The 57,671-nt window shown below is 29.9% G+C and carries 51 protein-coding genes (2 of these 51 running past the window's edge); 31 read left to right on the plus strand and 20 right to left on the minus strand.

What is annotated here, in order from left to right; translation table 11 throughout:
• The 3 genes in view from rsmD to CHB63_RS02095 are tightly spaced (each overlapping or abutting the next) and all read right to left on the minus strand, a layout consistent with a single transcriptional unit that may run on beyond the window.
• A protein-coding gene (gene rsmD, locus CHB63_RS02085) for a 16S rRNA (guanine(966)-N(2))-methyltransferase RsmD (protein WP_089376766.1) crosses the window boundary here: on the minus strand, window positions 1-211 show its start. The gene continues 344 nt to the left of window position 1, outside the view; 211 of the gene's 555 nt are visible here — the first part of the coding sequence; the start codon lies at window positions 209-211; its stop codon lies off the left edge, out of view.
• Entirely contained in the window at window positions 211-1,053 is an 843-nt protein-coding gene (locus CHB63_RS02090; protein ID WP_089376767.1) for a DUF3822 family protein, read from the minus strand. The genes rsmD and CHB63_RS02090 overlap by 1 nt, the downstream gene beginning before the upstream one ends.
• Window positions 1,022-1,750 carry a hypothetical protein gene (locus CHB63_RS02095; RefSeq protein ID WP_089376768.1) on the minus strand — a complete coding sequence of 243 codons (729 nt, stop codon included), beginning with the start codon at window positions 1,748-1,750 and terminating at the stop codon, window positions 1,022-1,024. Before CHB63_RS02095 ends, CHB63_RS02090 begins: the two co-directional genes overlap by 32 nt.
• 104 nt (window positions 1,751-1,854) lie before the next feature.
• Here CHB63_RS02095 and CHB63_RS02100 point away from each other — a divergent pair, with 104 nt between their 5' ends.
• A complete protein-coding gene (locus tag CHB63_RS02100; RefSeq protein ID WP_089376769.1) occupies window positions 1,855-3,282 on the plus strand; it encodes an ATP-dependent DNA helicase in 1,428 nt (475 codons plus the stop codon).
• Between the two features lies 1 nt (window position 3,283).
• Here CHB63_RS02100 and CHB63_RS02105 read toward each other — a convergent pair whose 3' ends face one another.
• Window positions 3,284-3,604: a YbaB/EbfC family nucleoid-associated protein gene (locus CHB63_RS02105; protein WP_089376770.1), complete on the minus strand. Its 321-nt coding sequence runs from the start codon at window positions 3,602-3,604 to the stop codon at window positions 3,284-3,286.
• Between the two features lie 67 nt (window positions 3,605-3,671).
• On the opposite strand from CHB63_RS02105, the gene CHB63_RS02110 reads away from it, so the two are divergent.
• From CHB63_RS02110 to CHB63_RS02120, 3 genes are all read left to right on the plus strand, one after another.
• Window positions 3,672-5,732, plus strand: a complete 2,061-nt coding sequence (locus CHB63_RS02110; RefSeq protein WP_089376771.1) for a S9 family peptidase — start codon at window positions 3,672-3,674, stop codon at window positions 5,730-5,732.
• A gap of 85 nt (window positions 5,733-5,817) precedes the next feature.
• A complete protein-coding gene (locus tag CHB63_RS02115) occupies window positions 5,818-6,855 on the plus strand; it encodes a PLP-dependent cysteine synthase family protein (protein WP_089376772.1) in 1,038 nt (345 codons plus the stop codon).
• A 152-nt stretch (window positions 6,856-7,007) separates the two neighbouring features.
• Window positions 7,008-8,252, plus strand: a complete 1,245-nt coding sequence (locus CHB63_RS02120; protein WP_089376773.1) for an aminotransferase class I/II-fold pyridoxal phosphate-dependent enzyme — start codon at window positions 7,008-7,010, stop codon at window positions 8,250-8,252.
• Window positions 8,253-8,322: 70 nt separating this feature from the next.
• Here the strand turns inward: CHB63_RS02120 and CHB63_RS02125 are convergent, their stop codons facing one another.
• On the minus strand, window positions 8,323-9,009 hold the full coding sequence (locus CHB63_RS02125; protein ID WP_089377558.1) for a Crp/Fnr family transcriptional regulator: 687 nt from the start codon (window positions 9,007-9,009) through the stop codon (window positions 8,323-8,325).
• Between the two features lie 110 nt (window positions 9,010-9,119).
• On the opposite strand from CHB63_RS02125, the gene CHB63_RS02130 reads away from it, so the two are divergent.
• The 10 genes from CHB63_RS02130 (at window position 9,120) to ppk2 (CHB63_RS02175) (ending at window position 19,278) form a co-directional block, all read left to right on the plus strand.
• Entirely contained in the window at window positions 9,120-11,489 is a 2,370-nt protein-coding gene (locus CHB63_RS02130) for a heavy metal translocating P-type ATPase (protein ID WP_089376774.1), read from the plus strand.
• 114 nt (window positions 11,490-11,603) lie between these two features.
• A complete protein-coding gene (gene ccoS / locus CHB63_RS02135; protein ID WP_089376775.1) occupies window positions 11,604-11,789 on the plus strand; it encodes a cbb3-type cytochrome oxidase assembly protein CcoS in 186 nt (61 codons plus the stop codon).
• Between the two features lie 24 nt (window positions 11,790-11,813).
• Complete coding sequence (gene ccoN, locus CHB63_RS02140; protein ID WP_089376776.1) at window positions 11,814-13,982, plus strand: cytochrome-c oxidase, cbb3-type subunit I; 2,169 nt, start codon at window positions 11,814-11,816, stop codon at window positions 13,980-13,982.
• 6 nt (window positions 13,983-13,988) lie between these two features.
• Window positions 13,989-14,189: a CcoQ/FixQ family Cbb3-type cytochrome c oxidase assembly chaperone gene (locus CHB63_RS02145; RefSeq protein WP_089376777.1), complete on the plus strand. Its 201-nt coding sequence runs from the start codon at window positions 13,989-13,991 to the stop codon at window positions 14,187-14,189.
• Window positions 14,182-14,829 (plus strand): cbb3-type cytochrome c oxidase N-terminal domain-containing protein, encoded by a 648-nt coding sequence (locus CHB63_RS02150; protein ID WP_089376778.1) that lies wholly within the window; start codon window positions 14,182-14,184, stop codon window positions 14,827-14,829. The genes CHB63_RS02145 and CHB63_RS02150 overlap by 8 nt, the downstream gene beginning before the upstream one ends.
• 202 nt (window positions 14,830-15,031) lie before the next feature.
• The gene (gene ccoG, locus CHB63_RS02155) at window positions 15,032-16,447 is read left to right on the plus strand and encodes a cytochrome c oxidase accessory protein CcoG (protein WP_089376779.1); all 1,416 of its coding nucleotides are present in this window, start codon (window positions 15,032-15,034) and stop codon (window positions 16,445-16,447) included.
• Complete coding sequence (locus CHB63_RS02160) at window positions 16,448-16,900, plus strand: FixH family protein (protein ID WP_089376780.1); 453 nt, start codon at window positions 16,448-16,450, stop codon at window positions 16,898-16,900. It begins immediately after the preceding gene.
• 1 nt (window position 16,901) lies between these two features.
• On the plus strand, window positions 16,902-17,624 hold the full coding sequence (locus tag CHB63_RS02165) for a sulfite exporter TauE/SafE family protein (protein WP_089376781.1): 723 nt from the start codon (window positions 16,902-16,904) through the stop codon (window positions 17,622-17,624).
• Between the two features lie 2 nt (window positions 17,625-17,626).
• Window positions 17,627-18,484 carry a polyphosphate kinase 2 gene (gene ppk2 / locus CHB63_RS02170; RefSeq protein ID WP_089376782.1) on the plus strand — a complete coding sequence of 286 codons (858 nt, stop codon included), beginning with the start codon at window positions 17,627-17,629 and terminating at the stop codon, window positions 18,482-18,484.
• A gap of 2 nt (window positions 18,485-18,486) precedes the next feature.
• Window positions 18,487-19,278, plus strand: a complete 792-nt coding sequence (gene ppk2 / locus CHB63_RS02175) for a polyphosphate kinase 2 (protein WP_089376783.1) — start codon at window positions 18,487-18,489, stop codon at window positions 19,276-19,278.
• Window positions 19,279-19,337: 59 nt separating this feature from the next.
• Here ppk2 (CHB63_RS02175) and secA read toward each other — a convergent pair whose 3' ends face one another.
• The 4 genes from secA to CHB63_RS02195 all read right to left on the minus strand — a co-directional run bounded on the left by secA (window position 19,338) and on the right by CHB63_RS02195 (window position 24,541).
• Entirely contained in the window at window positions 19,338-22,676 is a 3,339-nt protein-coding gene (gene secA, locus CHB63_RS02180; RefSeq protein ID WP_089376784.1) for a preprotein translocase subunit SecA, read from the minus strand.
• A 178-nt stretch (window positions 22,677-22,854) separates the two neighbouring features.
• Window positions 22,855-23,076, minus strand: a complete 222-nt coding sequence (locus CHB63_RS02185) for a DUF2795 domain-containing protein (protein WP_089376785.1) — start codon at window positions 23,074-23,076, stop codon at window positions 22,855-22,857.
• Between the two features lie 90 nt (window positions 23,077-23,166).
• Window positions 23,167-23,742, minus strand: a complete 576-nt coding sequence (locus CHB63_RS02190) for a cob(I)yrinic acid a,c-diamide adenosyltransferase (protein ID WP_089376786.1) — start codon at window positions 23,740-23,742, stop codon at window positions 23,167-23,169.
• A gap of 22 nt (window positions 23,743-23,764) precedes the next feature.
• Window positions 23,765-24,541, minus strand: a complete 777-nt coding sequence (locus tag CHB63_RS02195) for an O-methyltransferase (protein ID WP_089376787.1) — start codon at window positions 24,539-24,541, stop codon at window positions 23,765-23,767.
• A 156-nt stretch (window positions 24,542-24,697) separates the two neighbouring features.
• Here CHB63_RS02195 and CHB63_RS02200 point away from each other — a divergent pair, with 156 nt between their 5' ends.
• Together CHB63_RS02200 and CHB63_RS02205 are read left to right on the plus strand one after the other, a co-directional pair.
• A complete protein-coding gene (locus CHB63_RS02200; protein WP_245856736.1) occupies window positions 24,698-25,411 on the plus strand; it encodes a polysaccharide biosynthesis/export family protein in 714 nt (237 codons plus the stop codon).
• Between the two features lie 8 nt (window positions 25,412-25,419).
• Window positions 25,420-27,870 (plus strand): exopolysaccharide transport family protein, encoded by a 2,451-nt coding sequence (locus tag CHB63_RS02205; RefSeq protein ID WP_089376789.1) that lies wholly within the window; start codon window positions 25,420-25,422, stop codon window positions 27,868-27,870.
• On the opposite strand, the gene hutI is transcribed toward CHB63_RS02205, so the two are convergent.
• Window positions 27,867-29,102 carry an imidazolonepropionase gene (hutI, locus tag CHB63_RS02210; RefSeq protein WP_089376790.1) on the minus strand — a complete coding sequence of 412 codons (1,236 nt, stop codon included), beginning with the start codon at window positions 29,100-29,102 and terminating at the stop codon, window positions 27,867-27,869. The two genes, CHB63_RS02205 and hutI, sit on opposite strands and share 4 nt — an antisense overlap.
• A gap of 155 nt (window positions 29,103-29,257) precedes the next feature.
• On the opposite strand from hutI, the gene pta reads away from it, so the two are divergent.
• Together pta and CHB63_RS02220 are read left to right on the plus strand one after the other, a co-directional pair.
• On the plus strand, window positions 29,258-31,351 hold the full coding sequence (pta, locus tag CHB63_RS02215; RefSeq protein WP_089376791.1) for a phosphate acetyltransferase: 2,094 nt from the start codon (window positions 29,258-29,260) through the stop codon (window positions 31,349-31,351).
• Between the two features lie 83 nt (window positions 31,352-31,434).
• Window positions 31,435-32,625, plus strand: coding sequence for an acetate/propionate family kinase (locus CHB63_RS02220; RefSeq protein ID WP_089376792.1), 1,191 nt, complete (start codon window positions 31,435-31,437; stop codon window positions 32,623-32,625).
• Between the two features lie 36 nt (window positions 32,626-32,661).
• Here the strand turns inward: CHB63_RS02220 and CHB63_RS02225 are convergent, their stop codons facing one another.
• Together CHB63_RS02225 and fumC are read right to left on the minus strand one after the other, a co-directional pair.
• Complete coding sequence (locus CHB63_RS02225; protein WP_089376793.1) at window positions 32,662-33,807, minus strand: T9SS type A sorting domain-containing protein; 1,146 nt, start codon at window positions 33,805-33,807, stop codon at window positions 32,662-32,664.
• A gap of 292 nt (window positions 33,808-34,099) precedes the next feature.
• Entirely contained in the window at window positions 34,100-35,497 is a 1,398-nt protein-coding gene (gene fumC, locus CHB63_RS02230; RefSeq protein WP_089376794.1) for a class II fumarate hydratase, read from the minus strand.
• A 315-nt stretch (window positions 35,498-35,812) separates the two neighbouring features.
• Here fumC and CHB63_RS02235 point away from each other — a divergent pair, with 315 nt between their 5' ends.
• Both CHB63_RS02235 and CHB63_RS17085 read left to right on the plus strand, forming a co-directional pair.
• Window positions 35,813-37,420 (plus strand): fumarate hydratase, encoded by a 1,608-nt coding sequence (locus tag CHB63_RS02235; RefSeq protein WP_089376795.1) that lies wholly within the window; start codon window positions 35,813-35,815, stop codon window positions 37,418-37,420.
• Window positions 37,421-37,587: 167 nt separating this feature from the next.
• Window positions 37,588-37,755, plus strand: coding sequence for a hypothetical protein (locus CHB63_RS17085; RefSeq protein ID WP_089376796.1), 168 nt, complete (start codon window positions 37,588-37,590; stop codon window positions 37,753-37,755).
• Window positions 37,756-37,809: 54 nt separating this feature from the next.
• Here CHB63_RS17085 and CHB63_RS02245 read toward each other — a convergent pair whose 3' ends face one another.
• The 5 genes from CHB63_RS02245 to prfB all read right to left on the minus strand — a co-directional run bounded on the left by CHB63_RS02245 (window position 37,810) and on the right by prfB (window position 45,155).
• Window positions 37,810-40,254: an outer membrane beta-barrel protein gene (locus CHB63_RS02245; protein ID WP_089376797.1), complete on the minus strand. Its 2,445-nt coding sequence runs from the start codon at window positions 40,252-40,254 to the stop codon at window positions 37,810-37,812.
• Window positions 40,255-40,484: 230 nt separating this feature from the next.
• Window positions 40,485-40,823, minus strand: a complete 339-nt coding sequence (arsC, locus tag CHB63_RS02250) for an arsenate reductase (glutaredoxin) (protein ID WP_089376798.1) — start codon at window positions 40,821-40,823, stop codon at window positions 40,485-40,487.
• A 49-nt stretch (window positions 40,824-40,872) separates the two neighbouring features.
• On the minus strand, window positions 40,873-43,263 hold the full coding sequence (locus CHB63_RS02255; protein ID WP_089376799.1) for an outer membrane beta-barrel family protein: 2,391 nt from the start codon (window positions 43,261-43,263) through the stop codon (window positions 40,873-40,875).
• 165 nt (window positions 43,264-43,428) lie between these two features.
• Complete coding sequence (locus CHB63_RS02260; RefSeq protein ID WP_089376800.1) at window positions 43,429-44,049, minus strand: HAD family hydrolase; 621 nt, start codon at window positions 44,047-44,049, stop codon at window positions 43,429-43,431.
• Window positions 44,049-45,155, minus strand: coding sequence for a peptide chain release factor 2 (gene prfB / locus CHB63_RS02265; RefSeq protein ID WP_089376801.1), 1,107 nt, complete (start codon window positions 45,153-45,155; stop codon window positions 44,049-44,051). Before prfB ends, CHB63_RS02260 begins: the two co-directional genes overlap by 1 nt.
• A 143-nt stretch (window positions 45,156-45,298) precedes the next feature.
• Here prfB and CHB63_RS02270 point away from each other — a divergent pair, with 143 nt between their 5' ends.
• The 4 genes from CHB63_RS02270 (at window position 45,299) to CHB63_RS02285 (ending at window position 49,069) form a co-directional block, all read left to right on the plus strand.
• A complete protein-coding gene (locus CHB63_RS02270; protein ID WP_089376802.1) occupies window positions 45,299-46,321 on the plus strand; it encodes a threonine aldolase family protein in 1,023 nt (340 codons plus the stop codon).
• A 12-nt stretch (window positions 46,322-46,333) separates the two neighbouring features.
• Window positions 46,334-47,692, plus strand: coding sequence for a M28 family metallopeptidase (locus tag CHB63_RS02275; protein ID WP_089376803.1), 1,359 nt, complete (start codon window positions 46,334-46,336; stop codon window positions 47,690-47,692).
• A 131-nt stretch (window positions 47,693-47,823) separates the two neighbouring features.
• Complete coding sequence (msrA, locus tag CHB63_RS02280; protein WP_089377559.1) at window positions 47,824-48,366, plus strand: peptide-methionine (S)-S-oxide reductase MsrA; 543 nt, start codon at window positions 47,824-47,826, stop codon at window positions 48,364-48,366.
• A gap of 424 nt (window positions 48,367-48,790) precedes the next feature.
• The gene (locus CHB63_RS02285) at window positions 48,791-49,069 is read left to right on the plus strand and encodes a hypothetical protein (RefSeq protein ID WP_089376804.1); all 279 of its coding nucleotides are present in this window, start codon (window positions 48,791-48,793) and stop codon (window positions 49,067-49,069) included.
• On the opposite strand, the gene CHB63_RS02290 is transcribed toward CHB63_RS02285, so the two are convergent.
• Both CHB63_RS02290 and CHB63_RS02295 read right to left on the minus strand, forming a co-directional pair.
• Window positions 49,066-49,377, minus strand: a complete 312-nt coding sequence (locus CHB63_RS02290) for a DUF6787 family protein (protein WP_089376805.1) — start codon at window positions 49,375-49,377, stop codon at window positions 49,066-49,068. The genes CHB63_RS02285 and CHB63_RS02290 overlap by 4 nt on opposite strands.
• A gap of 113 nt (window positions 49,378-49,490) precedes the next feature.
• A complete protein-coding gene (locus CHB63_RS02295) occupies window positions 49,491-50,129 on the minus strand; it encodes a DUF937 domain-containing protein (RefSeq protein ID WP_089376806.1) in 639 nt (212 codons plus the stop codon).
• Between the two features lie 179 nt (window positions 50,130-50,308).
• On the opposite strand from CHB63_RS02295, the gene CHB63_RS02300 reads away from it, so the two are divergent.
• Together CHB63_RS02300 and CHB63_RS02305 are read left to right on the plus strand one after the other, a co-directional pair.
• Entirely contained in the window at window positions 50,309-50,797 is a 489-nt protein-coding gene (locus CHB63_RS02300) for a hypothetical protein (RefSeq protein ID WP_089376807.1), read from the plus strand.
• Window positions 50,798-50,909: 112 nt separating this feature from the next.
• The gene (locus CHB63_RS02305; RefSeq protein ID WP_089376808.1) at window positions 50,910-52,214 is read left to right on the plus strand and encodes a dicarboxylate/amino acid:cation symporter; all 1,305 of its coding nucleotides are present in this window, start codon (window positions 50,910-50,912) and stop codon (window positions 52,212-52,214) included.
• On the opposite strand, the gene CHB63_RS02310 is transcribed toward CHB63_RS02305, so the two are convergent.
• Window positions 52,152-52,622 (minus strand): thiol-disulfide oxidoreductase DCC family protein, encoded by a 471-nt coding sequence (locus CHB63_RS02310; RefSeq protein ID WP_089376809.1) that lies wholly within the window; start codon window positions 52,620-52,622, stop codon window positions 52,152-52,154. The genes CHB63_RS02305 and CHB63_RS02310 overlap by 63 nt on opposite strands.
• Before the next feature lie 98 nt (window positions 52,623-52,720).
• Between CHB63_RS02310 and CHB63_RS02315 the strand changes: the two genes are divergently transcribed.
• The 5 genes in view from CHB63_RS02315 to CHB63_RS02335 are tightly spaced (at most 48 nt apart) and all read left to right on the plus strand, a layout consistent with a single transcriptional unit that may run on beyond the window.
• Window positions 52,721-53,413 (plus strand): ABC transporter ATP-binding protein, encoded by a 693-nt coding sequence (locus CHB63_RS02315; protein WP_089376810.1) that lies wholly within the window; start codon window positions 52,721-52,723, stop codon window positions 53,411-53,413.
• Between the two features lie 3 nt (window positions 53,414-53,416).
• Complete coding sequence (locus CHB63_RS02320; protein ID WP_089376811.1) at window positions 53,417-54,646, plus strand: ABC transporter permease; 1,230 nt, start codon at window positions 53,417-53,419, stop codon at window positions 54,644-54,646.
• Between the two features lie 19 nt (window positions 54,647-54,665).
• Window positions 54,666-55,904, plus strand: coding sequence for an ABC transporter permease (locus tag CHB63_RS02325; RefSeq protein ID WP_089376812.1), 1,239 nt, complete (start codon window positions 54,666-54,668; stop codon window positions 55,902-55,904).
• Window positions 55,905-55,937: 33 nt separating this feature from the next.
• Window positions 55,938-57,182, plus strand: coding sequence for an ABC transporter permease (locus CHB63_RS02330; protein ID WP_089376813.1), 1,245 nt, complete (start codon window positions 55,938-55,940; stop codon window positions 57,180-57,182).
• Between the two features lie 48 nt (window positions 57,183-57,230).
• Window positions 57,231-57,671, plus strand: partial view of an efflux RND transporter periplasmic adaptor subunit gene (locus tag CHB63_RS02335; RefSeq protein WP_089376814.1) — the start only. The gene runs 675 nt beyond the window's last position; 441 of the gene's 1,116 nt are visible here — the first part of the coding sequence; the start codon lies at window positions 57,231-57,233; its stop codon lies off the right edge, out of view.

Genomic DNA, 57,671 nt, shown 5'->3' on the forward strand with positions numbered 1-57,671 from the left:
CAGTAATATTTAAAGTACCTCTTGAGGCAAATTCGTAACTAATATTTCCCGTTCCAGAAAATAAATCTAAAATAGTTAAGTCAGTAAAATAATATAAATTATTAATGATATTGAATAAAGCTTCTTTTGCCATATCTGTAGTTGGCCGAACTGGTAAGCTTTTTGGAGCTTGTAATCGTCTACTTTTATATTTACCTGATATTATTCGCATTAAAATTGATTTAGAAGGGTGAAATTTGAATGAGGAGCTATTCCATTAATGGTTTTATTAGAACTCTCTAAAGTATAGAATTCAACATTTCTAACATACTGATATAGGGTATTGTATAGTTCGGATTCTTTCTCAATATCACCTAAAAGAATCAATTTAAATTCTTCAGGGTTTAAATTCAATTGCTCAGCAGTAAAAAGAATGTAATAAATAAAATCTTCCTTAGTTTTAAAAGAAAAACAATTAAATAATTCTAATTTTTTGTTCTTTATAACTACTATTTCAAAAGTAAAATTAGAAACATTAACAAAACAAAAATTTCCATCTAAATTTTTATATTTATTAAGAAGATTTTCAATTAAAACAGTTGAGGAATGTTTAAAAATAAATGCGCCAAAAGTTTCAATTAAAAAATTATTAATATTTACAAAAGGGATGTATACATTTACAATATCAGAATTATTAATTTTATCAAAGGTAATGTAGTCATTTTCTAATACTTTAACTGAGTATTGCAAATATTGAGCTAATTTGTTTTTATTAAAAAAAGGAGCAGGAACCTGAGCTACTAAATTGTTAAAATGGGTTACACTAACAGATTTATATTTTAATTGAAGTAATTCTTCTTGTGAAAAGATTTCTTGTACTAATTCTAAATGTTTAACTGGTGTTATAGTATTGTTAATAAACTCATAGCACGTAAAAGTACCAATAACATTTTTAATTTTGTTATAGGTACAAAAAGAAAATCCATCCAAACTGAGTTGGATGGATAAATGATTTTCTTCAAGATTTAAAAAATCTATATTTTTATTCGTTATCTTTTTTATCTCCTTTATCATAAGATGGTGGCCAGTTACCGTCTTCACTTACTTCACCTAAAGAACCAATTCTCACATATTCTCCTCTAATTTCTTCACCCCCAATTGCTTCTTTTTCTTGTTTAACTAAATTATGATCCATTCCTTTTAATATTAAAGCTTTATCAACTTTAACTTCAAAAACTGGAGCTTTTAAACCTGCAATTTTTTCAACAACTCCAACTTCAATTTTAAATTTTTGATCAGTTCCAGGAATTTGCATCATATTTTTGTAATCTCTTCCAACAAATTGAGCACGAACTTCTTCATATCCAATTGTATCTATTACTCTTTCTTCAATTTCTTTTGTAATTCCACCACCAACATCAATAGTTTTTGGAACGTTTCTAGTTTGAGTTAAGGCAAATTTAGCGGTATCAATAAATTTAATAAGATTATCCCCATTCGAAGTATAAGCACCGGTTACTTTTTTATGAGCAACTTCTGCATCGCGAATAATTTTTAAATTATTAATAACCTTCGCATATTTAACCTTCTTTTCTTTATTAAACTTAATTGGTTTCCTAATTTCAAAATTGATTTTGTAAACTAACAATGCTGCAAGTGCAATTAATACTAATGAAACTATCCAATGTAATTTTCTAGGGATATAATTTACAATTGCATAAGCTAAAAGAGCTGTAACTATAATGCCAGCTATTATAATCAAAAATGTCATAATTTTTATTTTTATTTTTCTATGTACGCAAATCTACAAATTTTTTTTAATGAGAAAAACTTTTCTGGCAAAATCAATTTGTATATTTGACATTTATTAGATGTATGACAAAAACTGCTCCCGAATTTTACAAAGAATTAATTAAAAAATTTCCATTTGAACCTACTAAATCACAAGATTTATTACTGGAGAATTTATCTGATTTCATTTTTGATAAAAATAAAGATTCTTTATTTTTAATAAAAGGATATGCTGGTACTGGAAAAACAACAACAATTAGTACCGTTGTAAATAATTTATGGCGTATTGGTAAAAAGTCAGTATTACTTGCTCCAACAGGAAGAGCTGCAAAAGTTATTTCAGGTTATTCAAATAAACAGGCATTTACAATTCATAAAAAAATATATTTTCCTAAAAAAAATAAAGCTGGTGGTGTTGATTTTACTTTACAGGTAAATAAACATAACAATACGTTGTTTATAATAGATGAAGCATCTATGATTCCAGATAGTCCAAGCAATGCAAAATTGTTTGAAAATGGATCTTTATTAGATGATTTAATATCGTATGTTTATTCTGGTGCGAACTGTAAAATTATTTTTATTGGCGATACAGCTCAATTGCCGCCTGTAAAATTAGATATAAGTCCCGCATTAGATGCTCAAAAACTGGAACTTAATTACAATAAAGAAGTAACAGAAATTGAGTTGAATGAGGTAATGCGTCAACATGCTAATTCTGGAATTTTAATTAATGCTACGGAACTTCGTTTAATATTGGCTAATAATGGATATGATACATTTCAGTTTAAACTTGGATTTCCTGATTTAATTAGACTAACCGATGGTTATGAAATTGAAGATGCAATAAATACAGCATATGATAATATTGGAGTAGAGGATACTGCATTTATAGTACGGTCAAATAAACGTGCAAATCAATACAATCAACAAATTAGAAGTAAAATTAGAGGACAGGAAAACGAGATTTCGACTGGAGATTTTGTGATGGTTGTTAAGAACAATTATTTTTGGTTGAAAGAATCTAGTGAAGCTGGATTTATTGCAAATGGAGATATTTGTGAAATTCTTCAAATATATAAGATAAAAGAATTGTATGGCTTTAGGTTTGCTGAAGTAAAAGTTAGAATGATTGATTATCCTAATGAAAAACCTTTTGAAACAGTTTTATTATTAGATACTTTAACTTCAGAATCTCCATCACTATCTTATGAAGAATCAAATAAATTGTATCACGAAGTTCGTAAAGATTTTGAACACGAAAGCTCAAAATATAAGCAATTATTGGGTGTTAAAAAGAGTAAATATTTTAATGCATTACAGGTTAAGTTCTCTTATGCAGTAACTTGTCATAAGTCACAAGGAGGACAATGGAAAACAGTTTTTATTGAGCAGCCTTACTTGCCTGATGGTCAGAGTGTTGAGTATTTGAGGTGGTTATATACAGCTGTAACCCGTGCACAGGAAAAAGTGTATTTAATAGGGTTTAAAGACGAATTTTTTATCGATTAAATTATTTAAATAAATCCATTCCGGGTATGTTTGGCATTCCATCTTTTGCGGCAGCCGCGAGTTCTGTTTCACTTATATTATTTGCTTTTTCCAAAGCATTGTTTAATGCAATTATTAAATAATCTTCTATTTCTTCGTGATCTGAAAGTTCTTTAGAAATTGAAATATTTTTAACAATTTTATTTGCCGTAACAGTAACTTTTACGGTTCCATTTCCAGCTTCACCATCAATTAAAATAGTATTAAGCCTTGCTTTAGTTTCTTCAATTTTTTGTTGAGCCTCTTTAAGCTTTCCCATCATTCCAGTTAAATCTCCAAACATTTTAGTGTATTTTTAACAAGTTAACGGGGCAAATATAGTATTTTTGCACCTTAGTAAAAAAATGTAAATGTCAGAAATAGAAATTAGAGTTCCTCTTGCTGAAAAAATTGAAAAGAAACTGGAAATTCATGGGGATGTAAGAATAGATAATTATTATTGGCTTAACGACAAGGAAAATCCAAAAGTAATTGATTATTTAAATGATGAAAATAGTTATTATGATGCTAAGACTAGTCATACTAAGCAATTTCAAGAAGAATTATTTGAAGAGATGAAATCTCGGATTAAGGAAGATGATGAATCTGTGCCTTATAAGAAGAACGGTTATTACTATATTACTCGTTTTGAAATAGGCAGTCAATACCCCATTTATACGCGTAAAAAAGAATCTTTAGATACCATTGAAGAAGTGCTGTTTGATGTAAATAAATTGGCCGAAGGATATAATTATTTCAAATTAGCAGGTTTGTCTGTAAGTCCAAATAATAAATTTGTAGCTTTTGGAATAGATACTGTTAGTCGAAGACAATATACTTTACAGTTTAAAAATTTAGAAACAGGAGAGGTTTTTCCTGAGAAGATTGAAAACACTACAGGAAGTGCATCTTGGTCAACAGATAATAAAACAGTTTTTTACGCACTAAAAAACCCGACTTCATTAAGAAGTGAAAAAATATTTCGTCACATTTTAGGAACCGATCCTTCATTGGATATTGAAGTGTATCACGAATCTGAAGAAGCTTTTAGCACGTATGTGTACAGAACAAAATCGGATCAATATTTAATAATTGGTTCACATAGTACGGTATCAACGGAATATAGGATTTTAGAGGCCGATAATCCTACCGGAGAATTCCGAATATTTCAACCTAGAGAACGTGATTTAGAGTATAATATAGCTCATTATAATGGCGATTTTTATGTACTTACAAATAAAGATGATGCTACTAATTTTAAATTAATGAAAACTTCAGAAAAGGAGACATTAAAAGAAAATTGGGTTGATGTGATTCCACATAGATCAGATGTTTTATTAGAAGATATTTCTATTTTTAAAGATTTTTTAGTTGTGGAAGAAAGAAGTGAAGGATTAAATAAAATTAGAATTATTCGCTGGGATAATTCAGAAGATTTTTACCTTCCTTTTGAAGAAGAAACCTATTCTGCAGGCGTTTATTACAATCCGGAATTTGATACAAATGTAATTCGATACGGATATAATTCTATGACAACTCCTAGTTCTGTGATAGATTTTAATGTAGATACAAAAACTAAGGAAATCAAAAAAGAACAAGAAGTTTTAGGAGGTAAATTTGACAAAAATAATTATATAAGCGAACGTTATTGGGCAACATCTAAAGATGGAACTAAAATAGCAATTTCTTTAGTTCATAAAAAAACTTCTAAATTATCAAAAAATACACCATTGCTTTTATATGGTTATGGTTCTTATGGTCATACCATTGATGCAGGGTTTAGTTCAACAAGATTAAGTTTATTAGATAGAGGTTGGGCATTTGCGATTGCACATGTTAGAGGAAGTGAGTACTTAGGGCGCAATTGGTATGAAGACGGAAAGTTGTTAAATAAATTAAACACATTTTATGATTTTATTGATTGTTCCAAATTTTTAATTGAACAAGGATTTACTTCAAAAGAACATTTATATGCAAGTGGTGGATCAGCTGGTGGTTTATTAATGGGGGCAATTATAAATATTCACCCAGAATTGTATAATGGGATTATTGCAAGTGTACCTTTTGTTGATGTTTTAACAACTATGTTAGATGATAGTATTCCATTAACAACTGGGGAATATGATGAATGGGGAAATCCAAATGAAATAGAATCGTATAATTATATGAAATTATATTCGCCATATGACAATGTGAAAAAGCAGAATTACCCTAATATGTTAGTTACAACAGGTCTTCATGATTCACAAGTACAGTATTTTGAACCTGCCAAATGGGTAGCAAAATTGAGAGAGTTGAAAACGGATAAAAATATTCTAATAATGCACACAGATATGGAAGCTGGACACGGTGGGGCATCTGGAAGATTTGATGCATTAAAAGAGATTGCAAGAGACTACAGTTTTATAATTGACTTAGAAGTTACACAATAATTAAAAAAAATTATTAAATTTGCATCTTAGATTAGTATTAATAATTCAATCATTGGATTTAAATTTTTGAATTAAACTCTAAAAAATGACACATAACACTGGAATAAGTAAAAATATTTTAGACCACATTGGTAATACTCCTTTAATTCAGTTAAACAAAATCACAAAAGATCTTCCTGGTAATTTTTATGCAAAATATGAAGGATTTAATCCGGGGCATTCTATGAAAGATAGAATTGCATTGCATATTATTGAAGAAGCAGAAAGACAAGGTTTACTTAAGGAGGGAAGTACAATAATTGAAACAACATCTGGAAATACTGGATTCAGTATGGCCTTGGTGAGTATCATTAAAGGTTATAAATGTATTTTAGCAGTTAGCTCTAAAGCTTCTGCAGGAAAAATCAATATGCTTAAAGCTATGGGAGCTAAAGTCTATGTTTGTCCTGCACACGTAAAAGCGGATGATCCTAGATCATATTATGAAGTTGCAAAAAGGTTACACTCTGAAACTGCAAACTCTTTTTATATCAATCAATATTTTAATAAATTAAATATTGATGCACATTACAATTCAACGGGTCCTGAAATTTGGGAGCAAACTAATGGTGAAATAACCCATTTAATTGCTGCAAGTGGTACGGGAGGAACTATTTCTGGAGTTTCTAAATATCTAAAAGAGCAAAATCCTGATATTAAAACATTAGGTGTAGATGCTTTTGGATCGATATTACAAAAGTTTCATGCAACGGGAGAATTTGATAAAAATGAAATATATCCATACAGAATTGAAGGATTAGGGAAAAACTTAATCCCTTCTGCTACAAATTTTAATGTTATAGATGTTTTTGAAAAAGTTACAGATGAAGCTGCAGCTCATAGAGCTAGAGAGTTAGCAATTTCAGAAGGTTTGTTTACGGGGTATACAAGTGGTGCAATTTTACAAGCTGCAATACAGTACGCAGAAAAAGGTTATTTTGACGAAAATTCAAAAGTTGTTTTAATTTTACCAGATCACGGTTCTCGTTATATGGAAAAAATTTATTGTGATGATTGGATGAAAGAACAGGGTTTTTTCGACTCACAAAAACAAGCACATCAAAAAGTAGAATTTATAAAGTAAAAGTTCTAATATAATAATTAAAAAGAGGCTAAATTTAAATTATTAGCCTCTTTTTTTGTATTAGTAAGATTTGATTAGAAACAAAAAAATACCGTACTTTGCACTCATGTAAAATATAATTGTGGTATTACAATTTTTACAAAATAACTTATATGAAAGATTTATTTGAAAGAATAGTTAAAGATAAAGGTCCATTAGGAAAATGGGCAAAACAAGCTGAAGGATATTATGTGTTTCCAAAATTGGAAGGTCATATTTCTAATAGAATGATATTTAATGGTAAAAATGTAGTTACCTGGAGTATTAACGATTATCTTGGATTGGCAAATCATCCTGAAGTTAGAAAAGCGGATGCAGAAGCTGCAGCTGAATATGGAATGGCATACCCAATGGGGGCAAGAATGATGTCTGGACATACAAAATATCATGAACAATTAGAGCAAGAATGTGCTGAGTTTGTTGATAAGGAAGCCGCTTATTTAGTAAATTTCGGTTATCAAGGAATGGTATCTGCAATTGACGCTCTTGTAACAAAACATGATGTTATTGTTTATGATATTGATTCACATGCTTGTATTATTGATGGTGTTAGATTGCATCATGGTAAAAGATATACATACCAACATAATGATATTGAAAGTTTAGAAAAAAACCTTCAAAGAGCTACCAAAATTGCGGAAGAAACTGGTGGAGGAATTTTGGTGATTTCAGAAGGAGTTTTTGGAATGCGTGGAGAGCAGGGTAAATTAAAAGAAATTGTAGCTTTAAAAGAAAAATATAATTTTAGATTTTTAGTAGACGATGCACATGGTTTTGGAACTTTAGGAGAAGGAGGACAAGGAGCTGGATTTGAACAAGGAGTTCAAGATGGCATTGATGTGTATTTTGCAACTTTTGCAAAATCTATGGCCGGTATCGGTGCATTTTTTGCTGCTGATAAAGATATTATTCAGTATTTACAATACAATATGCGTTCTCAGATGTTTGCAAAATCATTACCTATGGCAATGGTTAAAGGAGCATTAAAACGTTTAGATATGCTTAGAACGATGCCAGAACTTAAAGATAAGTTATGGGAAAACGTGAATGCACTTCAAAATGGATTAAAAGAGAATGGGTTTAATATTGGAAAAACAAATACATGTGTAACTCCTGTATTTTTAGAAGGAGATATACCAGAAGCAATGGCAATGGTTCACGATTTACGTGAGAATTACGGTATTTTCTGTTCGATTGTTGTTTATCCGGTAATACCAAAAGGGTTAATTATATTAAGGTTAATTCCTACAGCTGCACATACTTTAGAGGATGTAAAAGTTACGATTGAATCTTTTTCTGGAATTCGTGAAAAACTTGAAAAAGGAATTTATAAACGTATAGCTGCATCAATGTTATAAATTGAGAATGCAATGAAATAAAAAAGCCTTTTAGAAAAATCTAAAAGGCTTTTTTATAATATAATTAAAATTAATATCCTTCAGATATGTTTTTTAATGCAATTTTATTTATAATTTTTATTCTTTTACCCAATAAATCAATTACACCGTCTTTCTTTAAGTTGGATAATAATCTAATAGCAGATTCTGTTGCTGTACCAATGGTATTTGCAATTTCTTCTCTCGTTAAAACAACATCAATACATTTTTCATTGTCAACTCCAAAAATTTCTTCTAAATACAATAAAGTTTCAGCTAACCTATCTTTTACAGGTTTTTGAGCCATTTGAGATATTGAAGTATTAGCATCATTTAATTGCTGAGAAATATTTTTCATTAAATTTAAAGAAAACTGAGTATTCTCTTTTATGGTATCTAATATATCTCCTTTTGGGATAAAGCATACATGCATATCTTCTAGAGCGATTGCATTTAAACCGACTAAATCTTCACTTAAAATAGATCTGTGACCTAATATATCACCACCTTTTATAAATTTTATTATTTGCTCTTTACCGTTAGTGTTTAATTTTGTTAGCTTTCCTTTGCCATCTTTAATACAGTATAACCCATTTATTGCATTACCTTCAGTCATTAAATTTTCGCCCTTCTTAATTAAAAGTGAAGTTTTATGGTCAGATATTCTTTCTAACTCTTCATTAGTTAATGTTTTAAGGGCATTAAATCTTTTGATAATACATTGTCTGCAATTCGACATATTCATACAATTAGTTTAAGTGCTAAAAGTTGCAAATGTACAAAATAAAATGATTTTTATCATTTATTAAAAAGAATAAATGAATAGTTTTGTTGCGAAAATAAATCAAAATGACATTAAACAATTGTTATCATTGTGGAATAGACTGTGGAAGAACGCCTATTGAATTTAATGATAAATATTTTTGCTGTAACGGTTGTAAAACTGTTTACGAAATATTAAATGTAAATGAATTAACTTGTTATTATGATTTAGAAACCTCTCCTGGAACTATTCCAAAAGATATTAAAGGTAAATACAACTATTTAGATAATAAAGATATTATTGAAAAACTTTTGGAATTCAATGATACAGAAACTTCAGTAGTTGAATTTTATATTCCAAGTATACATTGTAGTTCATGTATTTGGGTGTTAGAAAATTTGAGTAAATTAAACGAAGGCGTAACAACTTCTATGGTAAATTTTCCAAAGAAATTATTACGTATTACATTTAAAAATAAAAGAACCAATTTAAAAGAATTGGTAGAGTTAATTACTTCAATTGGTTACGAACCTTATATTAGCTTAGAGGATGCAGATTCAAAAAATAAAAATGTTGATAAAACCTTAATTTATCAAGTTTCAATAGCAGCATTTGCTTTTGGAAACATAATGTTACTCTCTTTTCCAGAATATTTTGAAGTTGATGAGTTTTGGCTGGAAAAGTACAAACATTTATTTAGATTATTAATGTTTACAATGGCGATTCCTGTTGTATTTTATTCTGCAAAGGACTATTTTATTTCAGCTTATAAAGGGTTGCGTCATAAACTATTGAATATTGATGTGCCTATTGCTTTGGGAATTTCAGTTTTATTTATTAGAAGTACAATTGAAATACTTTTAGATATTGGATCTGGTTTTTTTGATAGTTTGGCAGGATTGATTTTCTTTTTGTTATTAGGTAAATTTTTTCAACAAAAAACATACAATTTTCTTTCATTTGAAAGAGATTATAAATCTTATTTTCCTATTGCAGTAACCTTAATTTTGAATAATAAAGAAACAAGTGTTCAAGTAAAAGATATTAAAAAAGGGGATCGACTTTTAATAAGAAATGAAGAATTGATTCCAGTTGATGGAATTTTAATTAATGGAAATGCAGCAATTGATTATAGCTTTGTAACTGGTGAATCTATTCCTGTAATGAAACAATCTGGTGATAAATTGTTTGCAGGTGGCAAACAAACTTCAGGAGCTATTGAAATGGAAGTAATTAGTTCAATTTCTCAAAGTTATTTAACTCAATTATGGAGTAATGATATTTTCAATAAAAGTGAAGACTTCACAATTAAAAATATTACAGATAGAATTAGTAAATATTTTACAGTTGCAATTTTATTAATTGCAATGTTTGCAGGTGTGTTTTGGTATTTTTATAATGCTTCTATGGCCTTTAATGTGGTTACAGCAGTATTGATTATTGCTTGTCCTTGCGCATTGGCTTTATCTGCTCCATTTGCTTTTGGTAATATTTTAAGAATTTTTGGATACAAAAAATTTTATTTAAAAAATGCAGAAACCATTGAGAATATATCGAAAGTTGATACAATTATTTTTGATAAAACGGGTACAATTACTTCTAACAATAAAACGAATATAGATTATAAGGGTACAGAATTAACTAATGAAGAAAAAACAGGGTTGAAAAGTGTTCTACGTGCATCAAATCATCCACTAAGTAGGTCTCTTTATGAGTTAATAAATGAAGATGCTATTGCTGAAAAACCTTCTGAATTTAAAGAGATTTTAGGAAAAGGAATTGTTGCAACTATAAATGATATGAATTTTAAGTTGGGTTCTTCAAGTTTTGTTGAAGCTAAAACAATAAATGCAAATGAAACATCAATATATATTAAAATAAATGATGAGTATAAGGGTTTTTATATATTTAAAAATAGTTATAGAGAAGGTTTAAAAGAAGTTTTTAATAAATTGTCAAAACATTATAAATTAATTATTCTTTCAGGAGACAATGAAGGAGAACAACCTTATTTAGAAAAATTATTACCAGCTAATATTCAATATCAATTTAATCAAAAACCAGAAAATAAATTGGAGTTTATAAAGAATCTTCAAGAAAAAGGAGAAAGGGTTATGATGATAGGGGATGGATTGAATGATGCTGGAGCATTAGCTCAAAGTAATGTTGGAATCTCCATTTCTGAAGATGTAAATGTTTTTTCGCCCGCTTGTGATGCAATTTTAGATGCAAAACTTTTTAACAAACTGCCAAAGTTCTTAACATTGTCTAATAAAACTATAAAAATTATTAAAGCGAGTTTTGTACTTTCTTTGTGTTATAATGTTATTGGGATGTATTTTGCATTAAACGGATTGCTAACACCCGTAGTTGCTGCCATATTAATGCCTTTAAGCTCAATTTCTATAGTAGTATTTGTAACAATTTTAACTAATTGGGTATCAAAAAAAATATAACTTTTATAAACTGATTTTTTTTGCTAAATTTATAATATGATAATTATCATATAATTTTTCCAATAAAAAATTATTTTTGTAGATAAAATCAAAAGAAAAACTAGTAGCTAAAAAATGGAAGTCGTATACATTACAATAGGCGTAAGTATAGTTGTTGCCGTATTTTTTTTCATAATATTTATTAAATCAGTTAAATCGGGGCAGTACGAGGACATGTACACGCCTTCAATTCGTATGTTGTTTGATGATGAACTAGTCACTACAAAAGAAAAAGATAAAAAAGAAAAGTCAACTAAATAATAATTAATAATTAATCAAACACGTATGGAAAAAGAACAGTTTTATTATGATAATAAAATCGTAAAAATGTTTCTTTGGGCTACAATTCTTTGGGGAGTTGTAGGAATGTTAGTAGGGCTATTAGTAGCGCTACTTTTTGTTTTCCCAGGATTATTGGAATTTGCAGGAGCAGACAATGCTATTTCTTGGTTAAGTTTTGGTCGTTTACGCCCATTACATACCAATGCTGTAATTTTTGCCTTTGTAGGTAATGGAATCTTTTTAGGGATTTATTATTCTACTCAAAGGTTGCTTAAAGCAAGAATGTTTAATGATGTTTTAAGTAGAGTACATTTTTGGGGATGGCAAGCAATTATTGTTGCTGCTGCTATTACATTACCATTAGGGTTAACTTCTTCAAAAGAATATGCAGAATTAGAATGGCCAATTGATATTGCTGTTGTTTTAATTTGGGTGATTTTTGGAATTAATTTAATTGGTACCATTTTAAAGCGAAGACAACGACATATTTATGTTGCAATCTGGTTTTATATAGCCACCTTTATTACAATTGCGGTTCTATACATATTTAATAATTTAGAAATGCCGGTAAGTGCTTTTAAAAGTTACTCGGTGTATTCTGGTGTTCAAGATGCTTTAGTGCAATGGTGGTATGGACATAATGCGGTGGCGTTTTTCTTAACAACTCCAGTATTAGGTTTAATGTATTATTTTGTTCCTAAAGTAGCAAATAGACCAGTTTATTCATATAGACTTTCTATCATCCACTTCTGGACCTTAATTTTCTTATACATTTGGGCTGGACCTCACCATTTATTATATACGGCATTGCCAGAATGGGCGCAAAACTTAGGTACTGTATTCTCTATAATGTTAATTTTCCCATCTTGGGGTGGTATGATCAACGGTTTGTTAACACTACGTGGTGCTTGGGATAAAGTTAGAGAAAACCCGGTTTTAAAATTCTTTGTTGTTGCAATTACAGGTTATGGAATGGCAACGTTTGAAGGTCCAATGTTATCATTTAAAAACTTAAATGCAATTGGTCATTATACCGACTGGATTGTTGGTCATGTTCATATTGGAGCTTTGGCTTGGAACGGATTTATGGTTGCAGGTATTGTTTATTGGTTAGCTGAAAAACTTTGGAAAACACCATTATATTCTAAAAAATTAGCTAACACTCATTTCTGGTTAGGTACTTTAGGTATTTTATTTTATGCAATTCCGTTATATGTTGCTGGCTTTACGCAAGCATTTATGTGGAAACAATTCAACCCAGATGGAACATTAGTTTATGGAAATTTCCTAGAAACTGTTACGCAGGTTATACCAATGTATGCAATGCGTGCAATAGGAGGAACTTTATATTTAACAGGTTTTATTTTATTAGCAATTAATGTAATTAAAACTGCAAAAGCAGGTTCAACTGTAGAAGACGAATTAGCAGAGGCTGCACCATTGAAGAAAATTAGTGGTAAAAGAGTTGCTGGTGAAGGATTCCATACTTGGTTAGAAAGAAGAGTAGTTTTATTTACAATATTAACAACTATTGCAATTTTAATTGGTGGTTTAGTGGAAATTGTTCCTTTGATATTAGTAAAATCAAATGTGCCAACAATTACAAGTGTTAAGCCTTATACACCTTTAGAATTAGAAGGTAGAGACATTTATATAAGAGAAGGTTGTAATAACTGTCACTCTCAAATGATTCGCCCTTTCCGATCGGAAGTTGAGCGATATGGAGAATATTCTAAAGCAGGTGAGTTTGTATATGATTTCCCATTCTTATGGGGTTCACGTAGAACTGGACCAGATGTTCATAGAATTGGAGGTAAATACAACGATAACTGGCACTTTAATCACATGATGGATCCTCGATCTACTTCACCTGGTTCGATTATGCCGCGTTACACTTGGTTAATTAAAAATGACATGAATGCTTCTAATTTAGAAAGTAAAATGACTGGTTTAGTTTCTTTAGGTGTACCATATACTCCAGAACGAATAAGTGGAGCTAAACAAGAATTGTTAGCACAAGCAAAAGAAGTTGAAAATAATTTAAGACAAGATCCAGAGTTTGTTAAAAATTATGGTTCTAGTAATATACAAAATAAAGAAATTGTTGCATTAATTGCTTACTTACAGCGCTTAGGTACTGACATAAAAGCAAATAAAACAGCATTAAAATAATTTTATATGTTAAAATTTATTAAACATAATTTAGAAGGTATAGATGGAGTTGAAATTTATCCTATAATTTCACTACTACTTTTTTTTACTGTATTTATTACAATGATTATTTTTGTATATAAACTACCAAAAAAAAGTATCGAAGAAGTAAGTCAGTTACCTTTAGATCAAGATACTAATATTAAAGAAAACAGTCATCATGAATAAGAATTCAGAGAACATATCGGGTTGGAAAAAATTTATGAAATCCATGACAAAAGCCCACGATTTAGGAACAGAGGAAGACATAATGTTGGATCATGATTATGATGGGATAAAAGAATTAGATAATGTACTACCGCCTTGGTGGTTATATGGTTTTTATATAACCATAGCAATTAGTGCATTTTATATCTTTCAAGTATTTTATAATTCTGAAAATTATAGCCAAACCAAGGAATATGAAACGGCAGTTGCAGAAGGGAAAGCAGAGGTCGAAGCCTATAAAGAAGCTAATCCACAATTATTTGACGATAGTAATATTGTAGCGTTAACAGATGCTGCTGATATTGCAAAAGGTAAAGAGTTATTTACTTCAAAAACTTGTACAGCTTGTCATTTAGCAGATTTAGGAGGAAGTATTGGCCCAAACTTAACTGATAATAAATGGATTTTAGGAGGAGATGTAAAAAGCCTTTTTAATACTATTTCTAAAGGCGGAAGACCAGGAAAAGGGATGATAGCTTGGGAAAGCACCATTAGTAGAGATGAAAGAATTCAATTGGCAAGTTATATTATCTCAATGCAAGGTACAGAGCCCGCAACTCCAAAACCTGCCGAGGGAGATATTATTTGGCCCGAAGAATAGTATATAAAAATATAACCCTCGAAAGAGGGTTATATTTTTGATTTTTTTAGTTAGTAGTAAATGCGAGGAGTAAGTAGTAGGTTTATAATTTATAAAATTAAATCAACTAATTAATCCTTTTTTTTTGCCACAATTGTTTCAGGTTTGTTATTTAATTAATAATAAATTTGAAATAAAAAATTCAAATCATATTTAAAAAAATATGGAAAAAGCACCCGAAGAAAAATTTAGAGATTCTATTGCGACAATTGATAAAAGTGGGAAGCGTAATTTTATTTTTCCTAAAAAGCCAAAAGGAAAGTTTTATAATTATAGAACTTTAGTGAGTTGGATTCTTTTAATAATTTTAATAGCAGCACCTTTTATTAAAATTAAAGGAAACCAATTTTTGCTATTTAATGTTATAGAAAGAAAATTTCATATTTTCGGATTTCCTTTTTGGCCACAAGATTTTCATTTATTAGTAATTTCAATGCTTGTAAGTGTCGTATTTGTTATATTATTTACAGTTGTTTTTGGGAGAATATTTTGTGGTTGGATGTGTCCTCAAACTATTTTTATGGAAATGGTTTTTAGAAAAATAGAGTATTTGATAGAAGGAGATAGATCAAAGCAAATTAAATTAGAAAAACAAAATTGGGATGCTGAAAAAATCAGAAAACGATTATTAAAGTGGTTTGTGTTTTTTATAATTTCTTTTATAATTTCAAACGTTTTTTTAGCTTATATAATTGGCTCAGATCAAGTTTTAGGGTATATAATTGATGGGCCATTAGAGCATATAAATATGCTTTTTTACCTTTTAATTTTTACTGGAGTTTTCTATTTTGTTTTTGCATGGTTTAGAGAGCAAGTTTGCATTATTGTTTGTCCTTATGGAAGATTACAAGGTGTTTTATTAGATAATAAATCTATAAATGTAGCTTATGATTTCGTAAGAGGTGAAGGTGATAATGGCAGAAAAAAGTTAAGAAAGGATGAAAATAGAGATGAATTAGGGAACGGAGACTGTATAGATTGTAAACAATGTGTTCATGTTTGCCCTACAGGAATTGATATAAGAAATGGAACACAATTAGAATGTATTAATTGTACCGCATGTATTGATGCCTGTGATGAAATAATGGATAAAACAGGATTTGATAGAGGTTTAATTAGATATGCTTCAGAAGATAATATTTTAAAAAAGGAAAAATTTAAGTTTAATGCAAGGCTAATTGCATATTCAATTATTTTAACCATTTTGGTTGGTGTTTTGGTAACAATGTTGTTTTTACGTAATGATCTTGAGGCAACTATTTTAAGGTTGCCTGGTCAAACATTTCAAAGTACTGAAACCACCATAAAAAATGTGTATACAGTTAAATTAATAAACAAAACTACCGAGGATATTGAAGATATTGATATTAAATTAATTTCCCCCGAAGGCTCTATTGATTTAGTAGGTGGTACTATTGATTTAGCAAAACAAGGTTTAAAAGAAGGAACTCTATTTATTGAAATTAATAAAAAAGACTTAAATTCGTCGAAAGTAAAATTAAAAATTGGAGTTTACTCAAAAGGAAAGCTAATTGAAACTACTTCAACCAATTTTACTGGACCATTAAAAATTAAGTAGATGAAATTAAAAATAAGTTGGCCAACAGCTATTATTGTATCCATTGTTGCGTTTATGATATTTATTTTATCATTTGTATATAAAGTAACTTTTTTACCAGAATACGATCATCATTTGGTATCTGAAGAATATTATAAAGATGAATTAAACTATCAAAAAGAAATTGATAAAGAAAATAAAGGTATTGCTTTAAAAGAGAACGTTATAGTCGCTAAAGTTAGTGAAGGTTTGTTAATTTCATTTCCAAAAGAATTTAATCCAAAAGAAATTTCTGGAAAAATATCCTTTAAAAGATTATCAAATAGTAAAATAGATTTTGAACATCCTATTAAGTTAGAAAGCAGTGATTTTTTAATTAAAAATGAGAACTTATTAAAAGGTAGGTGGGATTTACAAATTGAATGGGTTGTTAAGGAAAATGTTTACTTATTTAAAGAGAAATTAATGTATTAATATGCTTTGGACTGCGTTAGTTTTGGGATTAGCAGGAAGTTTTCACTGTATTGGTATGTGTGGACCAATTGCATTTGTACTGCCAGTTGATCGCTCTTCAAAATCCAAATTAATTTTTCAAACTTTTTTATATCATTTAGGAAGATTGATAAGTTATTCTTTAATAGGATTACTTTTCGGGTTTATAGGTAAGGGGCTCTATCTTGCTGGTTTTCAACAACGTTTGTCTGTTTTAATGGGTGTTATAATGATTGCTGCAGTTTTAATACCAATTTCTATTCTTAATAAATATAATTTTTCAAAACCTTTATATAAAATTATTGGGCGAGTAAAACAAAAGCTAGGTTCTTATTTAAGTAAAAAATCAAATAAAGCAATATTTTCTATTGGATTTTTTAATGGGTTTTTGCCTTGTGGTTTGGTTTATATGGCTCTAATTGGCTCAATTTCAACAGGAAGTATTTTAATGGGATCATTGTATATGATGTTATTTGGATTGGGAACAATTCCATTGATGACAGGTGCAATTTTGCTTGGAAATTTTGTAAATTTATCTTTAAGAACAAAAATTCAAAAAGTAATACCAGTTTTTGTTGTTATTATCGGATTATTATTTATTTTGCGAGGGCTTGGATTAGGAATTCCTTATGTTTCACCATCAGACGCGAAACTGCAAATTTCTAATAATCCTGCTGAATGTATAACTGTTGATAAGGCCGAATAACGATGGGAGAAAATCCAAAATTAACTATAGAAGATTTTGAGAAAGCGACTTCAAATAAGGAACTTTTAGAAATTATAAGAGAAAAAAATATTCCAATAGATAAACCTATGAATAAAATTTTTTATGAGAGCGAATTGAAGAAACTTCAAATTGAACTTGTAAAACTTCAAAAATGGGTTTCAAAAAATAACAAACGCGTTGCTATTATTTTTGAAGGAAGAGATGCTGCAGGAAAAGGCGGAAACATTAGAAGATTTACAGAACATTTAAATCCACGTTCAACACGTTTAGTTGCCCTTACAAAACCTACAGAAGTAGAAAGAGGTCAATGGTATTTTAGACGTTATATTAAAGAATTACCAAACCCTGGTGAAATTGTTTTTTTTGACCGAAGTTGGTATAATAGAGCAGTTGTTGAGCCTGTTATGGGTTTTTGTAATGAGGCTCAGTATGATAATTTTATGGTTCAAGTTCCAGAATTTGAGCATATGTTATATGAAGATAACATGGTATTAATAAAATTTTGGTTCTCAATATCTAAAAATGAGCAACTAGCTCGTTTTAATTCGCGTTTAGAAACACCGTTAAAACGATGGAAATTTAGCCCAGTGGATAGAATGGGACAGGAATTATGGGATAAATATTCACATTTCAAAGAACAAATGTTTAGCAAAACACATACTAGTTACAGTCCATGGATTACGGTAAAGGCAAATGATAAGAAAGTAGCTCGTTTAGAAAGTATACGATATGTATTATCTCAATTTGATTATGAAGGAAAAGATGAAGCATTAACAACTGTGCTACCAGATCCTAATATTATTATGAGATATTATAGATCTGCAAAACAATTGGATTAATTATGGAAGAGAAATTTAAGTTAAAGGAAGAAGATGTTGCTATTCTTAATTCTAATAAAGGGTTGACAGCATTATTATCTAAAGAACCGTATAATTTAGAAAAGGCTATTAGATATGTGAAATATGAGAAGAAAATTAAAAAACTTCAAGTTGAACTTATAAGGTTGCAGCATTGGGCTATAGATGAAAATGAGCGGATAATTATAATTTTTGAAGGTAGAGACGCAGCTGGAAAAGGTGGTGCAATTAGGCGAGCTACAGAAAGAATGAATCCTCGTCATTTAAGAATTGTGGCTTTACCAAAACCAACTATTGAAGAACGTACTCAATGGTATTTTCAGAGATATGTAAATCAATTTCCGAAAGCAGGTGAAATCATATTTTTTGATAGAAGTTGGTACAATAGAGCAGTGGTTGAGCCGGTAAATGGGTTTTGTTCAGAAGAAGAATACAAAATTTTTATGAGTCAGGTGAATGATTTTGAGCGGATGATTACAGAATCAGGTATTCGTTTGGTTAAAATATATATGTCAATTTCGAAAAAAGAACAAAAAAAACGATTTGATGATATAAAAAAGAATCCTTTAAAACAATGGAAAATGACTGAGGTTGATGAAAAAGCTCAGGAATTATGGGATGTATATACTGAATATAAAAGTAAGATGTTTGAAAAAGCAAAAGAAGGGAATTCTCCTTTTAATGTAATAAGAGCAAATAGAAAAACCTATGCTAGAGTAGATGCAATAAATCATATTCTAAAAAAAATACCTTACGATAAAAATAGAGAAGTTTAGATAAAAAAAGCCTCAAATAAATAATATTTGAGGCTTTTTTTTATAATTTAATTAGAATTTTATTCATCTACAATTACCCAATCTCCTTTTTGAATTAGTGGGATAGCTTGCTTATATTTAACACTTTTATTTTCACCACTCATTACATTTTTAATTGTAACATGTTCATTTCTACCTATTTTACGTTCAGTACGTACTATAGTTTCAATAACTTGTGGTTGTTGTGTTTGATTTGTTTGTGTTCCTTCAGAAGAATTTTTATAATCTTCTTTACTTAATTTAACTTTTTCTCGTTGTTGTTCTCTGGCCTGTGAAACCTGACTAGCATCTTGTGATGGTAATTCACCTTTAAATAAGAAAGACAAAACTTCTTTATTTACTTTATCCAACATACCATTAAACAATTCAAACGATTCAAATTTATAAATTAATAATGGATCTTTTTGCTCATAAGTAGCATTTTGAACCGATTGTTTTAATTCATCCATTTGACGTAAATGATCTTTCCACGTATCATCTATTATTGCCAATGTAATATTTTTTTCAAAATCTGTAACTAAACCTCTACCTTCAGTTTCATAGGCTTCTTTTAAATTAGTAACAACTTTTAATTCTTTTGTTCCGTCGGTAAATGGAACCACAATTCTCTCGTATTTATCACCTTGATTTTCATAAACATCTTTAATAACTGGAAAAGCTGCTTTTGCACTTCTTTCAAGTTTTGCTTTATAGTGTTTATAAACAACATCAAAAAGTTGATCAGTTAATTCCTGTTCAGTAAGTGTTTTAAATTGTTCTTCATCAAAAGGTGAACTTGTTGATGAAAAACGAATTAATTCAAATTCAAAACTGCTGTAATCGTTTGAAAGTTTGCTTTCTCTAACTAAAGAACTACAGGTGTCATAAACCATATTTACAATATCAACTTGCAAGCGTTCGCCATATAAGGCGTGTCTACGACGTTTGTAAACAACTTCACGTTGAGAATTCATAACATCATCATATTCAAGTAATCGTTTACGAACACCAAAGTTATTTTCTTCAACTTTACGTTGTGCTCTTTCAATAGATTTTGTAATCATAGAATGCTGAATAACTTCACCTTCTTGAAGCCCCATTCTATCCATCATTTTAGCAATACGTTCCGATCCAAATAAACGCATTAGGTTATCTTCTAAAGAAACATAGAATTGAGAAGATCCTGGATCTCCCTGACGACCAGCACGACCACGTAACTGACGGTCAACACGACGAGAATCATGACGTTCTGTACCAATAATTGCTAAACCTCCGGCAGCTTTTACTTCGTCAGATAATTTAATATCGGTACCACGACCAGCCATATTAGTTGCAATTGTTACAATACCAGGCTGACCAGCTTGTGCAACAATATCAGCTTCTTTTTTATGAAGTTTTGCATTTAATACATTGTGGTTTATTTTTCTAATTGATAGCATTCTACCCAACAATTCTGAAATTTCTACAGATGTTGTACCAACTAAGACAGGACGGCCTTGATTTACTAAATTTTCAATTTCATTAATAACCGCATTGTATTTTTCTCTTTTAGTTTTAAAAACTAAATCTTCTTTATCTTTACGAACTAAAGGAACATTTGTTGGTATTTCAATAACATCTAACTTGTAGATATCCCAAAATTCTCCAGCTTCCGTAATTGCTGTACCCGTCATACCAGAAAGTTTACGGTACATTCTAAAGTAATTTTGAAGTGTTACAGTTGCATACGTTTGAGTTGCAGCTTCAATTTTTACATTCTCTTTAGCTTCAATCGCTTGGTGCAGCCCGTCTGAATAACGACGACCATCCATAATACGACCAGTTTGCTCATCAACAATTTTAATTTTATCTTCCATTATCACATATTCAACATCTTTTTCAAATAATGTATATGCTTTTAAAAGTTGATTCATTGTATGAATACGCTCACTTTTAATACTGAATTCTCTAAATAATTCTTCTTTTTTTGAAGTGTTTTCTTCGGGATTTAAGTTACTACTGTCAATTAGACCAATTTCAGTACTTAAATCTGGTAAAATAAAGAAACTCTCATCACCGTCATCACCAGATAAAAAAGAAATTCCTTTATCAGTTAACTCAATTGAGTTATTTTTTTCATCAATCACAAAATACAATTCCTCGTCAATTTTTGGCATTTCACGATTGTTGTCTTGCATATAAGTATTTTCGGTTTTCTGCAAAAGTTGCTTAATACCTTCCTGACTTAAAAATTTAATTAAAGCTTTACTTTTTGGAAGACCACGATACACACGGAGTAATAAAAAACCACCTTCTTTAGTATCACCTTCTTTTATTAATTTTTTTACTTCAGCTAAAACACCAGTCAGGTAATTACGTTGAATAGAAACAATTTTATCTACACTTGGTTTTAACTCGTTAAATTCATGGCGATCGGCATTTGCGGTTGCACCAGAAATAATTAATGGAGTTCTGGCATCATCAACTAATACAGAATCCACCTCATCTACAATTGCGTAATTATGAGGGCGCTGTACTAAATCATTTGGAGAGTGTGCCATATTATCACGTAAATAATCGAAACCAAATTCGTTATTTGTACCGTAAGTAATATCTGAGTTATAAGCTTTTCTTCTGGCATCAGAATTTGGTTGGTGATGATCTACACAATCAACACTTAAACCGTGAAACTCAAAAATAGGAGCCATCCAAGCAGCATCACGTTTTGCTAAGTAATCATTTACAGTAACAACATGAACACCTTTTCCTGATAATGCATTTAAGTAAACAGGCAAGGTAGAAACCAATGTTTTCCCTTCTCCAGTCATCATTTCAGCAATTTTACCTTGGTGCAAAACAGAACCACCAATTAACTGAACGTCATAGTGAATCATATCCCAAGTCACTTCTTTACCTTGAGCATCCCAGGTATTTGACCAAAAAGCTTTATCATCTTCAAGTGTAATATTATTTTTTGTTGCAGAAAGTTCTCTATCAAAAGGAGTTGCAGTTACAATAATTGCTTCATTTTCTGTAAAACGTTTTGCAGTCTCTTTAATAACTGCAAATGCTTCAGGCATAATATCGTTTAAAACTTTTTCTGAAGTCTCATAAGAATCATCTTCCAATTGATCTATCTCTGTATAGATTTCTTCTTTTCTATCAACATTTGCTTCGTGTGCTTCTTCTTGAAGTTGGTTAATTTTTGAGGTGAATTCTTTTGTAGCCTCCGAAATTTTTTCTTTAAAATACGTTGTTTTAGCTCTTAACTGGTCATTTGATAAATTTGAAATTTCACTCTCAAAGGCAGCAACCTTTTTTACAACAGGTTGAAGCAGTTTTAAATCGCTTTTCTTCTTATCACCAACAAATACCTTTAAAACGGAATTTAATATACTCATAATTTATTGTGTCAAATTATATAATTTGCCTAAAAAACAGGCGTGTTTTTTTCTAATGTTAAATTGTATGCGAATTTAAAATATTTATATTTTAAAAACCTTAAAATTAAACTTAATTTATTCTTAAAATAAAAGCAAAAAAAAAGCCTCGTTAGAGACTTTTTTGAATTTTGATTTTTTAGTATTCATCTTCATTCCAAAGATAATCATCTTCGGATGGATAGTCTGGCCAAATTTCAAGAATTGACTCAAAATTTTCATCTGCATCTTCAATTTCTTGAAGATTTTCTACAACTTCTAAAGGAGCTCCTGTTCTAATTGCATAATCGATCAACTCGTCTTTTGTTGCTGGCCAAGGTGCATCTGATAAATATGATGCTAATTCTAGTGTCCAATACATAACTTTTTTTGTATTATATTTTTTGCAAAAATAATTTTTTTACTCAAAAATCCAAGTTATTTCTTGCTTTTTTTCAATAATAAAATGAACTTATTTAATTTTCTCAGGAATCCAAGGGATTTCTTGAGCTTGATTATCAATAGTCAATTTTCGTGCCAGTACAAAAAGATAGTCAGAAAGTCTATTTAAATACATTATTATTTGTGGGTCTATAGGGCTCTCATCGTTTAACTGTGTGCATATTCTTTCAGCTCTTCTACAAATACATCTTGCAATATGACAAAATGACACCGTTGTATGTCCTCCAGGTAAAACAAAGTTAGTCATAGGAGGTAAAGTTTCATTCATTTGATCCATCTCACTTTCTAAAATTGCAATTGAATCCTTATTTATTTTATTGATGTTTAATCTTTCACTCCCATTTTTCAGAATTTCTTTTTCTGGGGGAGTAGCTAACATTGCACCTAGCGTAAATAATTCATTTTGAATTTTAAGAATGGTTTTAATTGAATGCTTATCAATTTTTTGATCTCTTATTAAACCCAAGTAAGAATTTAATTCATCTACGGTACCGTAAGCTTCAATTCTTATGTGGTGTTTTGGAACTCTTGTACCTCCAAAAAGAGATGTTTTTCCCTTATCGCCAGTTTTTGTATAAATTTTCATTGTATAAAAGTAATTAATAATGTTAAACTCTAATTGTAAAATGTTGCTTTACTTGTTCTGTTCTAAAAAAAACAAATCCCCAAAAATAGGTATCGATTGTAACAGTAACTCTTCGATGATTTTTAATTTCTATCCAAGCCTCTTGCATTTCTTTAGACCAATTTATATCATCAAAAATAAATACAGAATTATTATGAGCTGAATTTAAGCAAACATTAAAATATTGCAGCGTTGCTTCCTTTTGATGATTTCCATCAAAATAAATTAAATCAAATTTATTTTCTAATAAAACTTGTGGCAACGTATTATTAAACTCACCAATAATTAATTGAATATTTAATAGATTAAAAAAGTTGAAGGTTTCTTGAGCTATTTTGGCTGTGTTTTTACATCCCTCAAGGCTAATTATTTTAGCATTCCGATTTCCAATACTTAGTGAAGAGGTTCCTAATCCTAAAGAACAACCCAATTCTAAAATAGTAGTTGGGTTAAAATATTCGACCACTCTAATTAATAACGAGGCTCTTTTTTTTGAAATACCTGCAATTTTGGCAATTTTAGAGATCTTTCTTATATTGCTTTTAAATACTTTTGATCCGTTGCCAAAATCATTTACCTCTATAGTATAATTATTTTTATACAAAATATTTCTAATACTATTAAGTAATTGAAGTTTATGAACAGCCGTTTTTTTATTAAAACATTTAGTAACTAAATTGTAAACAAAAGGTGAATGAATACCATGTTTATTGGTTGACTTAATTAAAAAAATAAAGTATGATTTAATTTTAAAAAACATGCATTAAGTAGTTTCATGCGAAATTAACAGAAAAATTATTTTAAACCGCTATTAAAAATTATATTTGTGTCACCTGCAATCCTATTTTATATGAAGAATATTTTTTTGTGCTTAATTATTTTACTTTTTTTTTCGTCCTGCATTTCAACTAAACAAATGACTTATTTTCAAGGAGAACCAATTAGTGAAACTGAAATTCAAAAATTAAATAACGAGCCTTACAGATTACAAATTAATGATATTTTATATATAGATATTAAAGCTAACAATCCTGAAATTGTTTCAATGTTTAAAACCAGTGGAGGAAATGAAAGCTCTTCGAATAAAGGAGAAGGTTTGTATTTTTCTGGTTATAGTATTGATAGACATGGAAATATTAGAATGCCTTATTTAGGCGATGTAAATGTTTTGGGATATTCAGAAAAAGAAGTTAGAGAGAAAATAGAAGTTGAATTAGGGAAGTTTTTTAAAAATCCTGAATTGATTTTTGTTACAGTAAAATTAGCAGGAATTAAACTTATTGTTACAGGAGAAGTTGGTTCTCCAGGAACAATTAATTTAGCTCAAAATCAAGTAAGTATTATAGATGCAATTTCAAATGCTGGAGAAATAACACCTTTTGGAAATAGGGAAGAGGTAACAGTAATTAGAAAATCTATTGATGGAGTAAAAAAATATAATTTAGATTATACAAAAATTAGCATTTTCACATCAGAAAACTTTTATTTGCAACCAAATGATATTGTTTATGTTTCGCCATTAAAACAGAAATCTTGGGGTACTGGCGCAACAGGTTTTCAGTCATTTACAACAGTTGTAACAATTTTATCATTTTTAGTTAGTTCAGTTTTACTAGTTAAAAATTTATAATATTTAATATGGATAATAGATTTAATTTTATTGAAAATTCAAGTGAGCATATTTCTGATATTAAAGATTATTTATTAAGAATAGTATCCAATTGGAAATGGTTTGTTTTAGCAATATTAATAGCATTGTCAATTGCATATTATTTTAATATTTCAGCTGAAAAAATATATGGTTTATCTACTACAATTGAAGTTAAAGAAAAACAAAATCCATTATTTTCAACAGGAACCAATATTGCATTTAATTGGGGAGGTGTAAGTGATAAAGTTGAATCTATACGAAAAGCATTAACATCCAGATCACATAATGAAAATGTTGTTAAAGAATTAGATTTTTATGTGGATTACCTAAAAGATGGAAGATTTAGACAGGAAGATGTATATGGGTATACTCCATTTGAAATTATTTTACAACCTAATCAACATCAATTACTAAATTGCTTAATTAAAATTGAATTTATTAACGATGACAGTTTTAATTTGTCGGTTGAATTTGATCCTGAGCTCAATTATAATTTAATAAATTATAAAGATGAAAGTGTATATAAATTTCACCCAGAATCTTTAAGTTTTACCAAAAAATTCTCGTTTGATGAGTATATAAATCTACCATTTTTAAAGGCGCAATTAATTAGAGTTAACGGGAAAAAAATTATTGAAAACGAAACATTCTATTTAAAGTTAAATTCAATTAATGATGTTACTGGCAGATATAAAAATGTTAGAGCCAAAGGACTTTCAGGAACTTCGTTAATAGAGCTTTCTCAAACAGGTTCTAATAAAAATAGAATTGTTGATTATTTAAATAAAACTGTAAAGGTTTTGGCTGAAGTTGAATTGGAACAAAAAACCAATTATGCCAGAAGCACAAAAGAATTTATTGATGCCCAGTTTAAAAGCACATCGGATAGTTTAAAAATTATTGAAAAAAACATAGAAAATTTTAAGCAACAAAATTCTATTTATAATTTATCAGCTCAGGGAGGCGAGATATTTTCTCAAACAACAGGTTTAGATAAATTACAAATTCAATTTAAGGATAGAATTCAATATTTTGAAAATTTAGAAACATATATTAAAACGAATGATAATTATTCAAAAATTCCAGCACCAGCAATTATAAATATAGAAGATGCTTCAATTTCTGGAATGGTTGGAGAATTAACAAAACTCTCTATTGAAAATGAAAGACTTTCAAATGAGGTGACTCCAAATCATCCATCATTAAAATTAAATAATGAAAAAATAATTACCACAAGAAATGTTTTACTTGAAAATTTATCATCTCTAAAAAAAGCTACATTAATAAGTTTAGACAATAGTAAACAACGATTAAATTCTTATAATTACAAGTTAAATAAACTTCCAAATAAAGAGCAGAAGTTATTAAATTTTCAACGTAAATATAGTCTTACAGAGTCTAATTATGTGTTTTTAATGCAAAAGAGATACGAAGCCGATATAGCTATTGCAGCAAGTGTTTCAGATATTACAGTGTTGGATTCGGCTAAAGATACAGGACAAGGGACCATTTTACCACGAAAGCCTTTTAATTATATGATAGCCTTATTATTAGGAGCTATTTTACCATTGTTTGTAATTATTGCAATGGAAATATTTGATAATAAAATTCATACTGCTGAAGAAATTGAGCGATTAACACCAATTCCAGTTTTGGGAGTTGTAGGTAAAAATTCAGCCATAAATAATTTGGCAGTATTTTTAAAACCAAAATCGACTGTTGCAGAATCCTTTAGGGCATTGCGGTCAAATATTCAATTTTTGTTTGATAGAAGCATAAAAGATAAATCTAAAACAATTGTAGTAACTTCTTCTGTTAGTGGAGAAGGGAAAACCTTTATTTCAATAAATATGGCAACTGTTTTTGCTTTAGGAGGCAAAAAAACAATTCTGGTTGGGTTAGATTTAAGAAAACCAAAAATATTTGGGGATTTTGAATTAACAAACGAAAAGGGTGTGGTTAATTATTTAATTGCTGAAGAAAACCTTCCTAATATTATTCAGAAATCTAAAATCCCGAACTTAGATGTTATTACTGCCGGTCCTGTTCCACCAAATCCTTCAGAATTATTAATAAGTTCAGCGACAGAAGAATTAATTAATACATTAAAAAAGGATTATGACTATATAATATTAGATACACCTCCTATAGGACTTGTAAGTGATGCACTTGAATTATTAAAATATGCCGATTCAACCATTTATGTTTTAAGACAAGGATATACTCAAAAAGGGATGCTTAGAATGATAAATGAGAAGTACAAAAAGGAAGAAGTATCAAAAATTAGTATTGTTTTAAATGACTTTAAAATAAAAACTAAATATGGATATGGTTACGGCTATGGATATGGCTACGGCTATGGAAAATATTCAAATGGTTATACAGAGGTTGAAAACCAATCTTTTTTTAAAAAACTATTTAATAAGAAAAAATCTTAAATTTCTTTACCTTCAATAAAAACCTTGTCAATTTGATGATTGCCAAATGAGTAAGGGATAAAGTTGTAACTAGGTATTTCTTTTGTAATTATAAAATTAGCTTTTTTTCCAATACAAATAGTTCCATGTGTTTTGTGTAAATTCATTGCGTAAGCACCATTAATTGTTGCAGCATTTATAGCTTCTTCTGGTGTCATTTTCATTTTAATACAAGCAGTTGATACCACAAAATTCATATTTCCAGATGGTGTTGAGCCAGGATTGTAATCTGTTGCTAAAGCTAAAGGTAATCCTGCATCAATCATTTTTCTTGCAGGAGTATAAGGAATACTTAAAAAGTAGGAACAAGATGGAAGTGCTACAGGCATTGTTTTAGTTCCTTTTAAACATTCTATATCTATTGCTCTCATTTCTTCTAAATGATCTACAGAAAGGGCGTTATATTTAATTACTGCTTGTATGCCACCAATTGCTGTAAACTGATTTACATGAATTTTAGGAATTAAGCCAAATTTATTCCCTGCTTTAAGTATTCGCTCGGTATCTTCAACAGAAAAATAACCTGTTTCACAGAAAATATCTATAAACTCAGCTAATTTTTCTTTTGCAACTATTGGTAAAATTTCATTGATAACTAAGTCCAAATATGCTTTTTTATTATTTTTAAACTCGGTTGGTAAGGCATGTGCTCCTAAAAACGTGGATTTAATTGTAATTGGATAGTTTTTATCTAACCTTTTAATAACGCGCAACATTTTTAATTCAGCTTTTTTTGTTAAACCATATCCAGATTTAATTTCAACAGCTCCGGTGCCAAGCTTCATAACTTCTTCAATACGCTTAGAAGACTGATTATATAATTCATCTTCTGAGGTGTTTTGTAGTTCTTTGGCTGAATTTAAAATTCCTCCACCTTTATTAGCTATTTCTTCATAAGTAAGCCCATTTATTTTATCAATAAATTCTTGTTCACGATGCCCAGCATAAACTATATGCGTGTGACTATCGCACCAAGTAGGAAGTATTATTTTTCTTTTTGCATCAATTCTTTTATCAACTTTAAGGTCCTCTAAAAAAATCATTTCACCAAAATCTATAATAATTGAATCTTCAATTAATAAAAAAGCATTTTTTATTGTTGGTAAAATTTTCATTTGTTTTCCTGAAACAAATAGTTTTGGGGTTTTTTCAACTTGAAGTAATTCTTGTATATTGGTGATTAAAATTTTCATTTTTTAATTAAATTATCTTCAAATATACAGATATTTTTATGAGGTTTATAAATGAATAATTTTTTAAATAAAGGTGACAAAAGTCACTAAATTTTAAGGTGTTTTCCAAGGCAGAACAAGTTGTTTAGGTTATATTTGCAAAAAAAATATAAAAAATGAAAAAAGCCATTTATATAGCAACAAGTGAAGCCAATAGCGGTAAGTCCATTGTTGCATTAGGGTTAATGAGAATGTTATTAGGACAAACAGCTAAAGTTGGATATTTTAGACCAATTATTGATGGAAACAAGAAAGGTAAAAAAGACAATCATATAAATACTGTAATATCTCATTTTAAATTAGATATAGACCCAAAAGAAGCCTTTGCTTTTACTCGAAAAGAATTTATTAATAAAAGGAATGAAGGAAAAGAGGGTGAAATATTTGACACTATTATTGAAAAATACAAGGCTTTAGAAGAAAAAAATGACTTTATGTTGGTAGAGGGTACTGATTTTTCTGGAGAAGGTACTGCAATTGAGTTGGATGCAAATATTTTAATTGCCAAAAACTTAGGGATTCCTGCAATTATTGTTTCTTCTGGAGTTGGTAAAACGTTAGATGAGTTTGTAAATGGAGTTCATATAGCTTATGATTCTTTTAAAGAAAAAGAAGTTGAAGTATTAGCTGTAATTGCTAACAAAGTTCAAGAAGAAAATATTGAAATTGCTAAAAAAGGTATTGAGAAAAATTTACCTAAAGATATTTTTGTAAGTGTTATACCTTTAATAACTTCATTAAGCAATCCTACAATAAAGGAAGTTGCTAAAGCAATTGATGCTAAAGTTTTATTTGGAAAAGAACATCTAAATAATCAATCTTCAAAATTTATAGTAGGTGCCATGCAATTAAGAAATTATTTGGGGCATTTATGTGAAAATTGTTTAATTATCACACCTGGTGATAGAGCAGATATTATTTTAGGGGCATTGCAAGCAAATATTTCAACTAATTATCCAAAAATTTCTGGAATAGTGCTTACAGGTGGAATAAAACCAGAAAAGCCTATTATTAAGTTAATAGATGGATTATCTCAAATTGTACCAATATTATCAGTTAAAGAAGGAACGTTTGCAGTTGCAAATAAAATTGGAGCAATTCGTTCTCATATGTATGCAGAAAATAAAGAAAAAATTATTACATCATTAAATACATTTGATAAATATGTTGCAGTTGATAAATTAAATGAGAAGCTAGTTACATTTAAAAATGAGAGTATAACTCCTAGAATGTTTCAGTATAATTTATTAAAACGTGCAAAACAACATCGCAAACATATTGTTTTACCAGAGGGTAATGATGATAGAATTATTAGTGCTGCTGTTAAATTAATTGAAACGGATATTGTTGATTTAACAATTTTAGGTCAAAGAGATGAAATTGAAAATAAAATTGGGCGACTAGGATTGAAAGTTGATTTAAATAAAATAAATATTATAAACCCAATCGAATCTGAAAATTTTAAGGATTTTGCAAATACATTGTTTGAATTAAGAAAGGCCAAAGGTATGACAATAGATATGGCCGAAGATTTAATGGGTGATGTTTCTTATTTTGGAACTATGATGGTGCATAAAGGGTTAGCAGATGGAATGGTTTCAGGTGCTGCTCATACTACCCAACATACTATATTACCAGCGTTACAATTTATAAAAACCAAGCCGGGAGTATCTGTAGTTTCTTCCATATTTTTTATGTGTTTAGAAGATAGAGTGTCCGTTTTTGGAGATTGTGCAATTAATCCAAATCCAAATTCTGAGCAATTAGCAGAAATTGCTATTTCTTCAGCAGATTCTAGTATTAATTTTGGAATGGATCCAAAAATTGCAATGCTTTCATACTCTTCAGGAGCTTCTGGAAAAGGAGCTGATGTTGATATTGTGAGAAAAGCAACAGAAATTATTAAAGAAAAAAGACCAGATTTAAAAGTAGAAGGCCCTATTCAATATGATGCTGCTGTTGATATTACAATTGGTAGAAGTAAATTGCCAGAATCTGAAGTAGCCGGCCAAGCAAATGTTTTAATTTTCCCTGATTTAAATACAGGAAACAATACTTATAAAGCAGTACAACGTGAAACGGGAGCATTGGCTATTGGACCAATGTTACAAGGTTTAAATAAGCCAGTAAACGATTTAAGTAGAGGTTGTACAATAGATGATATATTTAATACAGTAATATTAACTGCCATACAAGCACAAGGAATATAGATGTAAAAAGCATTCAAATTTTATTTTAAAAGATAATAATAAAATCGAACTGCAGATATTCCACTAAAAATTAAAGTTTAAAAATGAAAATATTAGTTATAAATTCAGGAAGTTCTTCAATTAAATATCAGTTATTTAATATGCCTTCCGAAGAGGTAATTTGTTCAGGAATAGTTGAACGAATTGGATTAAAAAATCCAAAAGTTAAATACGAGTCGAAAGATGATAAAATTGAAAGGGTTTGTAGAATTAGCGATCATAAGACTGGTTTAGAAAAAGTGGTTAAGTTCTTATTAGATGATAAATTAGGGGTAATTAAATCTACTTCTGAAATTGGAGCTGTAGGGCATAGAGTGGTACACGGAGGGAGTGATTTTTCAAAAACAGTTATAATAAATGAAGAGGTAAAAGAAAAAATTAAAGATTTATTTTCCTTAGCTCCATTACATAATCCAGCTAATTATGAGGGAATTATAGTAGCTGAAGAAATTTTTCCTAATGCAAAACAAATAGCAGTTTTTGATACAGCTTTCCATCAAACTATGCCTATTGAAGCTTATAAATATGCAATTCCAAATAAGTTTTTAGAAGAGCATAATATTCGTAGATATGGATTTCATGGTACAAGCCATAAGTATGTTGCAGAACAAGCTATTGAGTATGTAGGAAAAGAAAAAAGCAAGAAAATTATTACAATACATTTAGGTGGTGGTTGCAGTATAACAGCTATTAAGGATGGTAAAAGTGTTGATACTTCATTAGGATTTGGGCCTGTTGCAGGTTTAATAATGGGTGGTAGAAGTGGAGATATAGATCAATCTATCATATTTCATTTAGTTAATAATTTAGGGTATAAATTAGAAGAGGTTAACAATATGCTTCAAAAAGAAAGTGGTATGGTTGGTTTAACCGATGGCTTATCCGATTATAGAGATATTGAGGCTGAAGCAGAAAATGGGGATGAGAAATGCCAGTTAGCATTAGATATGGCTGCTTATAGAATTAAAAAATATTTAGGTAGTTATATGGCTATTTTAAATGGAGTTGATGTGATAGTATTTACGGCTGGTGTTGGAGAAAACTCTATTCCAATGCGTAGGATGGTTTGTGAAAATATGGAATTCTTTGGAATTGATATTGACGTTGAAAAAAATAAAATGAAAGCCAGAAAAATAGAAGAAATTCATAGCGATACTTCAAAAGTAAAAATATTAGTTATTCCTACAAATGAAGAAGTAGAAATAGCCAAACAATCTTATCAATTAATAAATTAAAAATTGTAAAGAATAATAGTATTATAGTTTTTGAAACTATAATACTATTATTCTTTTAAAGGTCATTTTAGAATCATTAATAACTCTAATAATATATAAGCCTTGTTGTAAAGTAGGGAAAATTATTTCGTTTTTTGAATTAGATACTTCCTTAGAGAAAATTAAACTCCCTTTTGTATCATAACAAATTATTTTTGAAGTACCGTTTAATTTTGTAAAATCGTAATATAATTTATAATTATTATAATATAATAGAATATTGGCTTTTAAAGCTTCATCATCATTACTTAAAGTTCTACCAGTAGCGGTAGGATCGATACATTCTCCTTGATAAACCCATTTAGCATCTGTTCCAGGTAACTGGCCTGCTCCAATGTAAGAACTATTTTGATATAATTTATTATTATAATATACAAGAGTATCATAAATTGAATAAATATTATATTCATTATACATTTGAGCTCCACAATATCCGTAATCTGGTTCGGTACATTCAGTACTTTCGTTACAGTCAGATTCATATTGCCACGAAGAAGTTGTACCTGGTACTATTGGAGTTTCTACTGTTTGATCCATATAACCAGCTGAGTACCAAATTTTACAATCATAATAAACTCTAGTTCCATCAATATGATAAAGTAAATATTTGTTGTATGGTTCAATTCCACAAACGGGTTTAGGTTCTGTACATCCGCTTAATGAATCATAGCAATTATCAATAAAAATCCAGGTATTATCAATTCCTGGGTCAATACCACTTGATGCTTTTCCTGGTCCGCGATTCCATATGATGCAGTTAAAAAAAACAGTGTCATCCTTTGAATAATTAATTGAGTTATCATATTCTTCTGCCCCACAATAAACAGCTTGAGTTTTATTGTGGCTATTTATAAAGGTTGATGGATTTAGTTTCTTGTTACTAAGACCAGATGTAATAGTTGTATCAACTGCTTTAAAATCACTATTTAAAGCAGTCTTAAGTAGGGAATTGAAATTTGTATTGACTACTGCTTTAAAATCATTATTTAAAGCAGTCTCTAGTAGGGAATTGAAATTTGAATTGTTAACTGTAATTTTATCAAAATTACTATCAATTTCTAAAATAGTATTTGCATTTATTTTTATAAGTGAAAATATTACAATAAAAATTATAATTATATTTTGGGGTTTTCGATTAAACATTATTTATCCTCGGGGTAGGAACAGGATAAATTTAAGTCAAATACCGAATCAATATTTTTCTTTTTAACAAATGGGTGGTTAAAATTAGTAAAATACACGATTTTAAGTATAAATGGAAAAAATAATAAAAGACTAATTAGTTCCTTATAAAAAGCTGATTAATAGTAATGTAGTAGGTTGATTGAAAATAAAAACAGGATAATAATTTAAATTTATAATACAATCTATCGTTTATATTTATAGGTTTAAAATTTCTTTTAGACTCCTCTAATAAATTTATTAAAATGATAGCTTATTTTAATGAACCAATCATGTTTTCTGGTTTTACCCAAGCATCATATTCTTCAGGTGTAACATAACCTAATCTAACAGCTTCTTCTTTTAAAGTAGTACCATTTGTATGAGCAGTATTTGCAATTTCAGCAGCTTTATAATATCCGATTTTTGTATTTAAAGCTGTTACTAACATTAACGAATTATTTACTAATTCTGTAATTCTAGAATAATTTGGTTCAATTCCAACAGCACAATTTTCATTAAAACTTGCGCAAGCGTCACCAATTAAACGGGCAGATTGTAAAAAGTTAGCTGCCATTACTGGTTTAAACACATTTAGTTCATAGTGGCCTTGGGTTCCTCCAACTGTAATAGTAACATCATTACCCATTACTTGAGCACAAACCATAGTTAATGCTTCAGACTGAGTAGGGTTCACTTTACCTGGCATAATTGAACTTCCTGGCTCGTTAGCCGGGATAATTAATTCACCAATTCCTGAGCGAGGTCCTGAAGCCATCATTCGAATATCATTTCCTATTTTGTTTAATGAAACGGCTAATTGTTTTAAAGCTCCGTGACTTTCAACAATTGCATCGTGAGAAGCCAAAGCTTCAAATTTATTTTCGGCAGTGATAAAAGGTAATCCAGTAAATTCAGCAATTTTTTCAGCAACTAAAACATCATATCCAGCTGGTGTATTTAATCCAGTTCCAACTGCGGTTCCTCCTAATGCTATTTCTGCTAAATGAGGTAAAGTATTTCTTAATGCTTTTAAACCGTGGTTTAACTGAGAAACATATCCAGAAAATTCCTGACCAATTGTTAAAGGAGTAGCATCCATTAAGTGAGTTCTACCAATTTTAACCACATCTTTAAATTCTTCAGATTTTGTTTTAAGTGTGTCTCTAAGTTGCTCAACTCCAGGAATTGTTGTGTCAATAATCATTTTATAACATGCAATATGCATCCCTGTAGGGAAGGTGTCGTTACTTGATTGGGATTTATTAACATCATCATTTGGTTGAATCGTTTTTTCTCCTTCGCCAATAACATTTCCAGCAATTTCATGTGCTCTGTTTGCAATAACTTCATTACAGTTCATATTGCTTTGAGTTCCTGAACCTGTTTGCCAAATTACTAACGGAAATTGATCGTCATGTTTTCCTTCTAATATCTCCTCACAAACAGCAGAAATTAAATCTCTTTTTCCCTCAGATAAAACTCCTAAGTTGCAATTTGCATGTGCAGCAGCTTTTTTAAGATAAGCAAATCCATAAACAATTTCTAATGGCATTGATCCGGATGGACCAATTTTGAAATTATTTCTTGAACGTTCAGTTTGAGCTCCCCAATAGTTGGCTGCAGGAACTTCAACTTTTCCCATGGTGTCTTTTTCTATTCTATATTTCATAAAAGCTGTGTTTGTTAATTTTAAATATATGCATTAATTTTTGAGGATGATTTTTCGTCAGTTCGAGTGATTTTCAATAGAAAATCTTATCGAGAATAGAAAAATTATCATTAAAAATGATTCTCGATACTTTTTTTGTTCCGTTTCACTACACAAAAAAACTCGAACTGACGTTTTTAATAATTAAACCCAACGAGTAATTATATAATTTTCTTGTAAATTAAAAAGGATAAAATACCTTTATTTTACCTACTATTTTCTTATTCCATTGTATATTTGTGTGAATAAAAATAAAGTTACAAAAAATTATATAAGATGTCTGAATTTATATACCAAAAGCCGTTTCCTATTACAAAGGACACTACAAAGTATCGTTTGTTAACTAAAGACCACGTTTCTGTCGTGGATTTTGATGGACGAAAAATTTTAAAAGTTGCACCTGAAGGTCTTGAGTTGCTTTCACAAGCAGCATATCATGATGTGTCTTTTTATCTACGTGCTTCTCATTTAAAAAAATTAGAGACAATTCTTAAAGATCCAGAAGCTACAGATAATGACCGTTTTGTTGCTTATACAATGTTGTTAAATCAAATGGTAGCAGCAGCTGGTGAATTACCAACTTGCCAAGATACCGGAACCGCAATTTGTGTTGGAAAAAAAGGAGAAGATGTATACACTGGTGTAGTTGATGCTGAATGCATTTCAAAAGGAGTGTATAATACCTACGAAAATGATAATCTTCGTTTTTCTCAAATTGTTCCTCAAACAATGTTAGAAGAAAAAAACTCGGGGAATAATCTTCCTGCTCAAATAGATATTTATGCAGCAACGGGTAATAAATACGAATTTTTATTTATAACAAAGGGTGGAGGTTCAGCTAATAAAACGTACCTGTATCAAATGACCAAGTCATTGTTGACAGAAGAAAACTTAACCAGCTTTGTGAAGAAACATATTATGGATTTAGGAACTTCAGCTTGTCCTCCTTACCATTTAGCGTTTGTAGTTGGTGGAACTTCTGCTGAAGCTAACTTAGCAACAGTAAAGAAGGCATCTGCGGGTTATTTAGATCATTTACCAACAGAAGGAAACGATGGTGGTCAAGCTTTCCGTGACCTTGAATGGGAAGAAAAAATTACGAAGATTTGCCAAGAAAGTGGAGTAGGAGCTCAGTTTGGTGGAAAATATTTTGTGCACGATGTACGTGTTATTCGTTTGCCTCGTCACGCGGCATCTTGTCCAGTAGGATTGGGTGTTAGTTGTAGTGCCGACCGTAATGTAAAAGGTAAAATTACTGAAGAAGGTATTTTTCTTGAAGAACTAGAAAAAAATCCAAAACAATTCTTGCCAAAAGAAGCACCGCACTTAAAGGATGCAATTGAGTTGGATTTAGATCAACCAATGGAAAAAATTCGTGAGGAGCTTTCAAAATATCCAGTAAAAACACGTTTCAGCTTAAGAGGAACTTTAATTGTAGCTCGTGATATGGCACATGCAAGAATTAGTGAGATGTTAGCCAACGGAGAAGCAATGCCTCAATATTTTAAAGACCATCCAGTTTATTATGCAGGACCTGCAAAAACACCTAAAGGAATGGCTTCTGGTAGTTTTGGACCAACAACAGCTGGTCGTATGGATCCTTATGTAAATGAATTTCAAAAAGCAGGAGGAAGTATGGTAATGGTTGCAAAAGGAAATCGCTCTCAACAAGTAACCGATGCTTGTAAAGCAAATGGAGGTTTTTACCTTGGTTCTATTGGTGGACCTGCGGCTATTTTAGCTAAAAACAGTATAAAATCTGTAGAAGTTATTGACTTTCCAGAATTAGGAATGGAAGCTGTTCGTAAAATTAGAATTGAAGATTTTCCAGCATTCTTATTAGTTGATGATAAAGGGAATGATTTCTTTGCAGAATTTAAATAGTTAGTAAAAAATAGTACTTAAATTTTAAATAAAACAAAGAATTTTGCTAGGTGTCTTTTTTCTAAACTATTAAATGAGAAATATCATCTAAAAAAAAATAAAAAGTTGTACCATAAATAGAAAATAAATATTATTTTTGTAAAAAGTTAAAACAACCTTTATTAGTTATGGATTTATCACAATTTTCAGGATTTTTAGTATTCTTAACAGTTTTCACAATGGGATTTTGGTTAATGATTTTCCTAATAACATTTGTAATTCCTTACTGGTTAGTTGGGTATTTTAGAGAAGCTTGGAAATACAGAAAAGAAGGTAGAGCAGTACCAAAAAAATAATTAGATTATATAATATAAAAAAAAGGGCAACTATTTAGTTGCCCTTTTTTGGTTTTATGCTTTAAACATTTCTTCATCACCACCGTTATAATTACCACCTTGTCTTTGACGTTGTTTTTTCTGATTTAATCTATATGTAAAATTCAGCATAATTTGTCGTTGACGCCATTGAAATTCACCTTCTGAAATTGTTGTTGGTGAATAACTTGTAGATTTTCTTTTACGGGAATTTAATAAATCGCTAACCCTTAGAGATAAAGTTCCTTTTTCATTTAAAATATCTTTGCTAAAAGCCAAATCAACGCTGATTATTGCTTTTCTTTTAGATTGAGCTCCTTCGCTGGGAGCCATATACATTGCTTTAGTCTGCCAATCTATACCGCCTGGTAAAGTAATTCTAGAATCCAATCGAGTAAACCAACTTACATTCTTTATATCGTAATTTATATTATCATATTCTCCATCAGTAATAGATTCAAAAAAATTAAAACTGTTGGTAAGTTTCCACCATTTAAACGGATTGTAATTAGCCGTAAATTCAAAACCATAGCGATCTTGTTGACTTAAATTTACAGGGCTTCTAACAATTACAAGTGTTTCAACGTTGTCTACTAACCTTAATTCATCAATTTGTATAAATTCAATATTATTTATGGCATGTTGAAAATAAATTGACGAATTAAATGTTAACTTCTCCCATCTCTTTAAGTATCCCAAATCAAATGAATTTGTATATGTTGGGTCTAAATTTACATTTCCCTTTCTAACGTAAGTTTCACTAGTTCTTGACTCAAAAGGATTTAAAAACCAATGACGTGGTCTTCTAAGCCTTCTACTATATCCTAAAGTAAAACTTTCAGTATCGTTTAACTCTAAGCCTAAATTTACTGTTGGGAATAATTCAGTAAATTTTTTATTATAAACTTCATTTGTTTGAATTAAATTAATTCGTCGGTCTGTGGTTTCTGATCTAAGACCTAATAAATATGAAAATTTATTAATTTTTTTACCGTATTGACTGTAAAAAGCATAAATATTTTGCTCAAATTCTAATGTGTTTGAAAAATTAGTATTGTTTATATATTGATTATTTTCAAATTCTTCAACTAAATAATCAGAATTTAATTTATCCATTACAATATTAAATCCTAATTCAAATTGTGCTGTTTCTCCTAATGGCAACGTATAATCACCTTTAAATTGAAATCCAGTATCAGATTCATCAGTTATATTACGTTCAGGGGCATTTTCAATCAATGATGGAAACGTGTCTTTATCTGTTATATAAGTGAAATTATCTTCATTACTTTTTCCATATTGTAAATCCAATGTTAATTTATGTCCGGAAGTATTAAAATCTTTTGTAAAATTTAGGTTGTACTCAATTGTTTTGTCATCTTCACTTTCAGATTCAAGTCTTGAACTGGCAATAAGTAGATTTTTAGTTACTCCTAATTCTGTAATTGAATTTGTGGCTAAATCATCACCATTAGATTTTCTATATAACACAGAACCTGTTAATGAGCTTTTATCAGTTAAGAAATATTCTAATCCAAAGCGAGTATTTAAGCCTTTATTTTCGCGTTTGTATTCAATTTCTTCATTTCTGTAATTTAAAGTATTTCCAAAGTCGTCAAAATATGTAACTTTTGAAAATGAATTCCCTGGAGAATTTCTATATGAGTATCCTAAATTGGTGAAAAAGTTGACCTTTTTAGTTCTATAGTTTAAGTTGGTCGATACTCCTAAATTATCGGGATTTCCGGCCGATAAAGTAAACGTACCATTAAATCCAAGTGCTTTTCCTTTTCTCAATATTATATTTAAAATTCCAGCGGTTCCTTCTGCATCATATCTGGCGGACGGACTGGTAATTACTTCAACTTTTTCTATAGCATCAGCAGGGAGTTGACGTAAAGCATCTGTACCACTTAAACCAACTAATCCGGAAGGTTTGCCATTAACAAGTATTCTTACGTTTTCATTTCCTCTTAAACTTACATTCCCTTCAACGTCAACCGAAACCGATGGTACATTGTCTAAAACATCTGATGCTGTTCCTCCTTTTACGGTCATATCCTTACCAACATTGTATATTTTTTTGTCTAAACGAATTTCTACAGTACTTTTTTCGGCAATAATTTCAACTTCATCAAGAGCTTGTGCATCAATTTCTAAAGAAATTACCCCCAAATCAGTTGTTTTAGTTATCTCTTTATTTCTAAATGTATACGTTTTAAATGAAATAAATTCTACTGATATATTATAAGTTCCTCTTGAAATTAAAATATCAAATGAACCATTATTGTCAGTAATTCCACCTGTTACAATTTCACCTTCTAATGATTTAACAACAATTGTTGCATATTCTAATGGTAGTTTAGTTTCATTATCAATTACTTTTCCAAAAATAGAAATCTTTTCTAAGGGATCAGAATTTTCAGCAATAAGTGTAGTTGCAAAAAAACTGAATGAAATCAAAAATACAAGATTTTTCATGAATGATTTATTAGTTAGTATGATGCAAATATACTTTAGATTTACCTTTTTAAGTGTTAACTAGTGTTAACGTTTGTTTAATGTATTATTAAATGTGTTAAACAAAAAAATCCAAAACGGATTTCGTTTATTAACTTAGCAGTCAGCAAGTTGTTTTGTGTTTTTGAGAAAAATTAAATGAGAATAAAAGAAATTAAGTCATTTTTTGTGTGTTAAAAAAAGCTTAAATTTTATAAAATTGATTTTATAATTTCAGGTGGACGCCCAATAACAGCTTTGCCGTTATTAATAACAATTGGTCTTTCTATAAGTTTTGGATTTTCAACCATTGCGCTAATAATAGCATCATCGGTTAAAGTTTTTCCTTTATAGTTTTCTTTCCAATAAGCTTCATTTTTTCTAACCAAATCAATAGGAGCTATTTTCAATAATTTTATAATTTCTTCAAGTTCTTTTTTAGAAACAGGAGTGTCTAAATATTTAATTGTTTCAAATTCTAATTCAGATGCTTCTAAAATGGCTAAACCTTGTCGGCTTTTACTGCAACGCGGATTGTGATATATTTTCATTTTTTTAATTTTAAACAAAAATAACCATTTTTGTGAAGGAGCATACTAATTAGTAAATAGGTTTATTTTCTTTCCTGTCAAAATCAATTTTTCTATCTTTTTTACTTTGGTTAAATCGGTATGTATAAGAAAGTAAAATTGTTCTGTATTTATTTTCGATTAAACTTTTTGAAAAATAATTAGGGTTAAACCGGTCTCTATTTGTGTCATTTGATAAAAATAAATCATTGACAGTTAAACTTAAAGTTGCTTTATCATTAAATAAATCTTTGTTTATTGCAGCACTAGCATAAGTATATGCTTTTCTTGTTGAATATTTAGCTTTAGATATTAGATAATGCTTGGCATTAATTTGGAAGTTAAATAAATTAGGGATTTTAAGTTGTGTTAATAAACTAAATTCGCCATTTAGATTTACGTTATTATAGTCTAGAGAAATAGTTTCATTTGCTGAATTTACAGTTTCAAATGTTCCAGTTTGATCAAAATTCATTATTGTAATATTACTGGAAAAACTTAAGATTTTATTAGGTTTATAAATTGTTGAAATATTCATTCCATAGTAATCAACTTTTCCTAAGTTAACAGGTGTCGTTATCGTTTTGTCTACACCTTCAATTTGCTCCCCCGTTTCATAGGTTACGTCCTGTATCATATCAGTATATCTAGTGAAAATAATGGCAGGGGCAAATGTAATTTTATTTCCATAATAAGTAAAAGATAAACTTGCGTTATCTGTATAAATTGGATTTAATTCAGGATTCCCTTTATAGAATGAAGTCTCGCTAAATTTTTGTTGAAAAGGTTGTCTATCTAATAAGCCTGGTCTTTTAATACCTCGGTCATAACCTATGCTTATGCTTTTTGTTTCACTAATAGAATATTCTGTATATACAGCTGGAAAAAAATCGTTAAAACTATTATCCTGTTTGGTATTTAAAGATTTATAATCAACGCTATTTTTTGTTAATTCAGTTCTTAATCCAATTCCAAAATAATAATTACTTAACTCATATTCATATTCAATAAAGGCCTTATGAATATTTTCTGAATAATCAATTTTGTTTGAAAAATTAGTTCCTAAATATTCAAAAGGAATTTTACCAAATTCACTTTGGTAACCTGTGGTAATTGCAGATGATTCTCCAATTGGATTTGTAAATTTTAATTCAAAAGTTGTATTAGTTAATTTATTTTTCTCAATATAATCTTCACTTATATAATTTATGTTGGAATTTGTTATTGTATTATTAAAAGTATCAACATCATTTATATACTGTACAAAAGAAGTTAATTTTTGACCTTCTTTTTTAAAATTGTGCTCTAAATTAATAATATACTCCATCGCTTCATTATCATATTTTCCTATATGATTTCTATTATTTGTTGAAGTTGGTGTTTGATTTGGATCAAAAATATCAGAATTTGTTAATGTATTTCTTTTTTGATTTAAATTTTGATAATTTATACTTGTTGTTAGCGTAGTTCTATTCGAAAGGTAAAAGTCTGCTCCAACTGTTGTATAAAAGGTATTATTTTTACTGTTAAATTCACTATTTTCATTTAAAAATGAAGAAGTCGTATTGTTTTCAAAATATTCACTTTCTGAAATTGAGGTTGTAATTGGGTTGCTACTATTAAAAGAAACGTTTGTATAAAAGTTTGTTTTTTGTGTTTTGTGGTTTAATGTTATTAAACTGCCATAATAATCTTTATAACCTCCTGTTCCTGTAATTGAAGCATTTAATCCTTCATTTACACCCTTTTTTAAAATAATATTTATAATGCTAAGTGCAGAAGCATTGTATTGAGCGCCGGGATTTGTAATAACCTCAATATTTTCCAGAGAACCGGCTGGCAAAGATTTTAAGGCACTTTCTTTAGAGAGTAAAGACGTTTTACCATTGATTAATACTTGTACTTGACCTTTCCCTCTTACGGTTATTCCACCTGCTGGGTCAACAGAAACCGAAGGGATATTATTTAAAATGTCGGCAGCTGTTCCTCCAGCAGCCATTAGGTCTTTGCCAACATTAAATACAATTTTATTAGGCTTAAATTCAATTGTCTTTTTTTCGCCTAATATTTCTATAGCATCTAAAAATTCTGTATCGGTTTCTAATGCAATAGTTCCAATATTGAAATCTCTAGAAATGGTAGATATGTTTATTTTTTTTTCTTTGTAAGAAATATATGTTACTGACGCATTATAAGTTCCCTCTTCAACATCAATATTGAAATTTCCTCGGGCATTAGTTATTCCTCCACACTTTATGGTGTTAGAATCAATGCTTTTAAAAATAACTGTTGCATCTTCTAATGGTTTTTTAGTTGATGAATCAATAATTTTTCCTGAAATCGTATATGTGGGGTTGCTTTTTTTCTGACTAAAACTTATTAGTGGGGGTAATATGATTAGTAATAATAAAATTCTTCTCATATAAAAACTTATTTAAACAATTCATAGCATTTTTTAACAATAAAAAATTAACATTACATTAGTTGTTAATTAATACGAAAATACAAAATATTGTTAATATACAACTGTTTATATGAAAAAAATTACTGTTTGTTGTTAAATTGGGAATTTTTTATTTTTAAAAGGTTAATATTTTAATTGTGCAAATTGTAGTTCTTTTTTGAGTTGTTTACCATTTTTAAAATGGATTCCTTGTATTTTTAAATTGTTTGCAGCAATAATATTATCTAAGTTATCATCTATAAAAAGAGCCTTTTCAGGAGTGATATTATACCTGTTTAGAATTATTTTATAGATTTCAGGAAAAGGCTTTCTAGTCTTTTCTTGCCCCGAAACTACAACTCCGTCAAAATCATTAAAAAAAGGAAATAATTCTAAAGCTTTATCCCATTTTTCGGCACTCCAATTAGTTAGCGCATAAATTTTATAATTTCCAGAAGCTTTTAATTTTTTAAAAAGTTCAACATTTTCTAAAATCGGTCCAGAAAACATTTGAGGCCAATCTGAATAAAACAAACGAATCAATTTTTCATATTGTGGAAATTCTGCAATTTTAATGGCATTTGCTTCTTCAATTGTTCTACCAGCGTCTTGTTCTGCATTCCATTCTGGAGTACAAACAGTATTTAAAAACCATTTCACTTTTTCTTCATCACCATTAAATACTTTTAGATACAAATATTCAGGCTTCCAATCAACTAAAACGCCGCCAAGGTCAAATATTATAGTGTTAATTTTAGGTGACATTATAACTCATTTTTATCTTCGGTTTGTCCCTGTTGCATTAAATATGCTTTAATAAAAGCATCTATTTCTCCATTCATAACAGCATCAACATTACCAGTCTCAAAAGAAGTTCTAACGTCTTTCACTAATTTATAAGGATGCATTACATAATTTCTTATTTGTGATCCAAAATCAATTTTCATTTTTCCAGCTTCAATATCACTTCTTGCTTCCTGTTGTTTTTTTAATTCAATTTCATACAACTGAGATTTTAGCATTTGCATTGCTCTATCTCTGTTTTCGTGCTGTGAACGCGTTTCAGAACAGGAAATTTGAATACCAGTTGGCTTGTGTGTTAACTGTACTTTTGTTTCTACTTTGTTCACATTTTGTCCACCTGCACCACTTGAGCGCGAAGTAATAATTTCAATATCAGCAGGGTTTATATCAATTTCTATACTATCATCTACAAGTGGATATACATAAACGGATGCAAACGAAGTATGTCTTTTTGCATTGCTATCAAATGGTGAAATTCTAACCAATCGATGCACGCCATTTTCACCTTTTAAATAACCAAAAGCATATTCGCCTTCAATTTCAATTGTAACGGTTTTAATACCAACTACATCACCAGCCTGAAAGTTTAATTCTTTCACCTTAAAACCTTGCTTTTCGCTCCACATTAAATACATACGCATTAACATTTGAGCCCAATCACAACTTTCTGTTCCTCCGGCTCCAGCTGTTACTTGTAAAACGGCACTTAAATTATCTCCTTCATCAGAAAGCATATTTTTAAATTCCAGGCTTTCAATTAAATCTATGGCTTTATTGTAAACTTTTTCTACTTCTTTTTCAGTTGCTTCGCCTTCATTAAAAAAATCTAATAAAATTGAGGTTTCTTCATAGTAATTTTCAATGGTATTAAAATCTTCAACCCATTTTTTCTTAGACCTTAATTGTTTCATTACAATTTCAGCCTCTTTTGGATTGTTCCAAAAATCAGGGTTTGCAGTTTTTTCCTCCTCATTAGAAACTTCAATTAGTTTTTTGTCAATTTCTAAGTAAGTTTTTAACTTGGCAATGCGTTCTTGTAATTTATAGAGTTGTTCGTTTGAAATCATATTAAGGTTTAAGAATTACAAAAATAACCTTTCATTTTTAAACAATGAAAATTAATTAAATACATATTATATAAATTACGAAAGCAATGGTTTAGTTGTTATTTTTACTTACTATATTTGATTCATAAAATTTAATTTAAACGATGCAAATAAATTTAATTAGTGACACGGTTACAAAGCCAACGAAGGGAATGTTAAAAGCAATGATGAATGCTGAAGTTGGTGATGATGTTTTTAAATCAGATCCAACGGTTAATAAACTTCAAAGTAAAATTGCTGAAATGTTTGGTATGGAAGACGCCTTATTTTTTCCTTCTGGAACAATGGCAAATCAAACAGGAATAAAAATACATACACATCCAGGAGATAAAATGTTTTGCGATAAATGGGCGCATGTTTATAATTTTGAAGGTGGAGGCGCAGCATTTAACTCTGGAGTAACTTCGCATTTAATTGATGGGGAGCGTGGAACTTTTACAGCGAATCAATTACAAGAAGCCGTTTCAGGTGGAAGATCTGATATTCACGTGCCTTATTCTCGATTGGTTGCAATTGAAAATACTACAAATAAAGGTGGTGGAGCTTGTTGGGATTATGAAGAAATTTTAAAAATTAAAAAAATATGCTCTAATAATAAATTAGCATTGCATCTAGATGGTGCGAGGTTGTTTAATGCTTTAGTAGCTAAAAAGGAATCCCCAGAGCAATATGGGAAAGTTTTTGATACCATTTCTATTTGCTTGTCAAAAGGGCTAGGAGCTCCTATTGGATCTTTATTATTAGGTACAAAAAGTCATATAGAACAAGCATTAAGAGTTCGTAAATTATTTGGCGGTGCTATGCGTCAATCAGGTTATTTAGCAGCAGCAGGTATTTATGCCTTAGATAACCATATAGATCGACTTGCCATAGACCATACAAGAGCCCAAATTATTGGTGTTACCTTAAATAATTGCCCTTTAATAAAACATGTAGAACCTATTGAAACCAATATTATCATATTTAATGTTATTGATGAAATAAATGAAAATGATTTTATAAGCCGGATGAATGATGCAGGAATCGAACTAATCTCAATGGGACAAGGTAAATTAAGAATGGTAACGCATTTAGATTTTACTGAAGAAATGCTGGAGAGTGTTGTATTAACAATAGAAAATATATAAAATTTAATAATTATGAAATCTTCTTATCAAGTTGTTTTAGTACTTTTTTTTATGATAAGTACTGTAAGTTTTTCACAATCTAAAATAGATAAAATTTTAACTGAAATTTCAACTGCAACATCTGCACAAAGAATTGAAAATGATATTAAAAAACTGGTGAGTTTTGGAACTAGGCATACCTTATCTGATACTGTTTCAAACAATAGAGGAATTGGAGCTGCAAGAAGATGGATAAAATCTGCTTTTGAAGAAGTTTCAACAGCATGTAATAATTGTTTAGAAGTAAGTTATTTAGGTGATATTGTAAAAGCTGATGGAAGAAGAATAATTACAGATACAAAAGTTGTTAATGTATTGGCAATTCAAAGAGGTACAAAATATCCAAATCATTATGTAATTATGTCTGGGGATATAGATTCCAGAGTTTCGGACGCTAATAATTTCACTTCAGATTCTCCCGGAGCAAATGACAATGCAACAGGAATGGCCGGCACTATTGAGGCTTCAAGAGTTTTAAGTAAATACAAATTTCCGGTTTCTATAATTTATGTTGGCTTGTCCGGTGAAGAACAAGGATTGTTTGGTGGAAAAATTATGGCCAATTACGCGAAAGAGCATAATTGGAATATAATTGGCGTTCTTAACAATGATATGATTGGTAATATTGAAGGAATTGATGGTGTTATTGACAATAGTACTTTTAGAGTTTTTTCTGAAGCGATTTCTATGGAAACAACAGATAGAGAAAAAGCAAGTATGCGTTTTTATGGAGGTGAAGTAGATGGGCCTTCTCGTCAATTGGCTCGTAGAGTTGATCAATTAACAGATGCATATATGACTAATTTAGATGCAATTATGATTTATAGATTGGATCGTTTTGGTAGAGGAGGACATCATCGTCCGTTTAACGATGCAGGTTTTACCGGAGTTAGAATTATGGAAACCCACGAAAATTACAATCGTCAGCACCAAGATATTAGAGTGGAAAATGGCATAAAATATGGTGATGTTATGGAAGGTGTAAATTTTGACTATGCTGCAAAATTAACTGCGGTAAATTGTTTAACATTGGCTTCAATAGCTGCTGCACCACCAGCTCCAGAAAATGTAATGATTGCTGGTGCAGTGCAACCTTCAACACGATTAAAATGGGACCCAATTGAAGATGATGCCATAATTGGGTATAAAATATATTGGAGAGATACAACCTCACCTCAATGGCAATACAGCAGATTTGTTGGCAATACTGCAGATTACACATTGAAAAACATTGTAATTGACAATTATTTATTTGGTGTTGCTAGTGTTAGTGAAAGCGGCGCAGAAAGTTTAATTCAATTTCCAAGAAAACAAATTCCAAGTGGTATGTAATTAAATAGACTATATTTCGACTCATTTTAAAAATAATTTATAAAATGAAGAAAATAATACTAACGGTAGTTGTTTTTGCAATAACTACAGTAACTATTTTTGCCCAATCAACTATTACTAAAAAAAATAATATGTCAATTCAATTAGAAACTGCAACTTTTGCAAATGGTTGTTTTTGGTGTACCGAAGCTATTTTTCAACTTTTAGATGGTGTTGAAAGTGTAACTTCTGGGTATACTGGCGGAACAATTAAAAATCCAACCTATAGAGAAATTACAACAGGTAGAACAGGACACGCAGAAGCAATTCAAATAAAATATGATGCTTCAAAAATTAGTTATCAGGAAATATTGGATGTTTTTTTTAGTACCCATGACCCAACAACGTTAAACAGACAAGGGTATGATAAAGGGACTCAGTATAGATCTGCAATATTTTATCACAATTTAGAGCAAAAAGAAATAGCTGAAAATTTTATTGAGGCATTAACAAAAGAAGGTGTTTTTGATGATCCAATAGTAACTGAAGTTACGGCTTTAGATGTGTTTTATAAAGCTGAAGAATACCATCAAAATTATTACATCAATAATAAAACTCAAGGTTATTGTGTGGCTGTTATAAATCCTAAATTAGAAAAATTCATTAAAAAATATAAAACCAAATTAAAGCAATAAAATTTGTATTTTCATAGCTTTACCAGAGTTTGTAAATAGTTGTGTAATATATTTTAGTTGTCATTCAGATCGATAGAGAAGAATCTCAAGTATTATTATTGCATTGTGTTTTGTCATACCTGCGTAGGCAGGTATCCAATAATAAACATGTAAATAGATTCATGTCTTCGCAGGAATGACATCGTAGTTTTATTTGGCAGTCTTGTGAAAACAGGAATCCATGGTAAGATTGTCACAATCGAAATTACAGGGTTTAGATTCCTGCCTTCGCGGCTATGACAAGTAAATTTTATATATTTTTTCATTTTACAACATAAGATGATAAAAATAATTTATAATAATCTAATCTATAATTGAGGTTTAAAAATAAAGCAAAAAAGTTGGCATTTTAATTGCTATATATTTAGAAAGAATATATTTATTTATGCAAAAAAAATACAAATTATTATTACTAGGTTTATTGTTTGATGGAATTGGAATGCTCTCTTTTGTTGTTCCGTTTGTTGGCGAATTTACCGATGTTATCTGGGCTCCGGCCGCTTCATTTTTAATTTATAAAATGTACCAAGGTACAGAAGGAAAAATAGGAGGATTGGTTACTTTTGTTGAAGAAGCCGGTTTTTTTGGAACCGATTTTTTACCAACATTTACCTTAACTTGGGTGTACAAATACTTAATAAAAAAAGGAAAGAAAAAAAACTAGTTTTCTTTATTTAACCCTTTTATCCCCATTCTTATTAGCACTTTTTTTGTGAAAAAATTCCAAAAGAATTTAAATTGCCCAAAGCAATAACCAACCAATGGCAATGTTATTTGGTAAATTATAAAAATTAAAATAATTCTAACTGGCCAAAATAACCAAGGATTTGTAGTTTCAGGATTTAAACCAATAAAAATTGTTAATGGTTTTGCAATAAAAGCTGCAAAAGAACCATTAATTGAAAAAACAATTAATATTAATACTACTTGAAAGTTAGATGTTAATCCCCAACGTTGTTTTAATTTTTCCATTTAAAATAATTTCAGGGCAAAAATACATTTATATTTTACATTTAAAATAATTGTATAAAAAAAGGTCAAACTTATTAGCCTGACCCTAAATTTATTTTTAAAATAGCATTTTCTTATTTTCCGAAAAGTCCACCAAGTAATCCGCCAAGACCACCTTTCTTTTTTCCACCACCTAAAATCATTCCTGCAACATCATCAATTATACTTCCGTCACCATCAGCATCTAATAATCTAGTAACTAAACTTTGTTGCTCATTAGAAGCGCCACCAAGCATTCCACCTAATAAATCTCCAATTCCATTTTGATCAGCAACACCTTTTTGACGAGTTTCTTTACCCAAAGCACCCATTACTAATGGACCAGCGACTTTTAAAATATTCATTGCAGTATCTAAATCAATACCACTAGATTTACTTACAGCTTGTGCAACATTTTGCTCGCGACCTCCAAATACATGTCCTAAAATTCCAGCACCATCATCAAGTACGTTTTGATCTACACCACCTCCACCTAGGATACTTCCAAGGTTGTCTAATATTCCACCACTATGCTTATCGTTTCCTAATGCTTTTAATAATCCTGAAGCACCATCTGGAGTAGAAGCATTGTTTTTCATTGCCCCTAAAATTAAAGGAAATGCAGCGTTTAAAGCGCTAGTTGTTTTTCCTTCATCTTGTCCAAATTGTTTGCTCGCTCCACTAATAAGAGTTTTTCCTAAGTCACTGTTTAATAAATCTAAAATTCCTGCCATTTTTTGTTTTTATGTTAATAATTTCTCTAAAATAATTAAAAAAATAATTTAATTACATTTTTTATGACACATAATTTATAATCAAGTCACAATAAAATAATAATATACAAAATACGTTGTTATTTTAATGGCATAAACTTTGTTTCCCTTTAAACGTATAATTTAAAAATTAACTTATTATGAAGAAAATATTTTTAATGTCAATGTTGGTTTTTTGTGGAATTTTATTTACAAATGCTCAGGAAATTTCGGAAAATGCAATAGGGATTAGGTTTGGAGATAATGATGGTTTTGGAGGCGAAATATCATATCAAAAAAGATTAGATGATGATAAAAGATTAGAGGTGGATTTTGGTTATAGAAATCATAAAGATTATGATGCGTTTAAATTAACTGGGGTTCATCAATGGGTATGGAATATTGATGGAGGTTTTAACTGGTATGCAGGTTTTGGTGCAGGAGTAGGATCTTGGAGCTATAGTAATGGAATAAATACAGATAAAGAAGATGGATTGTTTATAAATGCAGATGGAAATGTAGGAATAGAATATAATTTTGACAGCACTATTTTAATTTCACTGGATTTTAGACCTGAAATTGGAATTATTGGAGATTATGGAAAGGATACAGATTTAGATTTGGCCTTATCATTTAGGTATCAGTTTTAATAAATTAAAGGTATAAAATTTTAAAAAGCACTTCAGGTGCTTTTTTTTATGCTTAAAATTTAATGAAGTTCATCAGTATTTTTTATCTTTCCAAGAATTTAAAAATTATTTAATGAAAAAATTAGCATTACACTGGCAAATAATATTAGGAATGGTAATTGGAGTAGGTGTTGGTATTTTAATGACTCAATTTGACGGCGGCAAAGAAATTGTTCAAGATTGGATTAAACCTTTTGGTAAAATATTTATAAATTCATTAAAACTTATTGCAGTTCCTTTGATTTTAGCGTCATTAATTAAAGGTGTTTCTGACCTAAAAGATATTTCTAAACTTTCAAAAATGGGAGGAAGGACAATTGGTTTGTATTTATTAACTACAATAGTTGCCGTTTCAATTGGGCTATTATTAGTTAATATTATTAAGCCTGGGAATTCAATTACAGAAGAAACGCGTTTAGAGCTAGTTCAAAATTATAGTGGAGATGCGCTAAAGTATAAGGAAGAAGCAAATAAACAAAAAGATAGTGGGCCGCTTCAGGCATTGGTTGATATTGTTCCGGATAATATTTTTGGAGCAGCAACAGAAAATAAAAATATGCTCCAAGTTATATTCTTTGCAATATTTTTTGGTATTGGTTTGATATTAATTCCTGAAAAGAAATCTAAACCTGTTAAAAAATTCTTTGATGGTTTTAATGAAGTAATTTTAAAAATGATTGACCTTATAATGCTCGCTGCACCTTATGGTGTTTTTGCATTATTGGCAGCCTTGGTTGTAGAATCTCCAAGTATAGATCTTTTTAAAGCTTTAGTTTGGTATGCTTTTACTGTTATTTTTGGACTGTTTTTAATGATCGTTTTTTATAATTCAATTGTTTGGATGGTAACCAAAAAAAATCCATCAACATTCTTAAAGGGAATATCACCAGCACAATTATTGGCATTTTCAACAAGTAGCAGTGCTGCTACTTTACCAGTAACAATGGAAAGAGTTACGGAACATTTGGGAGTAGATGAGGAAGTAAGTAGTTTTGTATTACCTATTGGAGCTACAATTAATATGGATGGGACGAGTCTATATCAAGCTGTGGCTGCAGTTTTTATTGCTCAAGCTTTTGGCATGGATTTATCATTAGGAGTTCAATTAGGGATAATTGTAACAGCAACTTTGGCAAGTATTGGATCTGCTGCTGTGCCAGGAGCAGGAATGGTTATGTTAGTAATTGTTTTAGGGCAAGCAGGTATCCCGGAAGCTGGTTTGGCATTAATATTTGCTATTGACAGACCGTTAGATATGTGTAGAACAACTGTAAATGTTACAGGTGATGCTTCAGTTTCTATGTTGGTAGCAAAATCAATAGGGAAGCTCCACAAACCAAAAGTTAAAGATTGGGATGATTATTATCCAAAAAAATAAATTAATAAATCTATTTATCAGTTTTGGTGAAGGAATCATGCAAGATTCTTTTTTTCCATACCATTTATAGCGGTTTTTTGCAATGTAATTATAAACCCAATCTCTTATAAATTTGGGGATAATTATAAACAAATAAAGGAATTTAAAACCACCTGATAAACTTTTGGCAATTCTTAAGGCTGCTGTAGATTTTTCGTAAATTTCATTCTTTTCAATTAAAACAATTGAATCAAATTTTATTTTTTTTGAATTGTATTGTAACAATATTTCTTTTGCTGCGTCTGATTGTAGTGAGGCAAATAAAAACTGTTCTTTTTTATCGTGTTTGATGATAAAGTAAACTGATGCATTGCAAAGGTTACAAATACCATCAAATAATATAATAGATTTGTTTTTATTTTTGTTCACAAAGCTAAGTTACATATTTAAAGATTAACTGTCTTTTAACAAAATATTAATACGAATTCTCATAAGCAATTTATATTTTCGTTTAAAACAACAACCAAATGATAAAGATTGAAAAACTTCATAAATCCTATCCAATAGGAAAAGATTCTCTACATGTTTTAAAAGGTTTAGATTTACATATTAAAGAAGGTGAATTTGTTTCTATTATGGGATCTTCAGGATCTGGAAAATCAACCTTATTAAATATAGTTGGTCTGTTAGATGGTCATGATGAAGGAAATTATTTTTTGAATGGTCAAAAAATTGAAAATTTAGACGAAAAGAAAGCAGCAATTTTAAGAAATAAATTTTTAGGATTTATTTTCCAGTCGTTCAATTTGATAACCTATAAAACTGCAGTAGAAAATGTTTCGCTTCCATTGTATTATCAAGGAATGGGTAGAAAAGAGCGTCAAAAAATCGCATTACAATATCTAGAAAAAGTAGGTTTAAAAGATAGAGCTGACCATTTACCAAGCGAACTTTCTGGAGGTGAAAAACAGCGTGTGGCAGTTGCTCGAGCATTAGCTACTAAACCAAAAGTTATTTTGGCAGATGAGCCTACGGGGGCGTTGGATTCAATTACTTCTGCTTCTGTAATGGAATTGTTGAAAGAAATTAATCGCGATGGAATGACCGTTTTTGTAATTACTCATGAAGAGGATATTGCAGAACAAACAGATAGAATAGTTCGATTAAAAGATGGAGTTATTATAAGTGATGAATTGACAGCTAAAAAAGTAAACGCATAAGCTATGTTTGATTTAGATCGTTGGCAAGAAATTTTCCAAACCTTAAGAAAAAACAAACTAAGAACAGCACTTTCGGGGTTTACAATTGCATTTGCTATTTTATTATTTACCCTTTTATTTGGAGTTGGAAATGGTTTAAAACACACTTTTGAAAAACAGTTTGCTAGTGATGCTGTTAACTCTGTTTATGTTTATGGAGGTAGAACTACCAAACCATATAAAGGGATGCAAAGCGGCAGGAACATTCAGTATAGAAATGATGATGCTAAGTTTATGAATGAAAAATTTGAAGACGAAATTCAATTTTTCAGCCCAAATATTCAACGGAGTATGCAGGTTATTTATAAAGGAGAGCAAAATCGTTATACAATTCGTGGGGTATATCCAGATTATCAGCCATTAGAGTCTGCTGTAGTGCAGGACGGTAGATTTTTAACTTATTTAGATATAGAACGACGTTCTAAAGTTGTTGCAATTGGTAGACTTGTTGAAAAGGATTTATTTGGAAATTTAAGTGGTCTTGGAAAGAATTTAAATATAGAAGGGATTTCTTATAAAGTTGTTGGCGTTTTTAATGATCCAGGAGGAGATAACGATGAACGATTTATATATGCGCCTTTTACAACAATTCAAGGAATGTATAAGCCTAATGATGAATTAGATTATTTTGGATTGACATTTAATCCAAAAATGGATGTAGATCAAGCATTGGCATTTAGTAATTTACTTACTAAATTATTAAAAGAAAAACACAATGTAGATCCAAGAGATCAAGGAGCCATTAGAGTTAGAAATTATGCTGAAGGTACAAGAGATGTTCAAAGCTTTATGATGGTTTTAAATGTAATTATTCTATTTATTGGTATTGGAACTTTAATTGCAGGTATTATAGGTATCAGTAATATTATGGTATATATTGTAAAAGAGCGTACAAAAGAATTAGGAATTAGAAAAGCTCTAGGAGCAACTCCAAAATCAATAGTGGGAATGATAATGCTCGAGTCAATTTTTGTAACAGCACTAGCCGGTTATTCAGGTTTGATGTTAGGTGTTTTTGCTTTAAGAGCTTTGGGTGATACTTTAGAAAAATATTTCATTTTAAATCCAAGTGTTGAAACCTATGTTGTAGTGGGTGCTACAATTGTACTTATAATTGCCGGTACAATTGCAGGTTATATTCCAGCCAAAAGAGCAGCAAGAATTAAACCGATTGTAGCACTAAACGACGAATAATAAATAATTACCGTAAACAATGAAATTTTTGTTTGACAAAGATACCTGGCAAGAAATATATAGTAGTATTCGTAAAAATAAAACGCGTACTGGTATTACCATTATTGGTGTAATGTGGGGTATTTTTTTATTGGTTGTTTTATTGGGTGCAGCAAAGGGTGTTGAGAATAATTTTAATAAACTATTTGGTGATTTTGCTACGAATAGTGTTTTTATTTGGGGGCAATCTACAAGTAAACCTTTTAAAGGTTTCCAGGAAGGTAGGCAAGTTGCTCTTAAAATAGATGATATAGAAAAGATCAAACAAGAAGTAAAAGGGGTGGAATTAATAGCTCCAAGAAGTCAGGATGGCGGTTTAGTAATTAGAAAATTTCAATCAGGAAATTTTAATATTTCAGGAGATTTCCCTGTTTTAGATAAAATTCAAAACAAGGACTTGATTTATGGAAGGTTTATTAATGATAATGATATTAAAGAAAAGAAAAAGGTTTGTGTTATTGAAGAAGAGGTTTATAAACAACTTTTTGAAAAAGATGAGTATCCAATTGGCGAGTTAGTAAACATAAATGGAATTAATTATAAGGTTGTAGGCTTGTTTAAGGAAAGTCAAACAATTAGATTGGGGGATAATATTCATATACCATTTACTACATTTCAGCAAGTTTACAATAGGGGAGATAATATAAGTTGGATGATTATAACTGGAAATGCTGAAAGCAGTATTGTTCAAATTGAAAAAGACGCAAAATTAATAATAAAGAATTTGCATAAGATTCATCCAGAAGATAAAAGAGCTCTTGGAGGAATTAATTTAGGAGATATGTTTAAAAAGATTACAGGATTTTTAATTGGAATGCAATTTTTAACATGGTTTGTTGGAATTGCAACACTAATAGCAGGAGTTTTTGCAATTGGGAATATCTTATTAATAACTGTAAAAGAAAGAACAAAGGAAATAGGAATAAGACGTGCTTTAGGAGCAAAACCTTGGGAAATTAAGCGTCAAATAATGTTGGAATCTGTTTTTTTGACAAGTATTGCAGGCGCGTTTGGAATTATTTTTGGTGGGCTAATACTTATGTTAATTGATGCTACTTTAGGAAAAGGTCCTGATGCTGCATTAACAAATCCGACAGTAGATATACCAATTGTTTTAATAGCAGCATTAACACTGGTTGTCCTGGGAACATTAATTGGGCTTATTCCAGCTCAAACAGCGGTTAGTATAAGGCCTATTGAGGCATTAAGGGAAGAATAAATAAAACTAATATTCAATTGATAAGAAGGTAAAATGAAATTTTTATTTGACAAAGATACTTGGCAAGAAATTTATAGCAGTATTCGAAAGAATAAAATGCGTACTGGTATTACTATAATTGGAGTAATGTGGGGTATTTTTTTATTAGTTGTTTTATTAGGGGCTGCAAAAGGAGTTGAAAATAATTTTAATAAATTATTCGGAAACTTTGCTACAAACAGTGTTTTTGTTTGGGCGCAACAAACAAGCAAGCCTTTTAAAGGTTTTCAGGAAGGCAAAAGCCTCACCTTGAAAATGTCTGATTTAGAAAATATTAGGAGCGAAATTAAAGGGCTTGATTTTGTAGTGCCTCGTCACCAAACCCAAGCAATGGCAATTAATAATTTTAAATCTGGAACTTTTGGAATTTTTGGAGATTATCCGGAGTTAGATAAAGTTCAGAAAAAAGATATGGTTTATGGTAGGTTCATAAATGATAATGATATTAAAGAAAAGAAAAAAGTTTGTGTAATTGAAGAGGAAATTTATAAGCAACTTTTTGATAAAGATGTTTACCCTATAGGTACCTATATAAAAATAAATGATATCAATTATATTGTAGTTGGAATGTATAAACAAGGACAAGTTGGAAGTGGTGGACCTCAAGGAAATATTCATATTCCTTTTACAACATTTCAACAAGTTTATAATAGAGGAGATAGCATTGGATGGATGATGATTACGGGGAAAATGGAATATGATATTTCACAAATTGAAGCAGATGTTAAATTATTATTAAGAAATTTACATAAAGTACACCCAAATGATGAAAGAGCTTTTGGTAGCTTCAATTTAGGGGAAAGAATAGCTCAGGTTACTGGATTTTTAACTGGGATGCAATTTTTAACATGGTTTGTTGGCATTGCTACACTAATAGCTGGAGTTTTTGCAATTGGAAACATTTTATTAATTACTGTTAAAGAACGGACCAAAGAAATAGGAATTAGAAGAGCTTTAGGTGCAAAACCTTGGGAAATAAAACGTCAAATAATTTTAGAATCTGTATTTCTAACAAGCATTGCAGGAGCTTTAGGTATTATTTTTGGCGGTTTAGTTTTAATGTTAATTGACGCAACAATTGGTCAAGGACCTGATGCAGCATTAACCAATCCAACGGTTGATATTCCGGTTATTATTATTGCTGCAGTAACGTTAGTAGTTTTAGGAACATTAATAGGTTTAATTCCAGCTCACACAGCAGTAAGTATTCGGCCTATAGAAGCATTAAGAGAAGAATAAAAAGAATAATAGTAATAAAAAGAACAATAAACTGAAAATCAATAACTAATGAAGAAAAAAATAATTTTTGGAACAATAGCAGTCGCACTTATAGCTGTTTTAGCTTGGTTTGGAGCTAAGAATAGTAAATCACCTGTGCAATATGAAACGGAAAAACCTTTTAAAACAAATATTGTTAGAAAAACTGTAGCTACTGGTAAAGTAGTTCCTTTGGAGGAAGCTGAAATTAAACCTAAGGTTTCAGGAATTATTGAGAAAATTTATGTTGAAGAGGGGGCTCAAGTAGAAGTTGGGGATTTAATTGCAACAATTAGAGTTGTGCCTAATATACAAAGTTTAAACAGTGCACAAGGAAGCGTAAAAACTGCTCAATTACGTTTTGACAACGCAAAAACGAATTACAATAGAATTAAAGGTCTGTTTGAAAAGGGTGTTAAATCTCGTTCAGAATTTGAAACTGCAGAATTAAGTTATAATAGCTCTGTTCAA

Origin of the sequence: Lutibacter flavus, assembly GCF_900188355.1 — a bacterium.
Taxonomy (GTDB): domain Bacteria; phylum Bacteroidota; class Bacteroidia; order Flavobacteriales; family Flavobacteriaceae; genus Lutibacter; species Lutibacter flavus.

What these genes read in the sequence shown, in the direction of transcription:
- CHB63_RS02090 (WP_089376767.1), bottom strand. Translation starts at nt 1,053, where the DNA reads ATGATAAAGGAGATAAAAAAGATAACGAATAAAAATATAGATTTTTTA.
- CHB63_RS02095 (WP_089376768.1), bottom strand. Translation starts at nt 1,750, where the DNA reads ATGACATTTTTGATTATAATAGCTGGCATTATAGTTACAGCTCTTTTA.
- CHB63_RS02100 (WP_089376769.1), top strand. Translation starts at nt 1,855, where the DNA reads ATGACAAAAACTGCTCCCGAATTTTACAAAGAATTAATTAAAAAATTT.
- CHB63_RS02105 (WP_089376770.1), bottom strand. Translation starts at nt 3,604, where the DNA reads ATGTTTGGAGATTTAACTGGAATGATGGGAAAGCTTAAAGAGGCTCAA.
- CHB63_RS02110 (WP_089376771.1), top strand. Translation starts at nt 3,672, where the DNA reads ATGTCAGAAATAGAAATTAGAGTTCCTCTTGCTGAAAAAATTGAAAAG.
- CHB63_RS02115 (WP_089376772.1), top strand. Translation starts at nt 5,818, where the DNA reads ATGACACATAACACTGGAATAAGTAAAAATATTTTAGACCACATTGGT.
- CHB63_RS02120 (WP_089376773.1), top strand. Translation starts at nt 7,008, where the DNA reads ATGAAAGATTTATTTGAAAGAATAGTTAAAGATAAAGGTCCATTAGGA.
- CHB63_RS02125 (WP_089377558.1), bottom strand. Translation starts at nt 9,009, where the DNA reads ATGTCGAATTGCAGACAATGTATTATCAAAAGATTTAATGCCCTTAAA.
- CHB63_RS02130 (WP_089376774.1), top strand. Translation starts at nt 9,120, where the DNA reads ATGACATTAAACAATTGTTATCATTGTGGAATAGACTGTGGAAGAACG.
- ccoS (WP_089376775.1), top strand. Translation starts at nt 11,604, where the DNA reads ATGGAAGTCGTATACATTACAATAGGCGTAAGTATAGTTGTTGCCGTA.
- ccoN (WP_089376776.1), top strand. Translation starts at nt 11,814, where the DNA reads ATGGAAAAAGAACAGTTTTATTATGATAATAAAATCGTAAAAATGTTT.
- CHB63_RS02145 (WP_089376777.1), top strand. Translation starts at nt 13,989, where the DNA reads ATGTTAAAATTTATTAAACATAATTTAGAAGGTATAGATGGAGTTGAA.
- CHB63_RS02150 (WP_089376778.1), top strand. Translation starts at nt 14,182, where the DNA reads ATGAATAAGAATTCAGAGAACATATCGGGTTGGAAAAAATTTATGAAA.
- ccoG (WP_089376779.1), top strand. Translation starts at nt 15,032, where the DNA reads ATGGAAAAAGCACCCGAAGAAAAATTTAGAGATTCTATTGCGACAATT.
- CHB63_RS02160 (WP_089376780.1), top strand. Translation starts at nt 16,448, where the DNA reads ATGAAATTAAAAATAAGTTGGCCAACAGCTATTATTGTATCCATTGTT.
- CHB63_RS02165 (WP_089376781.1), top strand. Translation starts at nt 16,902, where the DNA reads ATGCTTTGGACTGCGTTAGTTTTGGGATTAGCAGGAAGTTTTCACTGT.
- ppk2 (WP_089376782.1), top strand. Translation starts at nt 17,627, where the DNA reads ATGGGAGAAAATCCAAAATTAACTATAGAAGATTTTGAGAAAGCGACT.
- ppk2 (WP_089376783.1), top strand. Translation starts at nt 18,487, where the DNA reads ATGGAAGAGAAATTTAAGTTAAAGGAAGAAGATGTTGCTATTCTTAAT.
- secA (WP_089376784.1), bottom strand. Translation starts at nt 22,676, where the DNA reads ATGAGTATATTAAATTCCGTTTTAAAGGTATTTGTTGGTGATAAGAAG.
- CHB63_RS02185 (WP_089376785.1), bottom strand. Translation starts at nt 23,076, where the DNA reads ATGTATTGGACACTAGAATTAGCATCATATTTATCAGATGCACCTTGG.
- CHB63_RS02190 (WP_089376786.1), bottom strand. Translation starts at nt 23,742, where the DNA reads ATGAAAATTTATACAAAAACTGGCGATAAGGGAAAAACATCTCTTTTT.
- CHB63_RS02195 (WP_089376787.1), bottom strand. Translation starts at nt 24,541, where the DNA reads ATGTTTTTTAAAATTAAATCATACTTTATTTTTTTAATTAAGTCAACC.
- CHB63_RS02200 (WP_245856736.1), top strand. Translation starts at nt 24,698, where the DNA reads ATGACTTATTTTCAAGGAGAACCAATTAGTGAAACTGAAATTCAAAAA.
- CHB63_RS02205 (WP_089376789.1), top strand. Translation starts at nt 25,420, where the DNA reads ATGGATAATAGATTTAATTTTATTGAAAATTCAAGTGAGCATATTTCT.
- hutI (WP_089376790.1), bottom strand. Translation starts at nt 29,102, where the DNA reads ATGAAAATTTTAATCACCAATATACAAGAATTACTTCAAGTTGAAAAA.
- pta (WP_089376791.1), top strand. Translation starts at nt 29,258, where the DNA reads ATGAAAAAAGCCATTTATATAGCAACAAGTGAAGCCAATAGCGGTAAG.
- CHB63_RS02220 (WP_089376792.1), top strand. Translation starts at nt 31,435, where the DNA reads ATGAAAATATTAGTTATAAATTCAGGAAGTTCTTCAATTAAATATCAG.
- CHB63_RS02225 (WP_089376793.1), bottom strand. Translation starts at nt 33,807, where the DNA reads ATGTTTAATCGAAAACCCCAAAATATAATTATAATTTTTATTGTAATA.
- fumC (WP_089376794.1), bottom strand. Translation starts at nt 35,497, where the DNA reads ATGAAATATAGAATAGAAAAAGACACCATGGGAAAAGTTGAAGTTCCT.
- CHB63_RS02235 (WP_089376795.1), top strand. Translation starts at nt 35,813, where the DNA reads ATGTCTGAATTTATATACCAAAAGCCGTTTCCTATTACAAAGGACACT.
- CHB63_RS17085 (WP_089376796.1), top strand. Translation starts at nt 37,588, where the DNA reads ATGGATTTATCACAATTTTCAGGATTTTTAGTATTCTTAACAGTTTTC.
- CHB63_RS02245 (WP_089376797.1), bottom strand. Translation starts at nt 40,254, where the DNA reads ATGAAAAATCTTGTATTTTTGATTTCATTCAGTTTTTTTGCAACTACA.
- arsC (WP_089376798.1), bottom strand. Translation starts at nt 40,823, where the DNA reads ATGAAAATATATCACAATCCGCGTTGCAGTAAAAGCCGACAAGGTTTA.
- CHB63_RS02255 (WP_089376799.1), bottom strand. Translation starts at nt 43,263, where the DNA reads ATGAGAAGAATTTTATTATTACTAATCATATTACCCCCACTAATAAGT.
- CHB63_RS02260 (WP_089376800.1), bottom strand. Translation starts at nt 44,049, where the DNA reads ATGTCACCTAAAATTAACACTATAATATTTGACCTTGGCGGCGTTTTA.
- prfB (WP_089376801.1), bottom strand. Translation starts at nt 45,155, where the DNA reads ATGATTTCAAACGAACAACTCTATAAATTACAAGAACGCATTGCCAAG.
- CHB63_RS02270 (WP_089376802.1), top strand. Translation starts at nt 45,299, where the DNA reads ATGCAAATAAATTTAATTAGTGACACGGTTACAAAGCCAACGAAGGGA.
- CHB63_RS02275 (WP_089376803.1), top strand. Translation starts at nt 46,334, where the DNA reads ATGAAATCTTCTTATCAAGTTGTTTTAGTACTTTTTTTTATGATAAGT.
- msrA (WP_089377559.1), top strand. Translation starts at nt 47,824, where the DNA reads ATGTCAATTCAATTAGAAACTGCAACTTTTGCAAATGGTTGTTTTTGG.
- CHB63_RS02285 (WP_089376804.1), top strand. Translation starts at nt 48,791, where the DNA reads ATGCAAAAAAAATACAAATTATTATTACTAGGTTTATTGTTTGATGGA.
- CHB63_RS02290 (WP_089376805.1), bottom strand. Translation starts at nt 49,377, where the DNA reads ATGGAAAAATTAAAACAACGTTGGGGATTAACATCTAACTTTCAAGTA.
- CHB63_RS02295 (WP_089376806.1), bottom strand. Translation starts at nt 50,129, where the DNA reads ATGGCAGGAATTTTAGATTTATTAAACAGTGACTTAGGAAAAACTCTT.
- CHB63_RS02300 (WP_089376807.1), top strand. Translation starts at nt 50,309, where the DNA reads ATGAAGAAAATATTTTTAATGTCAATGTTGGTTTTTTGTGGAATTTTA.
- CHB63_RS02305 (WP_089376808.1), top strand. Translation starts at nt 50,910, where the DNA reads ATGAAAAAATTAGCATTACACTGGCAAATAATATTAGGAATGGTAATT.
- CHB63_RS02315 (WP_089376810.1), top strand. Translation starts at nt 52,721, where the DNA reads ATGATAAAGATTGAAAAACTTCATAAATCCTATCCAATAGGAAAAGAT.
- CHB63_RS02320 (WP_089376811.1), top strand. Translation starts at nt 53,417, where the DNA reads ATGTTTGATTTAGATCGTTGGCAAGAAATTTTCCAAACCTTAAGAAAA.
- CHB63_RS02325 (WP_089376812.1), top strand. Translation starts at nt 54,666, where the DNA reads ATGAAATTTTTGTTTGACAAAGATACCTGGCAAGAAATATATAGTAGT.
- CHB63_RS02330 (WP_089376813.1), top strand. Translation starts at nt 55,938, where the DNA reads ATGAAATTTTTATTTGACAAAGATACTTGGCAAGAAATTTATAGCAGT.